The organism is Nocardia tenerifensis NBRC 101015 (assembly GCF_000308715.1).
Lineage (GTDB): Bacteria > Actinomycetota > Actinomycetes > Mycobacteriales > Mycobacteriaceae > Nocardia > Nocardia tenerifensis.
Map to the genome: position 1 here is coordinate 1 of NZ_BAGH01000400.1, position 50166 is coordinate 50166.

At 68.0% G+C, this 50166-nt stretch carries 42 protein-coding genes, 1 tRNA gene and 2 pseudogenes; 25 read left to right on the top strand and 20 right to left on the bottom strand.

What is annotated here, in order from left to right:
- On the bottom strand, positions 1–2158 hold a 2158-nt coding region (locus ON39_RS49125; RefSeq protein WP_157195537.1), incomplete at its 3' end, for an IniB N-terminal domain-containing protein.
- Between the two features lie 294 nt (positions 2159–2452).
- Here ON39_RS49125 and ON39_RS31690 point away from each other — a divergent pair.
- The 6 genes from ON39_RS31690 to ON39_RS31715 all read left to right on the top strand — a co-directional run bounded on the left by ON39_RS31690 (position 2453) and on the right by ON39_RS31715 (position 11965).
- On the top strand, positions 2453–4162 hold the full coding sequence (locus ON39_RS31690) for an Hsp70 family protein (RefSeq protein WP_051187383.1): 1710 nt from the start codon (positions 2453–2455) through the stop codon (positions 4160–4162).
- Positions 4155–6836: a LuxR C-terminal-related transcriptional regulator gene (locus ON39_RS31695; RefSeq protein ID WP_051187391.1), complete on the top strand. Its 2682-nt coding sequence runs from the start codon at positions 4155–4157 to the stop codon at positions 6834–6836. Before ON39_RS31690 ends, ON39_RS31695 begins: the two co-directional genes overlap by 8 nt.
- Positions 6837–6882: 46 nt before the next feature.
- Positions 6883–7992, top strand: a complete 1110-nt coding sequence (locus ON39_RS31700; RefSeq protein WP_040739738.1) for a hypothetical protein — start codon at positions 6883–6885, stop codon at positions 7990–7992.
- Positions 7993–8158: 166 nt separating this feature from the next.
- Positions 8159–9517: a S1 family peptidase gene (locus tag ON39_RS31705; protein ID WP_040739739.1), complete on the top strand. Its 1359-nt coding sequence runs from the start codon at positions 8159–8161 to the stop codon at positions 9515–9517.
- Between the two features lie 108 nt (positions 9518–9625).
- Positions 9626–10951: a S1 family peptidase gene (locus tag ON39_RS31710; RefSeq protein ID WP_051187384.1), complete on the top strand. Its 1326-nt coding sequence runs from the start codon at positions 9626–9628 to the stop codon at positions 10949–10951.
- 126 nt (positions 10952–11077) lie between these two features.
- Positions 11078–11965, top strand: a complete 888-nt coding sequence (locus ON39_RS31715; protein ID WP_040739740.1) for an NRDE family protein — start codon at positions 11078–11080, stop codon at positions 11963–11965.
- 69 nt (positions 11966–12034) lie between these two features.
- On the opposite strand, the gene ON39_RS31720 is transcribed toward ON39_RS31715, so the two are convergent.
- Positions 12035–12745, bottom strand: a complete 711-nt coding sequence (locus ON39_RS31720; RefSeq protein ID WP_040739741.1) for a DUF8020 domain-containing protein — start codon at positions 12743–12745, stop codon at positions 12035–12037.
- A gap of 454 nt (positions 12746–13199) precedes the next feature.
- Here ON39_RS31720 and ON39_RS31725 point away from each other — a divergent pair, with 454 nt between their 5' ends.
- Both ON39_RS31725 and ON39_RS31730 read left to right on the top strand, forming a co-directional pair.
- Positions 13200–16460: a (Fe-S)-binding protein gene (locus tag ON39_RS31725; protein ID WP_040739742.1), complete on the top strand. Its 3261-nt coding sequence runs from the start codon at positions 13200–13202 to the stop codon at positions 16458–16460.
- 334 nt (positions 16461–16794) lie between these two features.
- A complete protein-coding gene (locus tag ON39_RS31730; protein WP_040739743.1) occupies positions 16795–17556 on the top strand; it encodes a lytic polysaccharide monooxygenase in 762 nt (253 codons plus the stop codon).
- Positions 17557–17716: 160 nt separating this feature from the next.
- On the opposite strand, the gene ON39_RS31735 is transcribed toward ON39_RS31730, so the two are convergent.
- The 5 genes from ON39_RS31735 to ON39_RS31755 all read right to left on the bottom strand — a co-directional run bounded on the left by ON39_RS31735 (position 17717) and on the right by ON39_RS31755 (position 21932).
- The gene (locus ON39_RS31735; RefSeq protein WP_040739744.1) at positions 17717–18184 is read right to left on the bottom strand and encodes a hypothetical protein; all 468 of its coding nucleotides are present in this window, start codon (positions 18182–18184) and stop codon (positions 17717–17719) included.
- A 69-nt stretch (positions 18185–18253) separates the two neighbouring features.
- Positions 18254–19402 (bottom strand): acyl-CoA dehydrogenase family protein, encoded by a 1149-nt coding sequence (locus ON39_RS31740; protein ID WP_040739745.1) that lies wholly within the window; start codon positions 19400–19402, stop codon positions 18254–18256.
- Positions 19402–20631 (bottom strand): acyl-CoA dehydrogenase family protein, encoded by a 1230-nt coding sequence (locus ON39_RS31745; protein WP_040739746.1) that lies wholly within the window; start codon positions 20629–20631, stop codon positions 19402–19404. Before ON39_RS31745 ends, ON39_RS31740 begins: the two co-directional genes overlap by 1 nt.
- Positions 20632–20756: 125 nt before the next feature.
- Entirely contained in the window at positions 20757–21290 is a 534-nt protein-coding gene (locus tag ON39_RS49760; RefSeq protein WP_246002889.1) for a PASTA domain-containing protein, read from the bottom strand.
- Positions 21291–21395: 105 nt separating this feature from the next.
- Entirely contained in the window at positions 21396–21932 is a 537-nt protein-coding gene (locus ON39_RS31755; RefSeq protein WP_040739748.1) for a YdcF family protein, read from the bottom strand.
- Between the two features lie 134 nt (positions 21933–22066).
- Here ON39_RS31755 and ON39_RS31760 point away from each other — a divergent pair, with 134 nt between their 5' ends.
- The gene (locus tag ON39_RS31760; protein WP_040739749.1) at positions 22067–23389 is read left to right on the top strand and encodes a UDP-glucose dehydrogenase family protein; all 1323 of its coding nucleotides are present in this window, start codon (positions 22067–22069) and stop codon (positions 23387–23389) included.
- A 138-nt stretch (positions 23390–23527) separates the two neighbouring features.
- On the top strand, positions 23528–24832 hold the full coding sequence (locus tag ON39_RS31765; RefSeq protein ID WP_063713411.1) for a DUF7159 family protein: 1305 nt from the start codon (positions 23528–23530) through the stop codon (positions 24830–24832).
- Positions 24833–24923: 91 nt separating this feature from the next.
- Here ON39_RS31765 and ON39_RS31770 read toward each other — a convergent pair whose 3' ends face one another.
- The 3 genes from ON39_RS31770 to ON39_RS31780 all read right to left on the bottom strand — a co-directional run bounded on the left by ON39_RS31770 (position 24924) and on the right by ON39_RS31780 (position 29554).
- On the bottom strand, positions 24924–26195 hold the full coding sequence (locus ON39_RS31770; protein WP_040739751.1) for a YibE/F family protein: 1272 nt from the start codon (positions 26193–26195) through the stop codon (positions 24924–24926).
- A 439-nt stretch (positions 26196–26634) separates the two neighbouring features.
- Positions 26635–27891 (bottom strand): pyridoxal phosphate-dependent aminotransferase, encoded by a 1257-nt coding sequence (locus tag ON39_RS31775; RefSeq protein WP_040739752.1) that lies wholly within the window; start codon positions 27889–27891, stop codon positions 26635–26637.
- A 109-nt stretch (positions 27892–28000) separates the two neighbouring features.
- Entirely contained in the window at positions 28001–29554 is a 1554-nt protein-coding gene (locus ON39_RS31780; protein WP_484192717.1) for an NsdA family TPR-like regulatory protein, read from the bottom strand.
- A 46-nt stretch (positions 29555–29600) separates the two neighbouring features.
- On the opposite strand from ON39_RS31780, the gene ON39_RS31785 reads away from it, so the two are divergent.
- The 3 genes from ON39_RS31785 to ON39_RS31795 all read left to right on the top strand — a co-directional run bounded on the left by ON39_RS31785 (position 29601) and on the right by ON39_RS31795 (position 31468).
- Positions 29601–30050: a hypothetical protein gene (locus ON39_RS31785; RefSeq protein ID WP_040739754.1), complete on the top strand. Its 450-nt coding sequence runs from the start codon at positions 29601–29603 to the stop codon at positions 30048–30050.
- Positions 30051–30196: 146 nt separating this feature from the next.
- Complete coding sequence (locus ON39_RS31790; protein WP_051187385.1) at positions 30197–31039, top strand: helix-turn-helix domain-containing protein; 843 nt, start codon at positions 30197–30199, stop codon at positions 31037–31039.
- Positions 31040–31075: 36 nt separating this feature from the next.
- Positions 31076–31468 carry a hypothetical protein gene (locus ON39_RS31795; protein ID WP_146251109.1) on the top strand — a complete coding sequence of 131 codons (393 nt, stop codon included), beginning with the start codon at positions 31076–31078 and terminating at the stop codon, positions 31466–31468.
- A gap of 3 nt (positions 31469–31471) precedes the next feature.
- On the opposite strand, the gene dcd is transcribed toward ON39_RS31795, so the two are convergent.
- Complete coding sequence (gene dcd / locus ON39_RS31800; protein ID WP_040739773.1) at positions 31472–32077, bottom strand: dCTP deaminase; 606 nt, start codon at positions 32075–32077, stop codon at positions 31472–31474.
- Positions 32078–32192: 115 nt separating this feature from the next.
- Between dcd and ON39_RS31805 the strand changes: the two genes are divergently transcribed.
- The 4 genes from ON39_RS31805 to ON39_RS31820 all read left to right on the top strand — a co-directional run bounded on the left by ON39_RS31805 (position 32193) and on the right by ON39_RS31820 (position 36024).
- Positions 32193–32966, top strand: coding sequence for an SDR family NAD(P)-dependent oxidoreductase (locus ON39_RS31805; RefSeq protein WP_040739756.1), 774 nt, complete (start codon positions 32193–32195; stop codon positions 32964–32966).
- A gap of 49 nt (positions 32967–33015) precedes the next feature.
- Positions 33016–33714, top strand: coding sequence for a phosphatase PAP2 family protein (locus ON39_RS31810; RefSeq protein WP_157195538.1), 699 nt, complete (start codon positions 33016–33018; stop codon positions 33712–33714).
- 76 nt (positions 33715–33790) lie between these two features.
- Positions 33791–34705: a deoxyribonuclease IV gene (locus tag ON39_RS31815; RefSeq protein WP_211336320.1), complete on the top strand. Its 915-nt coding sequence runs from the start codon at positions 33791–33793 to the stop codon at positions 34703–34705.
- Between the two features lie 140 nt (positions 34706–34845).
- On the top strand, positions 34846–36024 hold the full coding sequence (locus ON39_RS31820; RefSeq protein ID WP_040739776.1) for a serine hydrolase domain-containing protein: 1179 nt from the start codon (positions 34846–34848) through the stop codon (positions 36022–36024).
- On the opposite strand, the gene ON39_RS31825 is transcribed toward ON39_RS31820, so the two are convergent.
- Positions 36021–36824 (bottom strand): alpha/beta fold hydrolase, encoded by an 804-nt coding sequence (locus ON39_RS31825; protein ID WP_040739757.1) that lies wholly within the window; start codon positions 36822–36824, stop codon positions 36021–36023. The two genes, ON39_RS31820 and ON39_RS31825, sit on opposite strands and share 4 nt — an antisense overlap.
- 103 nt (positions 36825–36927) lie before the next feature.
- Here ON39_RS31825 and ON39_RS31830 point away from each other — a divergent pair, with 103 nt between their 5' ends.
- Together ON39_RS31830 and ON39_RS31835 are read left to right on the top strand one after the other, a co-directional pair.
- Complete coding sequence (locus tag ON39_RS31830; protein ID WP_040739758.1) at positions 36928–37755, top strand: helix-turn-helix domain-containing protein; 828 nt, start codon at positions 36928–36930, stop codon at positions 37753–37755.
- A gap of 67 nt (positions 37756–37822) precedes the next feature.
- Positions 37823–38491, top strand: a complete 669-nt coding sequence (locus ON39_RS31835; RefSeq protein WP_040739759.1) for an HAD family hydrolase — start codon at positions 37823–37825, stop codon at positions 38489–38491.
- A gap of 52 nt (positions 38492–38543) precedes the next feature.
- Here the strand turns inward: ON39_RS31835 and ON39_RS31840 are convergent, their stop codons facing one another.
- Positions 38544–39221 carry a DJ-1/PfpI family protein gene (locus ON39_RS31840; protein WP_246002891.1) on the bottom strand — a complete coding sequence of 226 codons (678 nt, stop codon included), beginning with the start codon at positions 39219–39221 and terminating at the stop codon, positions 38544–38546.
- 219 nt (positions 39222–39440) lie between these two features.
- Positions 39441–39914, bottom strand: coding sequence for a hypothetical protein (locus ON39_RS46260; RefSeq protein ID WP_051187388.1), 474 nt, complete (start codon positions 39912–39914; stop codon positions 39441–39443).
- 380 nt (positions 39915–40294) lie between these two features.
- Here ON39_RS46260 and ON39_RS31850 point away from each other — a divergent pair, with 380 nt between their 5' ends.
- Genes ON39_RS31850 through ON39_RS49130 form a run of 3 tightly spaced genes read left to right on the top strand, consistent with a single transcriptional unit; the run spans position 40295 to position 42083 of the window.
- Positions 40295–40648: a hypothetical protein gene (locus ON39_RS31850; protein ID WP_146251110.1), complete on the top strand. Its 354-nt coding sequence runs from the start codon at positions 40295–40297 to the stop codon at positions 40646–40648.
- 2 nt (positions 40649–40650) lie between these two features.
- Complete coding sequence (locus ON39_RS31855) at positions 40651–41496, top strand: hypothetical protein (protein ID WP_040739761.1); 846 nt, start codon at positions 40651–40653, stop codon at positions 41494–41496.
- Positions 41493–42083 (top strand): hypothetical protein, encoded by a 591-nt coding sequence (locus tag ON39_RS49130; protein ID WP_157195539.1) that lies wholly within the window; start codon positions 41493–41495, stop codon positions 42081–42083. Before ON39_RS31855 ends, ON39_RS49130 begins: the two co-directional genes overlap by 4 nt.
- A gap of 452 nt (positions 42084–42535) precedes the next feature.
- On the opposite strand, the gene ON39_RS31865 is transcribed toward ON39_RS49130, so the two are convergent.
- Together ON39_RS31865 and ON39_RS31870 are read right to left on the bottom strand one after the other, a co-directional pair.
- The gene (locus tag ON39_RS31865; RefSeq protein WP_246002892.1) at positions 42536–43669 is read right to left on the bottom strand and encodes a serine hydrolase domain-containing protein; all 1134 of its coding nucleotides are present in this window, start codon (positions 43667–43669) and stop codon (positions 42536–42538) included.
- A gap of 225 nt (positions 43670–43894) precedes the next feature.
- On the bottom strand, positions 43895–44608 hold the full coding sequence (locus ON39_RS31870) for a GNAT family N-acetyltransferase (protein WP_146251112.1): 714 nt from the start codon (positions 44606–44608) through the stop codon (positions 43895–43897).
- Between the two features lie 954 nt (positions 44609–45562).
- On the opposite strand from ON39_RS31870, the pseudogene ON39_RS51550 reads away from it, so the two are divergent.
- The 3 genes and pseudogenes from ON39_RS51550 to ON39_RS31885 form a co-directional block, all read left to right on the top strand.
- Positions 45563–45853, top strand: a pseudogene (locus ON39_RS51550) (pentapeptide repeat-containing protein); the annotation flags it as partial.
- Between the two features lie 48 nt (positions 45854–45901).
- Positions 45902–45975 (top strand) — tRNA-Gly (locus ON39_RS31880).
- A 284-nt stretch (positions 45976–46259) separates the two neighbouring features.
- On the top strand, positions 46260–47543 hold the full coding sequence (locus tag ON39_RS31885) for an alpha/beta hydrolase (RefSeq protein WP_157195540.1): 1284 nt from the start codon (positions 46260–46262) through the stop codon (positions 47541–47543).
- A gap of 4 nt (positions 47544–47547) precedes the next feature.
- Here ON39_RS31885 and ON39_RS31890 read toward each other — a convergent pair whose 3' ends face one another.
- From ON39_RS31890 to ON39_RS31905, 4 genes and pseudogenes are all read right to left on the bottom strand, one after another.
- Entirely contained in the window at positions 47548–48657 is a 1110-nt protein-coding gene (locus ON39_RS31890) for a methyltransferase (RefSeq protein WP_040739780.1), read from the bottom strand.
- Positions 48658–48856: 199 nt separating this feature from the next.
- Positions 48857–49381, bottom strand: coding sequence for a flavin reductase family protein (locus ON39_RS31895; protein ID WP_051187390.1), 525 nt, complete (start codon positions 49379–49381; stop codon positions 48857–48859).
- Complete coding sequence (locus tag ON39_RS31900; protein WP_040739766.1) at positions 49374–49889, bottom strand: NAD(P)H-dependent oxidoreductase; 516 nt, start codon at positions 49887–49889, stop codon at positions 49374–49376. Before ON39_RS31900 ends, ON39_RS31895 begins: the two co-directional genes overlap by 8 nt.
- A 45-nt stretch (positions 49890–49934) precedes the next feature.
- Positions 49935–50166, bottom strand: a pseudogene (locus ON39_RS31905) (SfnB family sulfur acquisition oxidoreductase); the annotation flags it as partial.

A 50166-nucleotide genomic window follows, 5' to 3' on the forward strand; every position in this document is an offset into this window, starting at 1 on the left:
AACCGCCAAGACCCGCACCCGCATCCGCAACACCGTGGGTCACGCTGCCGAGCGAACCACCGAGTCCCGCACCGGTATCCACAGCACCCTGCGCCGTGCCGGAGAGCGAACCACCGAGACCCGCACCCGCATCCACCGCACTACCGATCGTTCCGCCGACGCCCGCACCAGCATCCACTACACCACCGAGTGAACTACCAAGTCCCGCACCAGCCTCCACCACACCGCCGAGATTCGCACCGGCATCCACAGCCCCATGCGCGGCACTGCCGAGCGAACCGCCAAGGCTCGCTGCACTATCCACTGCTCCATTGAGCCCTGTGGACAAACTCCCACCGAGCCCAGCGGCCGTGCCGAGTCCGGTCGACAGTCCGGTCTCCAGACCCGAGCCGACGTGCCCGCCCGCGTCCAGTGCACCGTCGAGACCCACGGAAAGTGCGCCACCGGCATTCGTCGCCGCTCCGAGCCCTGTGGACAACCCAGCTTCCAAACCGGTCACCGCGTGCGCTCCCGCATCGAGTGCGCCGCCAATTCCTGTGGACAACCCGGTCTCCAGGCCCGAACCGACGTGCCCACCCGCGTCGACGACACCACCGATACCGGTCTCCAGACCCCCTCCGACCTGCGCACCAACACCGGCCGCGCTGTCAAGACCAGCCGAAAGTCCGCCGCCCACACCAGCACCGGCATTCGCCGCCGCACCAAGTCCTGTGGACAACCCCGCTTCCAACCCCGTCGCCGCATGCGCGCCAGCATCGAGCGCACCACCAAGACCTGTGGACAATTCCGTCCCCAGCCCCGAACCGACGTGCCCGCCCGCGTCGATGACGCCACCGATACCGGTCTCCAGACCCCCTCCGACCTGCGCACCAACACCGGCTGCGCTGTCGAGACCAGCCGAAAGTCCGCCGCCCACACCAGCACCGGCATTCGCAACCGCACCAAGTCCTGTGGACAACCCCGCTTCCAACCCCGTCGCCGCGTGCGCGCCGGCATCGAGCGCACCACCGAGACCTGTGGACAACCCGGTCTCCAGGCCCGAACCGACCTGCGCACCCGCATTGATCGAACTATCCACAGTCGTCCCCAAGCCGGTGCCGAGGTCGGCGCCGAGCTGGGCGCCCGCGCCGAGGATCGCGTCCGCGCTACCGGAAAGCCCCGTCTCCAGGCCGGTGCCGAGCTGCGCGCCCGCACCGACCGCCGAGCTCAGGCCGGCACCGAGATCGGCACCCGCACCAAGCCCACCGGTCAAGCCGGTCTCCAATCCGGCCGTCACCTGCGTCGCCGAATTCGCCACGCCGCCAATGGTTGTGGACAACCCGCCACCGAGCCCGCCCGCCAACTGGGCTCCGGCATCCACCGCGCCTTGCAGACCTGTGGACAGACCGGCACCGAGGTCGGCACCGGCGCCGACGGCGGCATCGAGCCCGGCGGTCACGCCGGTCACCGCCTGCACGGCACCCTGCAATCCCGCACCGAGATCCCCGCCGACCTGGGTGCCCGCGCCGATCGCGGCATCGAGGCCGGTGGTGATCCCGGTCGTAACCTGCCCCACCGCGCCGAGCGCACCACCGAGGCCCGCGGACAGACTGGTCTCGAGGCCGGTCGCGGCGTGCAGCCCCGCATCCACGGCGCCCTGCACGTTCGCGCCGATTCCGGTCACGGCCTGCCCGGCCGCGCCGAGCGCACCGCCGACCGCGGCCGACAGATTCGCGCCGATATCGGCGACGGCACCGAGCCCGGTGGACAGACCGGCGCCGAGTTCCGCGCCGACCTGCAGGCCCGTGTCGACAGCGGTGTCGAGCCCCGCGTTGAGGTCGATACCCGTCCCGACCTGACCACCGAGGTCGATGCCGAGGTCGGCCCCGACGTTCAATCCCGCCTCGGCCGCGGCGGCGGCACCGACGGTGCCCGCGGCGCCGAGCACGGCGGCGGCACCGGTCTGCGCGCCCGCCGCGACGATCGCCGAGAGCTGGGAGCCGCCCGCGACCAGGGCCGACTCGGCGACCATCGGGGCGACGGCGGCGATGTCCTCCGGGGTGACGGCGGGCAAACCCGCCGCCACCAGCGCCTGCGTCGGATTCGCGCAGTAACCCACCGCCGCTTCGTGATCGCGCAGCAGGTTGAGGATGAACTCGAGAATCGCGTTGGGTGTCATCAGAAAATCTCCTGAGAGCCGGCGGACCTCCGCGATCCGCGTCGTTGGAATGCATTTCACGCTAGGGCCGCCACTCGTTACGCGTAACGGGGCCGACCCCCACAACTCACCCGGGCTCGCCCTTAGGGGCACCCGTCGTATTAGGGGAATTTCCCCGGAACTTCCCCGGGGGCGGTAACGGCGGACGGCCAGCAACCGAAACAACGAGTGCGTCGGCGCGCTCGTACCGCCTGCCGCACTCGGACTACACAGCAGCGACACCGGACCACAGAGTTTTTCGAACGGGGTTCACGAATGACACAGCGTCTGGCGCTCGGCATCACTGTCGGAGCGTCGAATTCGGTCGCCGTGGCGGCAACGGGCGACGGCGTTGTCACCCATCCCAGCGTGCTGCGGTTGGCGGCCGACGCGCCGCCCACCTTCGGCACGGCGGCGCGGGCGACCGGGCGGCACTCCAGCGACGTGCTGGTCGAGGGTTTCCTCGCCAGGGTCGGCGATCCGGTGGACATGCTCGCCGAGGACGGCTCGGCGCATTCGGCCGCCGACCTCGTCGCCTCGGCCGTCGCCTGCCTGATGGACGAGATCGACTCGCGGGCAAAGGAATACGGATCGACCGTGGCCTGCCACCCGGCCTGGTGGTCCGCGCACACCGTCGACATCCAGCGCGCCGCCCTCGATCGGGCCGGCCTGCGCGAGGTGACCCTGGTGCCGGAGCCGGTCGCGGCGCTGCGCTGGCTCGAGTCCACGCACGGCCCGCTCGGCGACGGCGCGGTGCTGGTGTACGACCTCGGCGCCACCGGCCTCACCGTCTCCGTCGTGCGCACCGGCGATCGCGCGAGTGTGCTCGGCACACCGCTGCGGACCACGGACATCGCCGGCGCGGAATTCGATCTGCTGACCATGCGCTACGTGCTGGCAAACGCCACGCTCGCAAATGATTTCGACCCGTACGATCCCGCGGTCGAACGGGAATTGTCGGCTTTGCGCGAGCGCTGCAGAACGGCCAAAGAAGAGCTCTCCATAAATACCGCGACCGTCGTTCGCGCGCCGTTGAATCCGGCGGACACACACAGCGGCAATGTCCGGCTGGTGCGCGGCGAACTCGAAGACCTGCTGCGCGGGCCCCTGCTGAACTCCATCGACCTGATCCGCGACGCTGTGCACCGGGCCGGGCTCGGCATCGGCGACCTCGGCCGCGTGCTGCTCACCGGCGGCGGCGGCGCGATCCCCCTGGTCGCCGAGCTGATCTCCTCCGAGTTCGGCCTGCCGGTGGTCGCGGCCCCCGACCCCGCCGCCACCAGCGCGCGCGGAGCCGCCGCGCTGGCCGCGGACTTGGCCTCCGCCGCCCCCGAGCCGTTGCAGGCGCCGCCCGCGCCGACAACGAAAGAGCTTCCCTCGGTGGCGGTTTCGCCGCTACCGAGCACCGATCCACCCCGTAAACCGCGATTCAGCGGCAGGCAGCGCGCGGCCATCGTCGCGGGCGCCGCGGTGGTGCTCGGGTTGCTGGCCACCGGCACCGTCGCGATCGGCACCGGCGCCCAGTCCGGCCCGGCACCGACCTCGACCGAGCATTCGTCCCCGGCGCACGCCGCCGAGATCGCCGCGACCACCGGTCCGCAGGCGGGCGACCCCAACGCACCGGTGGCCGCGACGGATTCGGCGACCGCCGCCGTGAACCGCCCGAAAACCGAGGCGGGACAACCGGGTTCCCCCGCCGCGACAACGGTCGCCGTGGTGAGCAGTCAGCCCGCCGACCAGCCCGCCGCGCCGCCCGCGGAACCCGGTGCGGCGCAACCGGCCCCACAGCCCCAGCAGCCCGCCCCGAATCCCGGGCCCGCGCCGGGTAATAACCCCGCGCCGGGTAACAACCCCGCCCCACCGGTCCCACCGCAGGCCCCGGGCCTGCCGACGGGTGTCCTGAAGGACCCGATCGACAGCGTCGGCAACACCGTCGGCACCGTGCTGCGTGCCCCCGGCCAGATTCTCGGAGGAAACGGTGGCTGACATCGCGTTCGACACCCTGCCGTCCGCACGCGAGATTCTCCGGGAACTGGAGTCGGCCGATCACGAGCCGGCCGTCTACCTCATCCGCGGCCGCTCGCAAACCGGTAAATCGACCCTGCTCAACGAGATTCGTACCCGGTTACGCGCCCGCGGCGTACCCCTCCAGGACGCCATGGGCGCAGACGCGGTGCCCACGGGCAACGCAGCCGCGCGCGCAGGCGATGGACGCGTACTCACAGCCGCGCACTCGAGCGATGGGATCACGCACTCGGGTGCCGAAGTCCGCGCCACCGGCAACGGATCCCGCACTCGCACTAGCGACCCACGCCCGGCGCTGATCATCGACAACGCCCACACCCTCAGCCACACCGACCTCGAATTCCTCTGCACCACCGTCGAATCCGGCCAGCGCACGGTGATAGTCGCCGCCCAGCCGCGCCCGCACGACCCCGGCCTGCGCGCGCTGGCCGACACGATCGCCCGGCGCGGTCGAGTGGTAGAACTGCGCGCGCTCGGCGTGGCCGACATCGCCCCCTTCGCCAGGGAACTCGGCATGATGGTGCCGCGCCAGGTGTCTCAGCACATCCACCGCCAGACCGACGGCATCCGCGGCGGCGTGGTCGCCGCGCTGAGCGCGGCCTGCTCGGCCCGGCTCGACGCGGGCATCGGCGCCGTGGACGCGGCCGTCGCCGCCTGGGCCCGCTCCCTGCTGGACGATCTGGCGCCGGACCTGCTGGAGACGCTCGTCGTCGCCACCACCGGCGCGGGCTTGGACGCCAGCGAGCTCACCGAGGTGCTCGGCGTGGAACCCGCTGTCGCGCAACAACTCATCGATCGGGCCAGGGCGAGCGCGCTGGTCACGGACGCGGACCTGCTGCTCACCCCGGCCGTCGGGCCGCTGCGCACGCTGCTCGGCGACCGCAGGTTCGTCGCGGTCCAGCGCAGGCTGCTCGGCGCGCGGCTGGACGCGGGGCTGCTGCGCGACCACACCGCGCTGCTGCTCGCCGAGTCCGGCGTCCGCGATCCCCGGCTGGCCGAATTCCTGTCTGCCACTGCGGAAAAGGCCGGACGTGAGGCGGTGCGCTACTACGCGGCGGCCGCGGCGGCCGGCGCCGACCTCGATCAGATCGCGCTGCGCTGGGCCGAGGCGGCCGGGCGCAACGGCGACGGCGAGACGGCCATGCGCCTGGCCGAGCCGGTGCTGGCCCGCTCCGAGGTGTCCAGCGCGGAACTGGCCGACGCGGTGCGGATCTGCGCCGCGGCGCTGACCCGGCGCGGTCTGGTCGCCCGTGCGGCCCAACTGTATTCGTGGCTCGGCGCGCAGCGCGTCGGCGCGGACTGGGCCATCGGGGCGACGGTGCTCTCGCTGGCCGGGGACGTGTCCGGGGCCGCGGAGATGTCCGCCTCGGCGACGCAGTGGCCGCCGACCGAGTCCAACGCGCACGCCCGCCTGATCGCCACGGCGCTGGCCGGATCGCTCGGCGGCCGCGACGGAAACGGCCCCACGCCAAGGATTTCCGGGAACGGCACGGCCGCCGCCGTCTCCGCGCTCGTGCAGGCCGCGCACGCCGACTCCGGCGTCGACCGTTTCCTGCCCTGCACGGCCGTGTCCATCGCGACGCTGCTGTGCCTTGGCACCGGCGAGCCGCGCCGCGCGGGCGACGCGCTGCGCCGGGCCACGGCCAGCGGCCTGCGCTGCCATCAGCTACAGGTGCTCGCGGCCTGGACGGCCATGCTCGGCGGGGACGAACGCGCCGCCGCCGCGATCGTCGCCACGCTCGACCACGACTCGCTCGACGTCCGCGACCGCCTGCTCGCGCACGGCGTCGCGGTCGGGTTGGCCAGGCGCACCGGCGATCACGCCGCGCTCTCGCGGGCCTGGCAGGCGGCCTACCTCATGTTCGACGACGTGGAGGCCGATCTGCTCGCGCTGCTCCCGATCGGCGAGCTGTGGCTGGCCGGCATCCGGCTGCGCGACGAGGGCCGCATCGCGCCGCTGGTCGACTCCGCGCTGGCCTTGCTTCGCGGCTCGAACGAGCCGTCGGCCTGGGCGAACGCCTTCCACTGGTACGGCGTGCAGGCCGCGATCCTGCACGAGAGCCCGCAGGAGCTCCTGCCGCACGCGAAACCGCTGAAGACCGCGGCCGAGGCGGGCGATCGGCACGCCGCCGTGCTCGCCGACGCGGGCCGCACCTGGGTGCTCGTCCTGCGCGGCGAGGTCTCGGCCGCGCCGGTCGAGGCGGCCGTCGCCGGACTGAGCGAGATCGGCATGACCTGGGACGCCGCCCGGCTCGCCAGCGAGGCCGCCCTCGCCGCGACCGACTCGGTGACCGCGACCGCGCTGCTCAAGCTGGCCCGCACGGTCCGCGCCGACGCCAAGCCGCAGGACCCGATCCTGCCGCCCACCGCGACGCAGCCGCCGTCGAACGGCGCCCGGCCCGCGCCCGACCCGGCGGTCGGCGAGCCCGCGGCGATCCTCAGCGAGCGCGAACGCGAGGTCGCCGAACTGGTGCTGCTCGGCCTGACCTACCGCGAAATAGGCGCCCGCCTGTACATTTCCGCCAAGACGGTGGAGCATCATGTCGCCCGCATCCGGCGCCGGATCGGTGCTCGGTCCCGATCGGAGCTATTGTCGATGCTCCGCGCCATGGGACACGGCTCCCTACTGGTGTGACAGGGTGCGGATTCGTCAGCCGGGACGCCGAAGCGAGGTACTGAGGATGGCCACAGGGGTGGGCCTACGCATCGCCGAGGACGAGTGCACGGCGGCGATCGTCACCGACGGCGACGAAGAACCGTTGTTCATCGTTCGCGAGTCGCTGCTGTACATGTCCGACGACGGCGACGCCACGCTCGGCGGCCCGCCGCCGGACGAGAACGCGCACGCGATCACCGGCTTCGCCGGCTCGGTCGGCGACCCCGCGGGCATCTCGGTCGACGACGGCGAGGCCTACCGGGCCGAGGACCTGGTCGCGACCGCGCTGTTCTGCCTGATCAACCTCACCGCCGATCACCTCAACGGCCCGGCCGAGTTCTACGCGACCCACCCCGGCGACTGGCCGCGCGAGTACGTGCAGGCGCTGCGGGACGCGCTGGACTATCTCGGCCTGCGCTCCGTGCTGCTGGTCAGCGAGGCCGACCTGCCGAGCGTGGAGGCGGACGCGCCGGGCAGCACCTACGCCTACGACGCCGCCCGCGCCGCGCTGGCCGCGGTGCTCTCCACGCCCGCGGGCAGCACCCCGCCCGATCCGAGCCACGCCGAGAACTCGACGGTCGACACCGTCATCATCCCCGCCGTGCCGGTGTCCGAGCCGCAGCCGCAGGCCTATTCGGCCGCCATCCCGATGGCCGAGCCGGTGGTGCCCGTCGAGGAGCCCGCGACGCCGGAGGAGCCGGCGCGCAAGGCGGAGCCTGCCAAGATTCGCAGGCAGCTCCCGCTGCTCATCGGCGCCGCGGCGCTGATCGGGCTGGTGCTCGGCGGCTTCGCGGTGGCCGTGCTGTTCCGCGAGGACGACCCGACGCCGGTGCCGCCGATGCGCGACGCCAAGTCCGATCAGGTGTCGGTGAGTCCGACCCCGCCGCCCGCGCCGCCGGTCAACTTCCCGACCGTTCCGGCGACGCCGACGACCACCGAGCCACCGGTGATCATCACGACGACGCAGCCGCCGGAGACGACCGCTCCCCCGCCGCCACCGCCGCCGACCACCGAGCCGCCGACCACGACGCCGAGCCCGACGACGCGCACCAGGCCGACGACCACCACGCCCCCGTTCGGTACGCTGCCGCAGATTCCGTCGATCCCGGGCCTGGAGATACCGGGCAGTCGGTGATTAGTAAGGCCCTTCCCCGGTTTGTGCCCTAAAGTGATCCGCTGACCGGTGTTGTCGGATGAATTACCGGCCCCCGGTCTGTTGCTGGAGGACGACTGTGAGCCAACGGATTCCAGGGCCGTTGCCGCGGATTGAGCTGGCACGTGCGTGCCAACGAAGGGATTTCATGCGCAAGTTGGTGGCGCGCCGCGCCACGGTCAAAGCTGTCGCCCTCGCTTCGACCGTTTTCCTCGCACCCTTGCTCTGCACGACCACCGCCTCGGCGGCGCCGGCGACACCGACCCAGCTGAATGCCGATGCCCTTCCGCAGGAACTGGTGCAGGCGATCGCGCGCGATCTGAAGATGACCCCGACCGAGTACCTGGACCGCGCGGCCCGCGCTCAGCAGCTGCGCGAGTACGCCCACGATTTCCGCTCGGAGCGCCCGGAGTCCTTCGCCGGCGCCTGGATCGGCAACGACGGCAAGCCCGTCGTCGCGGTCACCTCGCTGGACGCGGCCAAGATCGCCGCGGCCGACGGCTACCAGACCCGGCTCGCCCCCGTGTCCGCGGACGGGCTGGAAGGCTCACTGGTGCAACTGAATCAGTGGATCACCAGCCTGCCGCGCGAGATCTCCAGCGCCATCAACTCGGTCGCGGTCGACTTCCTCAACAGCCAGCTCGTGCTCAGCGTCGCCAACACCCCCGCCGGTCACCTGCTCAACCTGCCGACCCTGATCGCCAACATCAAGGTCATCCTCTCGCCCGGCAGCGGCGGCGCGATCGAGCGGCGGCCGATGGGCGGCGACACCTACATCAGCGCCCCGATCTCGCTGCACGACGCCTCGCTCAAGGGCGTCGACGTGTGCTCCTTCGGCTTCAACAGCGTGGACGCGGCGGGCAACGCGCTGAATATCAGCGCGGGACACTGCGATCCGAACGTCGACAAGGGCAACCAAGAGGCCAGCGTCTACTTCCCGAACGTCAAGGACATCCCGAACAGCCCCGAGCTCGGCTCGTTCGTCCAGGCCAAGCTCGGCGGGCAGAGCGCGCTGGACTACTCGGTCATCAAGCTGAACGACCGCGCGGTGCGCGCGGGCATGGACCAGCCGACCGTGCGCGGCGCCAACGGGACCACGATCGCCATCACCGGCACCGCCGACCCCATCACCGGCGCGCCGGTGTGCAAGTCGGGGCAGTCGTCCACCTTCACGTGCGGCTTCGTGGTGGCCGATCGGGTGGAGACCCAGCTGTACACCGCGGAGGGCGAGAGCAAGATCGTGCGCGGCTTCGCGAGCTCGGCCTGCACGCTCGGCGGCGACAGCGGCGGCGCGATCGTGTCCGGCACCCTCGCGCTGGGCATCACCAGCGGCTCGAACGCGGCCGAGGCGCCGGACTGCAACGAGGCGAATATCGCATTGGCGCAGTACGGCGGCACCGCGAGCCTCGGCATTCCGATCCGTCCGATCCTGGCCGATATCGACGCCTCCTCGGGCGGCGGCGTCGGCAGCGGCATCACGGTGCGGACCCGTCCCAACGCCGGGTGAGCGCCGTCGAGCAGTGTGTCGATCGACATACCGGAGAAAAGTGCCTATCGACGGGGCAGCGCGCCGTTATAAGTAGGCATACCGGCCGGAAGCCCATATAGTCTGGGCATGCTCCTGCCACGTATAGGTCATCTCCGATCAGCTGCGCGACAGACCCCGATCCGAAAAACAGTGATCGCCGCTTCGGCGGCGATACTGCTGTTCGGGCCTACGGCGGCAGTAGCGACGGCGGAACCGGATCCGGCCCCGAGTCTGCCCGCCGAACTGGTCACCGCGCTCGCCCGCGATCTGAAGATCTCCCCGGAGGAGTACCTGCACCGCGCGGACGTGGCCCAGCAGGTGGCCGCGTTCGCCACCACCGCGCAGCGGCAGTTCCCGGCGGTCTTCGCCGGTTCGTGGCTCGACGACGGCGGCAAGGCGGTCGTGGCGCTGGCCAAGGGTCCCGGCGCCGACGAGGCCCGAAAGGCCGCGGAGTCAGCGGGTTTCGAGGTCCGCAACGTCGCGAAGAGCGAGTCGGAGCTGCGTGGTGAGAAGAGCGCCTTCCAGCGCTGGCTCGACGGGCAGCCCGAGGCGGTGTCGGCGCTGGTGCGTGGCGTCGTGATCGACACGGTCAACAACAGCATCGCGGTGCGCGTCGACAAGCCGGGCCTGCCGATGCCGAACTTCATCGACCCGGCCCGGGTCATCGTGATGGCTCCGCCCGTGGCCGGTGAGCAGACCACCCTGCAGGCCACCGAGATCGCGGGCGCCTCGAACGGCGTGCTGGCCGGCGGCGACGGGTACGCCTCGGTCGCCGGGCGCATGTCGCTGCGCTGCTCGCTCGGCTTCAACGGCACCGACCGCAACGGCAACATCGTGAATGTCACGGCGGGCCACTGCAACCCGGACATCCCGTCGGCCGGCAACGACAACGCCGCACGCGTGCACGAGCTCAAGGGCGACCGGCTCGGCAACGAGCTCGGCCGGTTCGAGAAGTCGGTGCTCGGCGCACAGGACTACTCCATCGTGCGCATCGCCGACCAGGCGCGGGATCGCTTCGGCAACAACGAGGTTCGGGTGCCCGGCGGCGCGTCGGTGCGCGTCGAGGGCGTCGCGACCCCGGTCGTCGGCGCGCCGGTCTGCAAGTCCGGTTCGCGGACGGGCTTCAGCTGCGGCGTCGTCAACGCGGTCGATCAGACCGTGCAGGTCGGCGAGCGTGAGCTCACCCAGGCGTTCTCGGCCAACATCTGCGCGCTGCCCGGCGACAGCGGCGGCCCGATCGTGACCGGCAGGCTCGCCCTCGGCATCTCCAGCGCCTCGTCGGTGGCCGACTACCCGATCTGCGAGATCCCCAACCTGATCGGCGCGCTGACCGGCAATGCGCCGCAGTTGTTCGCGCAGCCGGTGAGCGTGGTGCTCTCGGACAACCCGGGGCTGCGGATCCGCACCAGCTAGTTCCGTGTTCGAGAAGGCCGGCGGCGTTGCGCTGCCGGCCTTTTCGCTGTCCGCACCGGGATTCCCACCGCGTTCCAGTCATCGATGCGGTGCTGCGCGCGCCGTTGTTCCGGCATTCTGGACCGCATGTGTTTGGTGTTGATCGGCTGGCGGGCGCATCCGGAGTATCGATTGATCGTCGCGGCCAACCGCGACGAGTTCTACACCCGGGCGACCGAGTCCATGCGGTGGTGGCCGGAGGTGCCCGGCCTGCTCGCCGGCCGGGATCAGGGGGCGAAGAACAAGGCGGCGGGTGACCCGCCCGGCACCTGGCTCGGACTGCGCCGAACAGACAAGGGCCACAACAGGTTCGCGACGATCACCAACGTGCGGGCCCCCGGGGACGAACGCGCCGACGCTCGTTCCCGCGGCGCGCTGCTGATGGACTTCCTGCGCGGCGCCTCGGACCGGCACCCCGGCCTCGACTTCCCCGACCCGGAGAAGTACGTGCTCGACATCGCCGCCGCGCCGGACCGCTACAACGGCTACAACCTGGTGGTCTCGGACCTGGAATCGCTGTGGTGGCACTCCAACCGCAGCGCCGCGCCGCCGAGGGAACTCACGCCGGGCTTCCACGGCCTCTCCAACGGCACGTTCGTGAGTTCGGCAGGGTTGACCCTCGCAGAGACGGATTCGACCGCCCCACAGCGCGTCTGGCCCAAGGTGCGGTGCGGTGTGACCGAGCTGCGGGCGGTGATCGAGTCCGATCCCGCCGCCGTCGACGACTACTTCGCAGTGCTGGCCGATCGCACGCGGGCCGCGGACGAGGAGCTGCCGGACACGGGCGTGCCGCGCCTGATGGAGCGCAAGCTGTCGTCCCGCTTCATCGCGGACGTCACGCACGGGACGCGGGCGAGCACGGTACTGCTGGTGCGCGAGGATGGCACATTCGAGATGGCGGAGCGGACCTTCGGGCGGTTCGGCTGGCCCAAAGGCGCGGTGTCGTTCAGCGGCACCATGGAACTTCCCGCCTGAAACGACGACGGGCCCGCCTCTCCGGAGAGAGGCGGGCCCGGCTGTCGAAGTTGTGCTGGCCGGTCGTGCTTACTTGGCCGGCAGCGGCTTGTCGGCCCACTTGGTGGTGCCGTCGGGAGCCTGGAAGGTGTTGAGCAGCTCGAGACCCGCGGCGATCAGGGTCGGGCCGCCGACCGCGATGGTGCCGAGGATGCCGCCGATGCCGGCGCCGGCCACCAGGCCGGGGAAGCAGAACGCGGGCAGGGTCAGGATGCAGCCGATGGTGGCGCCGATGGCCGTGCCGACGAAGCCGCCGATCGCGGTCGCGATGCCGAAGTTGCTCGCGAACTCGTTCTGCGCGCGCTGGTTCTCGATCGGCGAGGCGATGTCCTGGGCGACGGACGGCTTGGCGACGACCGGCTTGTCGGTGACGACCAGGTCGGCGGGCTTCTGCGGGGTGACCTCGAGAACCGTTCCGTCCTTCTTCACCTCGGTCTTGACCGGGACGAGCTTGCCGTCGACGTCCACGTCGAGCGGGAAGGAAACGAGGGTGTTGCCCTGGCCGTCGCGCACGTTGGCGATCGAGACCTTCGGGTCATCGGCGGTGGCGCCGTCCTTCTCGGTGACCGAGAAGGTTCCCCCCTTGAGCGACGCGACGACCGTCTTGTCGACCAGCTTGACGGAGTAGTTGATGCCGGGGTCGGCCGGAGCGGCGACCGGTTCGGCATGCGCGGTCCCGAGACCGATGGTCATCGCGCCGATGACCAACGCGGCACCCGCGGTGGTTCTGCGGAGGTTCATTCAGTTTCCAATCCATCATCAGGTCGTCTGCCCGCCGATCCCCGCACGCGAGAGCGCTCTTCATCAAATCCGGGCGGTCGCCCCGGATCCTCCCCGAGCAGTGTGAAGACAGGCACAGCAGACAGAACGTCGTGAGCGTAATCCACCGGCGTCCCAGAAGCGAGAAGCATTACGCGCCTTGGGGACTAAGCCTGTCCTTACCGATTAGGCCGGATGCCTCGACGTTTACGGTGGTGATCACCCGAACGAGCGGCTGGATCAACAAACTGGACGTGACGTTCATCACACCCAAAAATTGCGTCAAGCCCCAGCAAGAGGGGGCATAGACCAGGTGCAAATGGTACGACAGATAGCATCTGTTACCGGTGGGTAACTTACTGCCGGTTAGGATACGAGCCAACCGGACGGTGCCGAACCGTCCTCGCTCGTGTTGCCTCTAGAGAAAGGTCGCGACATGAATGCCCTGACAGTGACGCTGGGCACGATTGGGGCGACGCTCAGCCTCCTGTGTTGGGCGTCGTTCATCGGCGGCGTCCGCAACATCGTCCGCGCCATCATGGTCGGACAACCCGCACCGGACCGCTGGCGACCGTTCTTCCCGCGCTTCAAGCAGATGGTCATCGAGTTCCTCGCGCACACGCGAATGGCCAAGTTCCGCACCGTCGGCTGGGCGCACTGGCTGGTGATGATCGGCTTCCTCGGCGGGGCCATCCTGTGGTTCGAGGCCTACGGACAGACCTTCGATCCCTCCTTCCACTGGCCGATCTTCGGCGACTGGGCGATCTACCACCTGTGGGACGAGATCCTCGGCATCGGCACGGTGCTCGGCATCGGCACGCTGATCGTCATCCGCCAGCTGAACCACCCGCGGCTGCCCGAGCGGCTGTCGCGCTTCAGCGGCTCGAAGTTCGGTCCCGCGTACGTGATCGAGCTGATCGTGCTGATCGAGGGCCTCGGCATGATCTTCGTGAAGGCAGGCAAGATCGCCGCCTACGGTCACTCCGACCCGTACACCGACTTCTTCACCATGCAGGTGGCCAAGCTGCTGCCCGCGAACACCACCATGGTCGCGCTGTTCGCGTTCGTGAAGCTGATGTCCGGCATGGCGTTCCTGTACCTGGTCGGCCGCAACATCACCTGGGGTGTGGCGTGGCACCGGTTCTCGGCGTTCCCGAACATCTACTTCAAACGCGAGGACGACGGCGGCGTCGCGCTCGGCGCGGTCAAGCCGATGATGTCCAAGGGCAAGCCGGTCGACATGGAGACCGCCGATCCGGACAACGACACCTTCGGCGCGGGCCGGATCGAGGACTTCTCCTGGAAGGGCTGGCTGGACTTCACCACCTGCACCGAGTGCGGCCGGTGCCAGTCGCAGTGCCCGGCCTGGAACACCGGAAAGCCGTTGTCGCCCAAGCTGTTGATCATGTCGCTGCGCGACCACGGCAACGCCAAGGCGCCCTACCTGCTGGCCGGTGGCCGCAAGGACATGGGCGGCGACGAGATCGGCCTGGTCGACGCCGAAGGCAAGCCCGATGAGGCCGCGCTGGCGAAGATCTCCGACGCCGCCAAGGCCGAGGCGGAGCGTCCGCTGGTCGGCGGTGCCGACGTCAACGGCATCATCGACCCCGAGGTGCTGTGGTCGTGCACGACCTGCGGCGCGTGCGTCGAGCAGTGCCCGGTCGACATCGAGCACGTGGACCACATCATCGACATGCGCCGCTACCAGGTGCTCATCGAGTCGGAGTTCCCGTCCGAGCTCGCGGGTCTGTTCAAGAACCTGGAGAACAAGGGCAACCCGTGGGGCCAGAACGCCAAGGACCGGCTCAACTGGATCAACGAGGTCGACTTCGAGATCCCGGTCTTCGGCAAGGACGCCGACAGTTTCGACGGCTACGACTACCTGTTCTGGGTCGGTTGCGCCGGCGCCTACGAGGACCGCGCGAAGAAAACCACCAAGGCGGTCGCCGAGCTGCTCGCCACCGCGGGCGTGAAGTTCATGGTGCTCGGCGCCGAGGAGACCTGCACCGGCGACTCCGCGCGGCGCGCGGGCAACGAGTTCCTTTTCCAGCAGCTCGCCGCGCAGAACATCGAGACGCTGAACTCGGTGTTCGAGGGCGTCGAGGACAAGAAAAAGAAGATCGTCGTCACCTGTGCGCACTGCTTCAACGCGCTCAACAACGAGTACCCGCAGGTGGGCGGTAGCTACGAGGTCGTGCACCACACCCAGCTGCTCAATCGGCTCGTGCGCCAGAAGCAGCTGATCCCGGTCGCCTCGGTGTCGCAGAACGTCACCTATCACGATCCGTGCTACCTCGGCCGGCACAACAAGGTCTACAACGCGCCGCGTGAACTGATGGCGGCCTCCGGCTCCACGCTGGTCGAGATGCCGCGCCACGGTGAGCGTTCCATGTGCTGTGGCGCCGGTGGTGCGCGCATGTGGATGGAGGAGCAGCTCGGCAAGCGAATCAACGTCGACCGGGTGGACGAGGGCCTGAACACCCTCGCCGCGAACCCCGGCGGCACGCCGGGCAAGATCGCGACCGGCTGCCCGTTCTGCCGCGTCATGCTCAACGACGGGGTGACCGCGCGCCAGGAGAAGGGCGAGGGCGAAGGGGTCGAGGTCGTCGACGTCGCGCAGTTGATGCTCGATGCCATCGATCGGGTCGACCCGGCGAAGTTGACCGAGAACCTTGTCGTTGTGCAGCAGCCGAAAGCGGCTGTGGTCGAAGAGGTTTCGGAGCCCGAGCCGGAGCCGGAGCCCGAGAAGCCTGCGGCGGCGAAGGCTGCGCCCTCCGGTGGTGGGCTTGCCATGAAGGGCCCGGCGAAGAAGCCCGGTGGACTCGGGATGAAGGGGGCCGCCAAGGCTCCCGGAGCCAAGGCGGACGAGGCTGAATCGGCATCCGAGACGCCCGCCGCGCCGGTCAAGGGTCTCGCCATGAAGGGTCCGGCCAAGAAGCCGGGCGGGCTCGGGATGAAGGGCGCCGCAAAGGCTCCCGGAGCGAAGGCTGCGGAAGCGCCTGCGGGCGAAGCGGAGTCGGCGTCCGAGGCGCCCGCGGCGCCGGTCAAGGGCCTGGCTATGAAAGGTCCGGGGAAGAAGCCCGGTGGACTCGGGATGAAGGGGGCCGCCAAGGCTCCCGGGGCCAAGGCCGCGGAAACGCCTACGGCCGCACCGGCCGAGCCCGGAGCCGAGGCTCCTGCGCCCAAGCCCGTCAAGGGGTTGGGGATGAAGGGGGCCGCGAAAGCTCCGGGCGCCAAGGCTTCTGGCGCCAAGGCACCGGCTGCGGCTCCGGAGGCTGCGGCTACCGAGAGTTCCACCGCGGCTACCGGAAGTGCCGCCGCATCGGAAACGGCTGCCGGCGCGGAGGTTTCGGAGCCCACCGAGACCAAGCCGTCGATCCCCGCCAAGGGGCTGGCCATGAAGTCCGGCTTCAAGCGCCCCGGACCGAAGGCTCCGGGCACTGCGGCCGCCGCCGCTCCAGCCGAGACCGAGGTTTCACCGGACGCCGCTCCGGCGGAGGTCGAGGCTCCGGCGAACACCGCTCCGGCCGAACCCGCCGCGGCCTCGCCGACGCCGGAATCGGAATCTCCTGCGGCGGAGACGGCTCCGGCTGACCAGTCCAACGGCAACGGCACCTCCGAGGTCACTCCCCCGACCGCCAAGCCGGGCGGCCTCGGCTTCAAGTCCGGCGCGAAGGCGCCCGGCCGAAAGAACTGATCCGCTCCACCGCAAACCCCAGATCGACCCGGGTCCACACCACGGACCCGGGTCGATTTGTGTCGGGCAAACCCACGGAAATGTGTGGGGAGGTACTGGGGAGAGCCTTGCACAATATGCAATCCTCGCCAGTTCCCTTATCGCACTGTCGATCCCGTTTGCGAATAGTCGAAATGTGTACGGTGTGCGGCGAGGTGATTGCCCGGCGTCTTGCCCGGATTCCATTCGACGACTTATCGTTTCGGGTACATGAGAGCTCGAATGTATTCCCTGACACGATGTTTGATTGCTGATCAGTACGCCGGCCACTGCTGCTCAGGTTATGAGGAGCGCAATGATCAACAAACGAAAGCTGACCGTCTTCGGGGCCGCGGTAGGAATCGCACCCTTCCTCGCGGTTCTGGTTCCGGCGGGCACGGCGAACGCCCACGGATACGTCTCGTCGCCGCCGAGCAGGCAGGCACAATGCGCGTCGGGCGCGGTGTCCTGCGGACCGATCAAATACGAGCCGCAGAGCGTCGAGGGCCCGAAGGGTCTGCGCAGCTGCAACGGTAACCTTTCCCAATTCGCCGATCTCAACGACGACAGCAAGCCGTGGAAAGTGAGTAACGTCGGTCAGTCCGCGACATTCACGTGGACCAACACCGCGCGGCACAGCACTTCCAACTGGGAGTACTACATCGGCAACACGCGGGTCGGTGTCGTTCCCGGCAATAACCAGCAGCCCCCGGCAACCCTCACCCACACCGTGAATTTGGGTAACTTCAGCGGCCGCCAGAAACTCCTGGCCATCTGGAACATCGCCGACACGTCGAACGCCTTCTACGCCTGCATCGATCTCAACATCGGCGGTGGCCCCGGCCCGACCACGACACCACCGACAACGACGGTACCTCCGACAACAACGGTGCCGCCCACGACAACGGTGCCGCCCACCACCACCCAGCCCGGCTCCCGCCCCTGGACCGCAGGCACCAGCTACGACGCCGGCAACGAGGTCACCTACGAGGGCAAGCGCTACCTGTGCCGCCAAGCCCACACCGCCTCCCCCGGCTGGGAACCCCCCAATACCCCCGCCCTCTGGCAACCCCTGTAACCCCCACCCGTCCCGGACCCCGACCCCCGTCGCGGTCCGGGACGGTCGCGCGTAACCACAGCGCTCCAGACCGCGCCGAACAGCGGCTACTCGGTTTCCTTCGGATGGCCGGGAAGCCAGCGCTCCAGCAACACCCGCCCAGCGGATTTACTGCCCTTGCTCACTCACCGCCCCTTGGGTCGCGCACCACCACCGGTTTGTCGAGGTAGGTGAGGTCGGTGCCGTCGACCCGGATCCTCGGGTCGGCGTGTGCCGCAGCGGTTTCCCGCCACGCCGCCAAGGTGGCGGTCAGCCCGGCAAGGCGTCCGACGGCGAGGCCGCCTCGCGCATGGTTGAGGAAGTCGGCGACGAACTCGGGCCGTTGCGACTCGGGCAGCAACTCGATCCAGGGGAAGGTGATCGTCAGTCGCCCGACCAATCGTTCGAGGAGTTCGTCGTCGAGCGCGATCGCCAACAGCTGGGTCAGCGCGCCGAGGGTTTCCTCCGTCGCCGCCGACTCGGCCGCATCGGAGAGCCGCACGGGCGGCGCGGCGCGGCGAACGAGGATCACGTCCCCGTTCTCCTCCATCGTCTCGATGACCCGGTTGGGATCGCGTAGGAATTCCGACCAGGTAGCGGTGGCACTCATGCCACCAGTATGTCAGAACTAGTTCTGATGTCGAGTGCGCAGTTTCTCCTCCGAGGGCTGTCCTAGAAACTACGGCCTGGTCAGGGCGGCGTAGCGGGAGAGGTGGTGGGCGGGGGTGCCGAATTCGTGTTCTATAGCGGTGAGGCGTTTGAAGTAGTGGCCGATAGCCAGTTCTTCGGTCATGCCCATGGCGCCGTGGAGTTGGACGGCGTTCTGGCCGATGAAGCGGGCGGCTCGGGCGATGGTGACCTTGGCGGCGGAGACGGCGCGGGCGCGGGTCGGGGTGTCGGAGTCGAGCGAGTGGATCGCGAGATAGACGGCGGCGATGGCCTGTTCGAGTTCCATGTACATGTCGACCAGGCGGTGCTGCAGGACCTGGAAGCCGCCGATCGGCTGGCCGAATTGCTTGCGCTGCTTCACATATTCCAGGGTGTCCGCGAGCACCTTGCGCATACAGCCGACGGCCTCGGCGGCGATGGCGGCGATCGCCTCGTCCACGGTGGGTTCGATGGCGACCCAGGCCGTGCCCTCGACACCGAGGAGCGCGTCGGCGGGCAGGCGGAAGCCGGTGAAAACCAGGTCAGCGGCCACCCGGTCATCGATGGTGCGATACGAGTGCACCTCGACGCCGGCGGGCGGGTTGTCGGCGTCGAAGTCGCTGCGGAACAACGAGATTCCGTGCTGCTCGCGCCGACTGCCCGAGGTACGTGCGGTGATCAGCAGGTGCGTCGCCAGCGGCGCGCTCGTGACGACGGTCTTCGCGCCGTCGAGCACCCACGAATCCCCTTCGCGCCGTGCGGTGGTCGACACGTCGTGCAGTGTGTGACCCGAAGTCGGTTCCAGCGCGGCGAAAGCCGTGCGCACGTCGCCGGCGACGATCTGCCGCAACAACGCGTCGGCCTGTTCGCCACCGGATCTGTTCAACAGACCCGCGCCGACGACGACGGTGTCCACGAACGGCTCCACGACGAGCGCCCGCCCGAGCTCCTCGGCGATCACCATCAGTTCGACCGGGCCGCCGCCCATCCCGTCGACGCGCTCGGGCAGCGTCGCGCCGAGAATTCCTAGCTCCTCGGCGAATCCGCGCCACACCGCGGGCTGCCACCCCGCGCCGACCTTGACCGCGGTGCGGCTCTTCGCCAATTCGTATCTGGCGCCGAGGAATCCGGCGATGGCGGTGCGGAGCAGTTCCTGCTCGCGGGTAAGAGTGAAGTCCATCAGAGCCCCAATGCTGCTTTGGCGAGGATGTTTCGCTGAATCTCGTTGCTGCCCGCATAGATCGAGCCTGCCCGGTCGTTGAAGTAGCGCAGCGGCGCGACGGCCTGCCACGGCTCGCCGCTGCGGTATCCGTCGGCGGGCGGGGTGAACTCCGCGATGGGCCCGCCCGGTTTGGTGGCGTGCGGCTGATACACCCGCCCGCGCGGGCCCGCGGCCGACAGGGCCAGCTCGGTCAGCTCCTGGCTGAGCTCGGTCGCCAGTATCTTCAGCATCGAGGAGGCCGGGCCCGGGTTGTGCCCCTGCGACATCGCCGAAATCGTTCGGTACTCCAGGATTTCGAGCACCTCGGTGCGGATGCGCGCCTCGGCGAGCCGCGCCGCGAACGCCGGGTCGTCGATGAGCGAATTGCCGTCCGGGCCAGGCTGTCTCGCCGCCTCGACCGCGATCTCCTGCGCCATCGCCTGCAGGAACGGCGCCATCGCCCCGCCGCGCTCGTGCACCAGCAGGTACTTGGCGACCGTCCACCCGTCGTCGATCTGCCCGAGCACATTGCTCTTCGGCACCCGGACGTTGTCGAAGAAGACCTGGTTCTGCACCTGCTCGCCCGAGGTCATCACCAGCGGACGGATCTCGATGCCCGGCGTGTTCATGTCGATCAGCAGGAACGTGATGCCCTGCTGCTTCTTCGCCGACCGCGACGTGCGCACCAGGCAGAAGATCCAATTCGCCTCGGTCGCATGGGTTGTCCAGATCTTGCTGCCGGTGCACACTAGGTCGTCGCCGTCCTCGACGGCCGCCATCGTCAGCGAGGCCAGATCGGATCCCGCCTCCGGCTCCGAATACCCCTGGCAGAAAAAGACTTCCCCGGTCAGGATGCGCGGCAGATAGTAATCCTTCTGCTCCGCCGTCCCGTACGCGATGATCGCGTGCGCCACCATCTTGATCCCCATCGGCGACAACGCGGGCGCGCCCGCCAGCGTCGACTCCCGATTGAAGATGTAGTGCTGCGTCAGGCTCCAATCGCACCCGCCGTACTCCACCGGCCAGGCCGGCGCGGCCCACCCCCGCTCGTGCAGGATCCGCTGCCACTCCATGCTGGCCTCGTGGTCCGGATACACACTCGTCGCCAGCCGCCCCGCCCGCCGCAACTCCGGCGTCAGCTTCGCCTCGAGAAACTCCCGCACCTCATCCCGAAACGCCAAATCCAACGCTGACCAGTCGTAATCCATCTGCCCTCCCGGAGGGTGCGCACCATTGCCTCACCCCGGCGGGCCGCCGGAGGTGAGACAGCACAATGTCGTGTCCCCGCACTGTATCAAAACTGATGTCAGGTGCCAGCACTTGTCGAGCCCGGTTAGCGACAGGAGTTCGGCTCACCGTTCTTCACGACCGAAAGCACGGCATCTCCCTCGCCGATCAGCACACCCGGATTCGGCGTCTGCGCGACGACGATCCAATTGGCATCGAGCACCTGCCTGCGCCCCTTCCCAGTCGCATCAGTCGATCTCGAGTACCAGACGCCTGCCTCCTGGATCTTGTTCTGCGCTGCCTGCAGGTTCATACACACGACATTCGGCATCGGCACCGAAGCAGCCGGAACTTGTCGCGCTGGCGATGGTGGAGGCGGAGCCGCCTGTGAAGCGGAGCTTTTAGGGACAGTGCTGGAAGGCGGCAAGGCAACGGTCGAGATCGTCGGGGCCGTACTTGCCGTGGTCACAGAGGCAGTCATCGTTTTACCGCTGCTGCTGTCGACCCCGCAACCGGTGACGGCGAGCACGATCAACCCACAAATGCCCGCGATCCTTGCCGAAATGTGCCATTCTCTCGTCTGCTTGCGTTTGTGTTGCGGGCCAATGCGATCCGAGCGTTCTAGCTGATGTGACGTCATGTCATTCCTCCCAGTGACAGTGAGAAGAAGACCGTACTTCCGAACTCCACACGCGCGATGTCGATCGATTACCCGACAAGCGCCAGGCTCGCCGAGGAGTCTGGGCTAGCAGTCTTCGAAGGCGGCTTTGAGGTAGCCGACGGATTGGTAGAGGTAGTCGTAGGCCCAGCGGGCGGGGCTGAGGTGGGGGCGGGGGTCGACGAAGAGAAGCTCGCCGGGCCAGCATTTTTGGAGAATGTAGCGGGCGCGGGAGATGTGGGGGGTGAAGGTGACGACTATGACGCGGCGCCAGCCGGCGGCGTCGGCCAGGCGGGCCAGTTCGCGGCCTTCACCTCGGGTGGTGCGGGGAGCGGGGTCGAAGCAGCTGACCTCGAAGCTGTAGCCGCCGTGGCAGATTCGGTTGATCATGACGCTGTGCTCGTAGGGGTCGGAGATGAGGACGCGGGGGGCGTAGCCCTCGTGGGCCAGGCGCAGGGCGAGCTGTTCCCGGCCGTCGTGGGCGCCGCCGAGCACGAGGATGGCGTCGGCGGGGGCCGGTTCGTCGGTGCGCGGACGGACGTAGACGGGCCACAGGGCGGTGACGGCGACGGCGAGAACGGCGGCGAGCACCATGAAGGCCCATGCCCATCGGCGACGTCGCATCCGATCGATGCTAGCGAGGTCCGTGCAGGTCAGGGCGTGCGGGCGGCGATCTGTCGCCACATGTACACCTAGCGTTGCCGTGACCCTTGCCTCGGTGACGTGGCGCGGCCACCGGCGGGGCCTATCAATCGATCATGCGATGCACAGTCTTCGGAACCGGGTACCTCGGGGCCACGCACGCGGCGTGCATGGCCGAGCTCGGGCACGACGTCATCGGCGTGGACGTCGACCCGGGCAAGGTCGCGAAGCTGTCCGACGGTGTGGTCCCGTTCTACGAACCCGGCCTCGAGGACGTGCTGCGGCGCAACCTCGACGCGGGCAGGCTGCGGTTCACCACCTCCTACGCCGAGGCGGCGGAGCACGCCGACGTGCATTTCCTCGGCGTCGGCACGCCGCAGAAGAAGGGTGAGTACGCCGCGGACCTGAAATATGTGCACGCCGTGGTCGATACGCTGGCGCCGATGCTGCGGCGGCCGTCGGTGATCGTCGGCAAGTCCACGGTGCCGGTCGGCACGGCCGCGGCGCTCGGCGCCCGAGCGCGACGGCTGACCTCGGCCGAGGTGGAGGTGGCCTGGAACCCGGAGTTCCTGCGCGAGGGCTTCGCGGTGAAGGACACGCTGCGCCCGGATCGCCTTGTGCTCGGGGTGGATTCGAGTCGCGACGCGGCGGGCTGGGTCGAGGAGATGGTGCGCGAGATCTACGCGGACGTGATCGCCGCGCAGGTGCCGTTCCTGCTGACCGATTTGGCCACCGCCGAATTGGTGAAGGTCTCGGCGAACGCCTTTCTGGCGACGAAGATCTCGTTCATCAACGCGGTATCGGAGGTCTGCGAGGCGACCGGCGCGGACGTGACGATGCTCGCCGACGCGCTCGGCTACGACGCGCGCATCGGCCGCCGATTCCTCAATGCCGGACTGGGTTTCGGCGGCGGCTGCCTGCCGAAGGATATCCGCGCCTTCATGGCGCGCTCCGGCGAGCTCGGCGCCGATCACGCGGTGGCATTTCTGCGCGAGGTCGACAACATCAACATGCGCCGCCGCACGAAGGTGGTCGACATGGCGGCGCGCGCCTGCGGCGGTTCACTGCTCGGCGCCAATGTCGCGGTGCTCGGCGCGGCGTTCAAACCCGAATCCGACGATGTTCGCGATTCGCCTGCGTTGAATGTGGCGGGAATGATCCAGCTGCACGGGGCGGTGGTGACGGTGTATGACCCTAAGGCGCTGGAGAATTCGCGGCGGGTGTTCCCGACGCTGAACTACGCGACCTCCGTCGCGGAGGCCTGTGAGCGCGCCGACGTGGTGCTGGTGCTCACCGAATGGGACGAGTTCACCGCGCTGCGACCGGAGGATTTGAATCGGGTGGTTCGGGCGAAGTCGATCATCGACGGCAGAAATTGTCTCAATCGTGCCAGCTGGCGCGCGGCGGGATGGGTGTACGCGGGACTCGGTACGCCGTAGAGTTGCTTCGCGAAGGCAGGAGATACTGCCGGACGAATAGTCCTGCCGTATGCACGGACGCTTGGCGACGGTATGGTCCGGGGAGCGGGCCTTCGCGCTGGCTCGCATGTCGTGAAGTGTGAACGAGATGGGCAGCTGATGAGTTCGGTACTGGGAGTTTCGGTGGGGGCCGGCGCTGTCCGTATGGCGCGACCACACACCGCGAACCCCCACGGGCACGTCGAGCCGCACTCCTTCGATCTACAGACCATTCCGGTGCTCGACCAGAGCGTCGAGGAACTGGCCGCCGAGGCGATCGGCGTCACGCTCGAGGCCACCCCCGGCATCACCGCGACGGCCATCGCGTACCGCAGTGAGCAGCACGCGCGGGCGGTCCGCGCGGCCATGGCGCGCCAGCAGCTGACCAACTACGAACTCGTCCCCGAGGTCGTCGCCGCGCTCGAATTCGCGCAGTCCACCGGCGATATCCGCGGGATCTCCTCGCTGGTCGTGTACGACCTCGGCAGCTCCGGGCTCACCGTGAGCGTCGTGGACACCCAGACGCGCGAGGTCCGCTACAGCGAGCGCACCAGCGATATCAGCGGCGACTACCTGGACTCACTGATCCGCGAGCAGCAGATCGCCTCCGGCCGGATCGCGCACCCGCCGGACGCGGCCGGTCTCGCCGTCCTGGACGGGCTGTGCCGCGAGGCCAAGGAGCAGCTGTCCACGAACACCGCGGTCGCGCTGCCGAGCGAGCAGGGCCTGGTGCTGCTGGCGCAGGAGAACTTCGAGTCGCTGATCATGCTGGCGATCGAGTCGTCGGCGCGGATGGCGCGCGACGTGATCACCCGCTCCGACCGCCCGGTGCACGGGGTGCTCGCCATCGGCGGCTGCGCCCGAATCCCGCTGGTGCCCAAGGTGCTCGAACGCTGGATGGGCGTTCCGGTGATCGTGCCGGAGAGCCCGGAGACGGTGGTCGCCCGCGGTGCGGCGCTGCTGGCCCGGCCGGTGCTGCCCGAGCCGGTGGCCGCCCCCGCCGATCTCGACGCCGAGCTGTCCCCCGCCTGGCTGTCGGCCCCGCCCAAGCGCGGCAAGCGCGAGATCAGCGGGGCGGTGCTCACCGTCAGCGCCCTCGCGGTGGTCGCCGCGATCGGGCTCGGCCTCGGCTACGGCCCGCAAGTGCTGCAACGCGATTCACACAGCGAGGGCTCGCCGTCGGCGCCGACGACCACCTCGCCGCGCACCTCCACCGTCGATCCGCAGATCGCCGTCGCCCCGGCGACGCCCACCGAGTCCGCCGCGGAGTCGATCGCCGCACCACCGCCGCGCCGCCCGACCACCGAGCCGCCGCCACCCCCCGCCCCGGGCCCGAACACCATTGTCGTGCCGGGCCTTCCGCCGATCGTGGTGCCGACCATCCCGCCGGAGGTCTTCCCCTTCCCGCCGCCCCCGCCGCGCTGACCACCGGCCGAAGGCGTACGGACCTGAACAAGGCCGACGCGAACCAGTCGCCCGAGCGGCACTGCCGGACAGTGGTCGTGGACTCGCGAAATCAGTTGCGCGCGTGCCGGGCTCGGCGCGGCGGCGCGACCTGCTCGCGCCTGCCGAAGGGCCGGGCGAGCACGACCGCGATGGCCGTGGTCAGCGGAACGGACAGGGCGAGCGCGATACCGCCGACGGACGAGCGGGCGATCTCGATGGCGACCGCGTCGCCGGTCAGCACGTCGCGGATGGATCGTCCGGCGACGCTGAACAGCAGCAGCAGCGGCAACGCGCCACCGGCGTAGGCGAGCACCAGGGTGTAGACGGTGCTGGCGATGTGGTCGCGGCCCACCCGCATGGCCGCCGTGAAAACCTCACGCCGCGTGGCTGTTTCGTCGATCGCGGCCAGCTCGAACGCGGCGGAGGCCTGTGTGATGGTGACGTCGTTGAGCACGCCGAGCGAGCCGATGATGAACCCGGCCAGCAGCAGCCCGGTGATGCTGACGTGCTCGAGGTAGGTGGCGACGTTGGTGTTCTGCTCCTCGGAGAGCCCGGTGAGGTGGGTCATCTCGATGGCGACCCAGGACAGCGCCGCCGCGACGAGCATGGAGGTCAGCGTGCCGAGCAGCGCCGAGCTCGTGCGCAAATTCACCCCGTGCGCGAGATACAGCACCGCGTAGAGGATCAGCGCGCCCGCGACCAGCGCGACCGGGATCGCCGGTTTGCCGTCCAGCAGCGCGGGCAGCAGGAACATCACCAGCACGGCGAAGGCGAACACCAGCCCGAGCAGCGCCCGCAATCCGCGCCAGCGCGCCACCACGACGATCACCACCACGAACGCCACCACGATCAGCGTCAACGGCAGCCCGCGCGAGTAGTCCTCGAACGAGTACATCGGCGTGCCGCTCGGGTCGGTCTGGCGCACCAGCCGGATCTTGTCCCCGGCGTGCAGATCGGGTTGCCCTGGGCCGGGCGGGATTTCGAACAGCGTCTTGTTGCCCTTGTGCGGCCCGGACTCGATGTCGATCAGGCTGCGCTGGCAGGTGTAGGCGTTGTTGCGCGGCGCCTCGGGCTTCTCGACGAACACCTTGCCGATCGAGGCGCTGCCGCAGGGCCCGACGTCCTGCATGACGACCGTGCCCGCCTCGGTCTGCACCGCGCCGCCGCCCGCGTTCTGCATCGGCAGCGGGATGTCGATGTGCTGCTCGCTCGGCCACAGCAGCACCGTGCCGAGCAAGACGAGAACGCCGATGACGGTGAGCAATCCGACGACGACGCGCGCGGCGGTGTGTCCGATCGCGATCGGACCGGAGTGGTCGTGGTGGTGGTGATGCTCGCTCATGGCTGCGCGGGGCTCCTACCCAGTCGGTCGGTATTCGCTGGGAGGTTCCCAGCGGGCAGGAACGGCTGTTCAGCCGGAGTCGGCTGCCCGCAGCAGAGCTTAAAGGATTTCATTTTCAAAAGCCGGGCGGCGAACCGGAGAGGCGGGGCCGGAGTCGGCGCTGCGGCCGGAGAGGGGTTCGGAGGGGGCGGCGGAGAGCAGGGGGATGTCTCCGCCGCCCACAGGCCGGCGGCCCAGGGGGGTAGGCGGCCGAACCCGAGATCGAGTTAACCCAGGGGGGTAGGCAACTCGATCGGGCACTCGAAAGTGCCGAGTCCTACTGTACACAAAAGTACTCGTTATGCGCTAGCTAGTCTCCAAACTTCCCATATATCTCAACATTCGGTCGGTTTAGGAGCTATAAGCGGGGCGACGCGGGTGCCGGAGGCGGCTCGCCAGACTATTGCCGATAGCTCGACAGGAAGTTGCCGAAGCGTTCGATGGCGACCGCGAGGTCCCTGGCCCAGGGCAGCGTGACGATCCGCAGATGATCGTGCTCGGGCCAGTTGAAGCCGGTGCCCTGCACCATCAAGATCTTCTCCTGGAGCAGCAGGTCCAGGATCAGCTTCGAATCATCATGAATCTCATGGACATTCGGGTCCAGCCGGGGGAACGCGTACAGCGCGCCCTTCGGCTTCACGCACGACACACCGGGAATCATGTTGAGCCGCTCCCACGCGACGTCGCGCTGCTCGAGCAGCCGCCCACCCGGCAGGATCAGATCCTCGATGCTCTGATGACCGCCGAGCGCGACCTGAATCGCGTGCTGCGCAGGCACATTCGGGCACAGCCTGGACGAGGCGAGCAGATCGATGCCCTCTAGCAAACCCGACGCGTGATCCTTCGGGCCGGTGATAGCCAGCCACCCAGCGCGGTACCCCGCCACCCGGTACGCCTTGGACAGTCCGTTGAAGGTCAGGCACAGCAGGTCCGGTGCGACCGAGGCCATCGAAATATGCTTGGCGTCGTCGTAGAGGATCTTGTCGTAGATCTCGTCGGCGAGCAGCAGCAGCTGATGCTTGCGCGCGATATCGGCGAGTTGCTGGAGAATTTCCGCAGAATATACGGCGCCGGTCGGATTATTCGGATTGATCACCAGCAGAGCCTTGGTCTTGTCGGTGATCTTCGATTCCAGATCGGCGATGTCGGGCTGCCAGCCGCTCGACTCGTCGCACAGGTAGTGCACCGGCGTGCCGCCGGCGAGGCTGGTCATCGCGGTCCACAGCGGGTAGTCGGGCGCGGGGATCAGCACCTCGTCGCCGTTGTCGAGCAGCGCCTGCATGGTGATGGTGATGAGCTCGGAGACGCCGTTGCCCAGGTAGACGCTGTCCACGTCCAGCTCGGGGAAGCCGGGCACCAGCTCGTAGCGGGTGACGATCGCGCGACGGGCCGACAGGATGCCCTTGGATTCCGAGTAGCCCTGCGCGTACGGCAGCGCGGCGATGATGTCGCGCATGATCACGTCGGGGGCCTCGAACCCGAACGGGGCCGGATTGCCGATATTGAGCTTGAGGATCCGGTGACCCTCGGCCTCCAGCCGTGCCGCGTGCGCGTGTACCGGTCCACGAATCTCGTAGACGACGTTCTGAAGCTTCGTGGACTGCTCCAGAACGCGCGGCGGGCGATGCGGTAGATGACTTGGGCTCACCCGTCCCATGGTGCCATCCGTCGCAAGGGGATAAACCCCCGCTGGTCAGCAATTGCCCGCATTTCGCTCCGACCGCGGGAGCATATCCGCCGCCGGGTCCGGTTATGTGACGAGAACCTCAGGAACCGGGGTTGCCGGGAGGTATCACCTTCGCCGCCGTGGCGCCGCAGAATTCCTCGATGCGCTCGTCGAGGAAGCGGGCCTCGACCGCGTCCCGGAAGTCCGGACCCGCGATCCGCCTGCGCACCCCGGTCAGCCGCTCCTCCAGCTGCGCGAGGCGCTTGTCCTCGGCGAGACCGAGCACCGGCCGCAGCGCCTCGGCCGCGCCGTCGAGGCTGCCGTTGAGCAGGTGCGCGGCGGCGCAGTCGACGCGGGCCAGCGACTCGGCGCCGTAGGAACGCTGATCCGACGGTCCGCTCGCGTACAGCTCGATGGCGCGCCGGGTCGCGGCGAGCGCGGCCTCGGCCTGCCCGAGATGGATGTAGGTGGCGCCCGCGTAGTACTGGGCCTTCGCGTCGTTGAAACCGAACACCCCGCCCACCTCGTCGTGCAGCGTATCGGTCTCGGCCACGCCGCGGGCTTCGTCCGCGGCGCGGATGCACCGGTCCGCCTCGGCCGAACTCCCCAGTCGCGACCAGATCCGCGCCTCGATATTGAGCAGGCGCACCTTCGCCGTCGCCGACTCGGCGAACTCCTGACCGCTCTGCGCGAGCACCACGCCGCGCCGCGGCCGCTCCGACCAGTATTCGATCAGCGCGTGCATGCCGCGGGTCCAGGCCCGTAACCCGTTGTGGCCACATAGTTCCGAGTAGGCCCAGGCGGCTCTGATCTGCTCGCCCGCGGAGTCGTAGTAGCCGAGGTCGGTACTGGCGTTGGCGAGCAGGCCCGAGAGCGTGCCCGCCAGCAGATACAAATGGCTGGTGTCGATGGGTCGCTGATGCCCCTCCAGGAGGCGATACACGCGGCGTCGCACCCGCAGCATCTCGACCATCATCGGCACCGGCGGGACATGCACATAATCGTTCGCGATGCGGGTGACATCGGCGTCGAGCTGTTCCAAAGTGGTGACACCCACATTCGTACTCTCGGCGTGGCCAGCGTGCTCGCTGGCCTCATGGGCAGCCGCCATGATCAGATCCCTCTCCGAAATCGCTGCTAACGCATCGCCTCTCATCGCACCTGCGTCTATGAGAGCCAGAAGGTCCGCGTCGCTCGAATAGTGCACGCGCGCCGAATCATCGGCGGGCGCATCGATTCCAGGCGGGGTCGCTCGGTCGGCCATCGATTGATCGATCATCGACGCGAAACGTGCCCGCACAACGTCGTCCGACCTGGCCAGGGAGGTATCGAGAGCGGCTTGATTGATCGGACGTGGATGGACTCGGACGCCGCCGGCCTCCCACTTCGACACCAGGCGTTCGTGGACTCCGAGGTGGGCCGCGAACTGCCGGATGCTCATGCGCTTGGCATCGCGAAGGGCACGGGCCTCTTTTCCTGACCATTGCCGGACCACGATGTCATCCCTTCCGAACGAACTCTTTCCCAGGGTACGAGGGGTTTGTGAGGACGGCCACATACGAAACACAGCTGGTATCAGAGAAATCCGAAACGGAATCGAGTGACAGGGGCAGCGGAAGGGCAGCGGAAGGCGGGCGTGCGGGCAATACCGCATCGGGGTTGGGACCGGGAACCTTGACAAGGGAGGCAAGGAGTTCGCCGTGAATGTGGAGAAACTCAGGACTGTCGATGATTGGGTGGCGTTCTATCGGCACGAGTTCGCGCTACCGGTGGCCGAGCGTGGCGGCTTCGTCATGCTGCCGATCACCGGCCGCGTTTGCGTCGTCCACTTGCCTACCGCTCGCGCCGAGAAGGTGCGGGCCGCGCTGGAGCAGCAGGGGACCAGGGGGCCAATGCTGGCCAGGCAGATCCGGTGGAGCTTCCTCGCCGAACCGGACAGTCGGCCGGGAGCGCAGGTATTGGAGGTACTCAATCGCCTCGATATCGGCATTCCCGCCATCGGCAGTGCCGTGATGTTGCCGACCGGACTCGGACGGTGGACCCGGGAAGGGTGCTTCTGGGTATCCCCACCGAGACGCGGCGACACGCTCCCACCGCTATCCGTCATCATCACGACGGCGCTGGCGGTGGGTGCGGGCGGCGGGGACTGATCACGCGCCGCGATCGGTTCCCGTTGCCGCCGGTGCCGGACCGGGCCGAGTCCGCCCCTTTTTCAGGCAGTCGACGGGGCGGACTCGGGTCGGGACTCCTTTGCCGCGCGTAGATAGGTGCCGCACAGCCGCTTTACTGTGGGGATATGGAGCGTGACCGGCTCGCCGACCTGCGCGGGACGTATCAGGTGCGCGCGCACCAGGTCGTCGCCGCGCCGTCGGCCGCCTTCGCCGGTCTGGATGTGCTGCGCTGCTTCGGTTTCGATGTCGCCGAGCCGAATCCGGTGCGGCGCAGGAAGATTCCGGGCGGCACGGTCAAGCTTGTTTTCGCGCTGGAGGGGACGTTCGAAGGGCGCGCCCTCGACCCCACCGCGCTGGTCATCGGCCTGCACGATCGGGCGGGGACGGCCGGGCACGCCGGGCGGATGCGCAGCGTCCAGGTGCAACTCGATCCGCTGACCGCGCGACGGGTGCTCGGGGTGCCGCTGGACGAATTGCGTAACGGCGCTGTCGAACTCGGCGAACTGCACGGTCCGACGGTGCGGCGGTTGGCCGAGCGACTCGCCGAGACACCCACGTGGACAGAGTGTTTCGCGCTAGTGGCCGACTATCTTCGGGCGAGGACCGCCGAGGTGGAGGAGGACCGGGCGATCGCGCATGCGGTCCGGGAATTGCGGCGATCGAACGGGATGCGGCCGGTGGGCGAGCTCGCTGCCGAAAGTGGTTGGAGCCCCAGGCATTTCCGGCGAGTATTCGCCGAGCAGGTCGGGCTGCCGCCGAAGGATTACAGTTCGCTGCTGCGGTTCTCGGCCGCGCTCACCGCGCTGACGCGCGACCCGCTTCGCGACATGAGCGCTCTCGCCGGAGATTTCGGCTACTACGACCAGTCGCATCTGATCCGGGAGTTCCGCCGCTTCGCGGGTGCGCCGCCGGGACGCCTGCTGAACATGTCCTATTCGTCCAATACCGCGCCGGGCGGTGCGACGTAGCGTTCCCCGCACCTCGACCGCGAAGGAACAGCCACGATGTCCCCGATACCCGTGCGTGTGGCCGCCGCCGGCATCGCCGTGCACGCGATCAATCACGTTGTCGTGCTGATGTTCTCGCCGTTCAGCTGGAACGTCGGCACGGTTTTCCATCTCGTCTGCGCACCGCTGTACGCGGCGCTCGTACTGCCGGTGTGGCGCGGAAGGAACTGGGCGCGGATCACCATCACGGTGCTGCTCGGCGGCCAGTTCCTCGGGCGGTTCGTCGTGTGGGCGCTGTTCCCGAGCACGGGCGCGCATCTGGCGCTGATCGGCGGGTGGGCGCTGTCGGTGGTCGTGCTCACGCTGCTGTGGGCGCCGGCGTCGACGCGCCGGTACTTTCGCGCCGCCGCGCACTCCGGGACCCGCGCGGTCACGAAAACTACCGGCTGACAGTCACTCTCGCCCGGCGACCGCGGCGTCCACCACGTCGGTGGGCAGCGGGAAGTTCAGGTAGGACTTCGACGGCGTCGGCCCCCGCTGCCCCTGATACTTCGAGCCCGCGACGGCGCTGCCGTACGGGTGCTCGGCGGGGCTGGTCAGCCTGAGCAGGCACAGCTGACCGATCTTCATGCCGGGCCACAGGGTGATCGGCAGGTTGGCCACGTTCGACAGCTCGAGGGTGATGTGGCCGCTGAACCCGGGATCGATGAACCCGGCGGTCGAGTGCGTCAGCAGGCCGAGCCTGCCGAGGCTCGACTTGCCCTCCAGCCGGCCCGCCAGATCGTCGGGCAGCGTGCACACCTCGAGGGTGGAGCCGAGCACGAACTCGCCCGGGTGCAGGACGAACGGCTCGCCCGGGGCGGGCTCGACCAGGCTGGTCAGCTCGTCCTGGCGTTGCGCCGGGTCGATGTGGGTGTAGCGGGAGTTGTCGAAGACCCGGAACATCCCGTCCAATCGCACATCGATACTCGACGGCTGGATCAGGTTTTCCAGGAGCGGCTCGACGCCGAGACGCCCAGCGGCGATCTCCGCACGGATGTCACGATCGGAAAGCAGCACGCCGAGCAGCGTAGCGCCTGTTCGTAGCGCCTCGTCGACCGCACAGTGCGAGAGCGGCCGATATCCTCGCACTCGTTCGGGCGCTGGAGCCCCGCGCAATCGAAGGGATGCCCGCATGACCGAGCCCGCACTGTTCGATCTGACCGGCCACGTGTCCGTCGTCACCGGAGGCAACTCCGGCATCGGCCTCGGCTTCGCCCGCGGCCTCGCGCGGGCGGGCGCCGACGTGTGCATCGTCGGCCGCAACGCCGAACGCAATGCCGAGGCCGCCGAGATCCTGCGCGGTTACGGCGGCCGGGTGCTCGCGCTGGCCTGCGATGTCGGCGACGAGCAACAGGTGATCGACACCATCGCCCGGACGGTGGACGAGCTCGGCCGCATCGACTCGTGCTTCACCAATGCCGGTGTGATGCAGGACGGCACGTCGTTCCTGGAGACCGACCTCGCCGAGTTCCGCCGGGTCACCTCCATCAACCTCGACGCCGCGTTCGTCACGCTGCGCGAGGCCGCCAAGGTGATGGTGGCCCAGGGTGACGGGGGCAGCCTCGTCGCGACGGCGAGTCTGGCTGCCCGCCAAGGCGTTCCGCGCGGTCAGTCCTACGCGGCGAGCAAGGCCGGGTTGATCGCCGTCATGAACTCCATCGCCGTCGAGCTCGGCAAGCACGGCATCCGCGCCAACTCGGTGCTGCCCGGGTGGATCGAGACACCGATGACCGACGGCGTTTTCGGCTGGGACCGGTTCCGTGAGCGGGTGCGACCACGCATCCCCGCGAAGCGCTGGGGACGCCCGGACGATTTCGAGTCCGTCGCGGTGTACCTGGCGAGTCCGGCCAGCTCGTATCACACGGGAGACACGCTGATGATCGATGGCGGTTACAGCATGTTCTGAGCGCGCGGTCCTCAGCCAATACTCAGCGTCCAGATGGGATGGTGGACTGGTGACCTCGAATTCCGCACCGGGCCGATGGTGGAACCGAGTCCCGTTGCTCGCCCTCCCGGCCGCGGTACTGGCCGTTTTCGTCGTCGTATTGACCGTCGGCGTGCTCGGCGGCACTGGGCTCACCGCCATCGACTCGCCCGTCTCGAACTGGGCCATCGCGCATCGAAACGGCACGCTCACACCGCTGGCGATACTCGTCAGCAATCTCGGCGGCACCGTCGCGATGACCATCGTCGCGACGCTGTCGGTCATCGTCTTCGCGTGGCGCGGTTACCGGCGCGAGGCCGTGCTGGTCACCGTGGTCGGCCTCGGCTCATGGGTGCTGGTGGACGGCGGCAAGAACCTCATCGGCCGGGCGCGCCCGCCCATCGCCGAGCACATCGTCGTCAAGACCAATTACGCGTACCCGTCCGGCCACAGCCTCGGCTCCATGGCCGTGATCGGCATACTCGCCGTGCTGCTCATCCCCCGGCTGCGCCGACCGGCCATGCGCTGGATCGCGGCGATCGCCGCGGCGATTTTCGTTGCCGCCGTGGGGCTTTCGCGCATATACCTGGGCGTGCACTGGCCCACCGACGTGCTGGGCGGTTGGTCCCTCGGGGCGCTCCTGGTGCTGGTGTGCGTCGCCGGTTACCGGCTGCTCGAACGGAGACGAAGTCTCGCCGGCGGGTCGCTCTCCGGAAGCCGCGCGGGCTGACGTCGGTGCCGCCGCCCGCGGGTTCGCTGGCTATCGTGGTCGGATAGCGCCGACCACAGAGGAGTTGACCGAGAGCTTGTCTTCACCCATTGGCGCGCATGTCCTGGTGGGCGGCGGGCTGGTCAAAAAAGGTCTGCAAGAGGCTCGGGCTATCGGGGCCGAGGCGATCCAATTCTTCGCGGGCAATCCGCGCGGTTGGCGGCAGCCGACCGGCGACCCGCACGACGCGGCGGAGTTCCGCGCGGCCTGCGCCGAGTCCGGCCTCCCGGTATACGTGCACGCGCCGTACCTGCTGAATTTCGGCTCACCGGACGAGGCCGTCCTGGAGAAGTCCGCGCAGGCGCTGACCGTCATCATGCGCCGCGCCCGCCTGGTCGGGGCGGTGGCGGTCATCGTCCACGCCGGTTCCTCGGTGCGCCCGGAACTGCGCGAACCCGCACTCGCCCGCTTGCCCCGGCTCTTCGCCCCGCTGCTCGACACCGCACCGCCCGGCGTGCGGCTGCTGATCGAGCCCACCTGCGGCGGCGGCGCGGCGCTCGCCGCCACCGTCGACAGCACCGTGGAGTACTTCGCCGCCCTGGACGACGAGCGAATCGGTCTGTGCATCGACACCTGCCACCTGCACGCGGCGGGCGAGGACCTCACCGGCGGGCTGCACGCCGTGGTCAACAGGTTGACGGAGGCGATCGGCCCCGGCCGGCTGGATCTGGTGCACGCCAACGACAGTCGCGACCCGGCGGGCTCCCACCGCGACCGCCACGAAACCCTGGGCAAAGGCCTGCTCGGCGAAGACGTCTTCCGCAGCTTGTTCACCATCCCGCAGCTGCACGACATCCCCGTCCTGGTCGAGACGGCGACCAACGAAGTCGACGTACCGACGTTGAAACGGCTGCGAGACGAAGTGCGCCAAGGCTTTTCGGCCGCCGGTTCGCCGGGCGCGCGACCCGCCCGGACGCGAGCGCCGGGTGCGCGGCCACGGCCGGTCGAATAAAGTCTTGTCGGCGAGGGGGTTTCGCCGATTGCGCCGTGCCCCCGCCGGAACGGTCGAGAAGGCGTGATGGCCCCACTGACGCGGCCCCGCCCATCGGAGCCGACCGGGTGCGGGTGTCCCGCAAAGACACAGGAGGCGTCGTGGTGGATGGATTGGTCGAGCGCGGATTCGAGGCGGTTCGCGACGCGTTCGCGCAGGCGCAGGCCGAAGACGAGGGCGCGGCGCAGCTCTGCGTCTATCGGCACGGCCGCGTCGTCGTCGATCTCTGGACCGGGCAGGACCCGATCTCCGGCATGGCGTGGGACGGGGATTCCCTGTCGGTGCTCATGTCGGTGTCGAAGGGGGTGACCGCGACCTGCGTGCACATGCTGGTCGAGCGGGGACAGCTCGAGCTGTCGGCCCCCGTCCGCGAGTACTGGCCGGAGTTCGCGGCCGGCGGCAAGGCCGACATCACCGTCGCCGAGCTGCTGGCCCACCGCGCCGGACTCGCCGGGTTCGACCCGGAGGCCGGAATCGGAGCCCAGGAGTTGACGGACTGGTCCCTGTGCACCTCCGCCCTGGCCGCCATGACTCCGCTCTGGCAGCCGGGGACCGCGTTCTACTACCACTCCATCACCTGGGGATACCTGGCCGGTGAGCTGATCCGGCGGGTCACCGGCAAGAGCGTCGGCGATTTCCTCGCCGCCGAGGTCGCCGAGCCGCTCGGACTGAGCCTGTGGATCGGGCTGCCCGAGAGCGAGGAGCACCGTGTCGTCCCCCAGTTCTCCCGCAAGGTGCAGCCGAATGCCGCGCAGGTCGCCGCGGTTTTGAGCAATATGGGGATCGACGTCGAGGCCCGATTGATCCGGACGCTCCTCGCCACCGTCGCGACCAGGGAGGACGGGGTCGCGCTGCTCAACACCCGCGAGGGACACGCGGCCGAGGTACCCGCGGGCAACGCGATCAGCAATGCCCGCTCGCTGGCGCGGATGTACGCGGCGACCATCGGCGAGGTCGACGGCGTTCGGCTGTTGCGCCCCGAGACCATCGACCGAGCACGTCAACCGCAGACCGACGGACTCCGCGGACCCGCGCCCCTCGATGTGCTCCCGGTGACCCACCGCTTCGCCAACGGCTACGAGATTCCCGGCCCCGCCCACGCCATGCTCGGCGAAGGATCCTTCGGGCACGTCGGCACCGGCGGCCGCATCACCTTCGCGCACCCCGAGTCCGGCACCGCCGTCGCCTACACCTGCACCAACATGATCTGGGACGACGTAGCCGGACCGGACCCGCGCTGGTTGCCGTGGCTCGCGGCGCTGCGAGGCGCTCTCGGCTAGGACGCACCTCCGTTCGACGTGGCACCGGTGACAGCCGGTACGCGCAGGAGTAATGAGGCGAGCGCGGCGGGCGCTTCCAACGGTATGAGGTGACCGCTACCCGCGATGACACGCAGGTCCGCTTCGCTCAGGTAGGGCAGCAGGTTGTCGCGGAGCACCTCCACCGGCTCGACGCGGTCCTGTTCGCCCGCCACTACGAGGACCGGGACGGCGATGTTTTGAGCCGCCGCGGTGATGTCTTGAGCAATGCCGTGCAGCGGCCATTCGCGGCGGGCCGCCGGCGCGCCGGCGCGGGAGTCGGCGAGAACGTGGGCTCGTAGATGAGCGTTCAAAGGGGTGGCGGTGAGGACGGTATCGAGGGCCGCGGCGGTGGTCTCGGCGGAGTCGTAGGCATGTGACAGGCCTTCTCGATATTCGGGCGTCACGAAGGCGGCAGGCTTCGCCGGTCCGGGAGCGACCAGGACCAGTTCGACGAGTCCTGCGGGGCGCGCGGCGGCCACGAGTTGCGCCACCTTACCGCCCATGGAGTGCCCGACGAGGACGTAGTCGGTCACCCCCGCGGCGGCGATCACGTCGCGGGTGTCGCGTGCGAGCTGCTCCAAGGAGTAGGGGCCCGGCAGCTCGCGGGAGCGTCCCCATCCGCGCGCGTCGAGGGTGAGCGTGGCGCGTCCGGGTAGCCGATCGAGCACCGGCTGCCAAGTGCGTGCCGTCCCACCCCAATAGTGAAGAAAGACCAAGGTCGGACCAGCACCGACGCGGTGGTCGTAGATCGGCAGTTGCGGCATTTTGCCTGCGTTCATGAATACTCCCTGATGGTGACTGCATGGCGATACGTCCAGTCAACCGATTTGCGCGGCCCCGAGCATCGTCGCCAACGGACTCGGCATGGTGAAAAATGGACACGTGACAGCCGTCCGCCAACTCACCTATCAATCTCCGGGGCAGGCACCCGTGGAGACGATGTCCTTCGCGACATTGCGGCGGCTCGACAGGGGTGCGATCCAACGCGGTGACTTCCACGTCCTGGCCGTAGTCCGTCGCGGCCGGGGAAAAGTCTCGATCGACTTCTCCGATCACCAGCTGGCGGCAAGAAGCGTCGTGTGGATACAGCCCGGTGTGGTGCACCGCTGGGACGACCTCGGCGATCTCGCCGGTGCGCTGGTCCTGTTCACGCCGACCGTGCCGGTCACCCCGGGTAGCCGCGAAATAGCCACCGACCCAGGCATTTCCGCGTGTTGGACAGCCGCCGACTCGGCATGGCCGATGATCACTGCCGCCCTCGAGCACCTCCGGTTAGAGGCCGACGCCGCGCCGACCGCTCGAACCGGAGAACTGCCCGGCCTGCTCCTATCCGCGCTGCTGCTGCGCCTCGACCCGCCCGTGTACTCCGGCCGAACCGGAAATGATGTGTTCCGCCGTTTCCGCGACGCCGTAGAAAAGGACTTCGCCGAGCACCATGACATCGCCCACTACGGCCGCGTACTCGGATACTCCCCGCGCACACTTTCGCGGAATGTCCGGGCCGCGACGGGCCGAACCGCCAAGAACTATCTGTGTGAGCGAATCGTTCTCGAGGCCAAGCGGCTGATGGCACACGATGGCCTGAGCCCCGCGCGGTGCGGACAGCGCCTCGGCTTCTCCGACGCCGCCAACTTTTCGGCCTTCTTCCTCCGTGAGACCGGAGTGCGCCCCGGGGCATGGCAGTCGGCGAACCTGGCCGGTCGTCTTTGAAGACGGTTCGACTCATGGGCGCGGGGTAGATCCGGGTGAAGGCCGGTCCGGACATGAGGAGGTTCCTGTGGGTGAGCCCGCGGCGGTGCTGTTCGATGTCGACGGGACGCTCGTCGACTCCAACTATCTGCACGCCCGCGCGTGGCATCGGGCGTTCCGCGAGGCGGGGACCGTCGTGCCCACCTGGCGCATTCACCGCGCGATCGGGATGGACGGCGGCACGTTGATCGAGACCTTGGCGGGCGACCTGGATAAGGATGCCGCCGATCACGCCGATGATCTGCACTCCCGCTTCTATCTGGACAGCGCCGACGAGCTGACGCTGCTGCCTGGTGCGCGCGAAATCCTTTCGGACCTGCATGGCAGGGGTCTGCGCGTCCTGCTCGCCACCTCCGCACCGCCCGACGAACTGGCCAAGTTACGCGAACTCCTCGACAGCGAAGATGTGCTGTACGCGGTCACCGGCGGCGAGGACGTCGACACCGCGAAACCCGACCCGACCATCGTCCAGATCGCGCTCGACCGAGCCGGCGTCCCGCCGGAGCGCGCCGTCTTCGTCGGCGACACAGTGTGGGACGTACGCGCCTGCACCGCCCTCGACGTGCCCATCATCGGCGTACTCAGCGGTGGAATTTCCCGCGGTGAACTCGAGGACGAAGGGGCGGCCTTCGTCTGCGACGACGTCGCGCAGCTGCTGCGTGAAGTGGATAAGAGCCCCATCGCCCGACTGTTCTGAGTCTTGTCTCAGAGCAGGCGCGTGCTCATCAACTATCCGCCGGTTCGTGATCTCACATCGCCCGAGCTACGTACTCCCCTGCGCGGACAGTGCGTAAGGCACGCTCGACGGTCTCGCGGTTCTCACCCACCGGGGCAACGTAATCGATGACATCACGGGCGGCGTCCTCGCCAAGGGTTCGAGTGATTACCCAGGTGGCCAAGTATTGAGACGCCAAGCAGCCACCCGCCGTAGCGATGTTGCCCTCGGCGTGAAACGCCGTGTTCAGCACGGTGACATCGCACGCTTCGACGAAGGGCCGACTCGTCCGGTCTGTGCACACCGGCATGCCGCCCAGCAGACCGAGGCGCGCCAGCACCAGCGCGCCGGAGCATTGCGAGCCGATCAACTGTCGCGCGGGATCGAGGGACAGCATGGAGATCAGCCGATCGTCAGCGACAACATCGCGGGTCTTGATGCCGCTTCCGATGAGAACCGCGTCGGCCTCCTCGACGAACTCCATCGGTCGTTGCCCGGTCACCTCGACGCCGCTCATCGACGTGACCACCGGCGTCGGTGTCGTGATGAAGGCCGTCAAGCCGTCTCGACGACACCGGTTGATCAGCGCCGCGGCGATGAAGCTGTCGAGTTCGTTGAAGCCGTCGAAGGTCACCACCGCTACCTGCATCACAGACTCCTTCTCGACAGGCACTGCCTCGCCAGTCTTGCCCACCTGCCGCTGCTCAGCCACGGCCAATCGACAGAAACTGGCTTGGCCCTGACTCTTCGCTATCGGCATGAGGGCCGTCTACGAGATCACTTGCGTACCTTTGGCATTGCGCGTCAGCTGCGACGTTGTATCAATGCCTAACGGCGGGGCGCAGAGGGCGTCGACCCACCCGAACAGGCGGGCGCGGGCGATGATTGTCGGGCGGAGCCTGTTCGAGAGGTGGCGCGAACGCAGGGTTGGTCAGGGGATGTCGATGACGGCCGAGCAGGTCACCGGCGGTACGGGGAACAGGCCGGTGTTGACCGCGGTGAGATCGAAGCGGACGGGGCCGCCGCCGATATCCCTGGCGTTGAAGTTGGCTTGGCCGCCGGTGCCGAAGAAACTGGACACGGGGTATTGGCCGGTGGCGGTGCCGGTCACGCCGGTGGCGAGATTGGTCCACGTGAGGGTGGGCCGAGAAGTGTAGCCGCCCCAGATGCTGGCGCCGGTGTGGACGGTGATCCCCGTCCAGCCCGGATCTCCGCCGTACTGACCCACATAGACCTGAGCCGAATACGGCACGTCAACGACGTTGGGGCTGACTCCACTGCAGTTCATCACGACCGCGGAGAAATCAGCGGCCGCCACCCCCTGGCTCGCCAGCACTCCGACGGTGACCGCGGCCGCCGTGACGGCGGCCCTGCCGATAACTGAACGCTTCGAACGCTGCGGCATAAGACGAACACTCCCTCGTCAAGATCGAACACGCTGAGATTTCGACGCTAACAGCGCAGTTCCCGTGCCCCGATTTCCCGGGGCAGCGCCCCCACCGTCTGCGTCGATGATGAATGGCCGCAACCCTTTCCGTCCTACGGACGCCCACCGGGCTCACCACACCACCTCGACCTTGCCGATGAGACAAACTGAACGGTAGTGTCACTTCCGCGAAAGCCCGAGGGGACGAACCACTGGTTGGTTTGGTGCGCTATGACCAACCGCGAGGGGGGCTGGTGAACTGCGGGGGCCGAGAAGAGTTGCAGCCCGTCGACACTTGTCCCGATAGCGGCCTCTCGGCGGAGAGACCCCACGGCAGCGGGAACTGATCAAGGGGAAAAGTGGCAACTGGCTTGATCGGCGTCGGCCTGTTCACAATGAAGCTCGACGAAGGTCGCCTGCCGATAGACGTCGAAGTGAAGGCTGCCAGAGCATGGGATCACGCGTCAGACGCTCTCACCGTCGCTGCACAGCAGGCGCAGAGTATCCATTTCAGCCACCAGGACGTCGCGTGGGGGTTGTTCCGAGAGACCTGGGACGCCCAGATGGCTGCCGCCCGGTATATGTACGACAGGCTCGTCGAGGGCAGAGATGAAACCGATTCGATAGCCAAGGTTTTGGACCATGTCGCCAAGGTTTACCAGGAGCAGGACCAGAACTTCGCGAACGTGTTGATCGAGTTGGAGGAAAGCTAGCCGTGGGTGCCACCAAGTCTCTAGACGACATCAACTCCGTACTCGATGAGTTCTCGGTCCAGATCGCGGAGGTCAGAAACCAACCCGCTAAGGTGGATGAGGCGTTCCGGAAGGCGGCGATCGCCGCTGGGGAGATCGAGGGGGCGACCTTCTTCGGATTCGCAGGCGCGGTAGCCGGCGCCCTCTATGGCGCGATGACCGAGGACGACTTCACCGGCTATCTGCAGGACCACAAGGAAGCGATCAAAAAGAAGATCCAGGAGCTGTTGGACACCCTGCGGGGTGCGGTCGACAGCTTGAAAGCGCCCATCGCCTTCCTGCAGACGAGCGAGGCGTGGACGACGCTGAAAGGCAAGATCGGCGCCGCGCAGAACAACGAGGTGAACAACGGCAACATCACCGGCTACTGGGCAGGCGCGGCAGCACTCAAGTACACGGCGGCGCGGACACTCCAGGACACCGCGATGGATTCCGCGAAAGCGACCTGCGACAAGATGGCCGACGCGCTCGCCAAAGTATCGGACATTGCTTGGGACTTCTACTCCAAGATCGTCACGGATATCGCGGACCTGATCATAAAACTGGGGCAAGCGCTTTCCAAAATAGCCACCTTTGTCGCCGCTCCGGTCGGCGTATCCGACGCGATCGACATCCTGGGAACGGTCATAAAGAACGCCATAGACTATACCGGAAAGCTCGTAGACGCCCTCCTTCTGCAAAGGCAGAGTATCAGCAAAATAAAAGAATCAACCGAAAGCCAGAAGGGTTTTCATAACAACAGATGGCCGCGCAGCGCTTCCGACGACTTCAACGCCAACTCTCCCAGCCCTGAATGGCAGGCGACATGAACTGGTCCAGGGTGCTGGGGATTTGGTTGCTGGCGGCGTCACTTTCTGGCTGCGGCCCGTTTTCGCGTACTGGCCCCGACGAACATGAGATACCGACGAGCAGCCACACCATTCAGGAGTTATGCGACTCTGCAAAACAGTTTTTCGTCGCCCGCGCCGGCACTGAAAACTTGAAGCTCAGCGCCGGCGCCGGCGGGAAAGCACTGACCGCGAGAATCGGGAGCGGCAACGGGTGCTTCTATGAGAAGGAAGACGGCTCCGCATGGCTGTCTTCCCTTGGTTACGTTTCGTTGTTTCGTGAGGTCGACAGTGCTCGCACCCTGACGCAACCCCCTTCTACGACAGAAAACTACCCGGCCAAGGCCATGACCGTGGACGGCGTGGCCGTCAAGGCGGCCACCGAACCGCTGCCCAAAGGTGGTGATCCCGCCACCACGCTGCTCGACGTAAACCTCACCGCCACGATCGACGGCTGGAAAGGCGAACTGCACTTCAGGGCAGCCGAAAACCAAACGGCGCGAGATGACCAGCTGATACGTTCGGGAGCGCAAGTGCTGGTCAACATGGTTCGCACGTTGAAGAGCTGAACATTCCCGCCGCACGGCCCACTCCACCGCCGGACGAATGTGCCGACACCCGCGCACGTCCGGCCGGCAATTACGGCCTGCCCGACCCTGCTCGACTGGGCCGCCGCTCAGCTGGGCGAGGCCACTCGGCGAGATGTGGTTCGTAAGTGCTCCAGCAGACCCGGTCGGGAAGGGAGTTGACCGATATAGTGCCTGACCTGGTACGCGTCTCGACGCAGACCGATGTAGTTCAATGGTAGAAATCCTGCTTCTGCCGCAACAGGATTCGGCTCTCGGCATTCAGCTTCTCTTACCTATTCCTATCGGCTCAAATAGCTTTCAGCTCTGCGCCCGAGGATGCCGTTATCTCACAGTGGATTCGGGCGCATCCGGATGGAAATCCGGAGGAACGATTCGCGGTCATATTCCATGGATGGCTTGGATTCATCGGCACCGGGACAGTCCTCAGCGGCTCACGACTCCGCGATCGCTCGGAGTGCGTCGATGACTTCCTGTTCATCCGAGGACAGTTGATTGTCGCTGAGTTTGACGATGACCGTGTCTGTGTCCTGGTCGACGAAGATGTACTGGCCGAAGATGCCCCGAGCGGCCAAGTCGTGACCGCTGCCGCCGGTGGGGTGCCACCACAGGGCGGAGTAGCCCCACGGGCCGATCCGCAGGGGGGCGGGCTGTTCGATCCGGCCGATCCACCTGGCCGGGACCACCTGGGTGTCGCCCGAGCGGCCGTTGTCGAGGATCAGTTGACCGATCTTGGCGAAGTCGCGGGCCGTGGCGTTGAGGCAGCAGAACCCCTTTTCCTGTCCGCCTTGCCGATCCAGGTTCCACACCGCGTCGTCCTGGGCGCCGATGGGCTCCCAGATGCCGTGCTGCAACAGTTCACCGAGCGACTTCCCCTCGGCCCGGGCGACCGCCATGCCGAGGAGTTGCGCGTCGATGCTGCGGTAGTCGGCGCGGCTGCCCGGCGGGAACTTCAGGTCACGATGGTCACGAACGAAGGCGGCGATATCGTCGGTGAGATACATGGCGGTGGTGTCGTCGCTCGAGGTGGCCGCGTAGGAGTAGTTCTCGGCGACGTCGACGCCCGAGGTCATGTCCAACAGGTCCTGAATGGTGATGGTGTCGTAGGCGGTCCCGGTGGTGAGTTCGGGCAGCAGGTCGACCAGGCGGTCCTGTTCGCGGAGCTTGCCCGCCCCGATGGCCCGCCCCGCCAGCAGCGACACGACCGACTTCGCGACCGACCACGACGACTGTTTGGTCTCGGCGCCATACCCGGGGCCATACCACTCGAAGGTCATCGCACCGTCGCGCACCACCACCAGCGAGTTGGTGTGGGTGGCTTCGAGGAACTCGCGAACCGAAATACGAGATCCGCGCCACGGCACCGTCGCCGGCGACGACTCGGCACCGACCGCGAACGGACGAGGCGCCGAGGACGCCGACACCGTCCGCCCCGCGAACAATGCTCCTTGCCGCGATGGCGGCGTGGCGCGCAACGTCTCCAGGGTCAGCTGATCTACCACGAGCCGGACCACCGGAGACGCGGCGGGCAGCGGCGGATCCACCAGGGCCGCGGCAGTACCGGCCACCATAAGGATCGTGGCGCCGCGCACGCAGGCTCCGCGCAGACGGCGTGGTAGCCACCCGAGCGCTGCCACCTGCGTCGACCCCCAGTGTTTCGTCGGCATCGAGAACCTTTCTCGGCAAAGGGAAATGTGTCACGCGCGCGAATCGGCGCAGACGGTAGCACGCCACCGCCCGCGCCTCAGCGACCATCACTCCTTCGACCGGCCAGGTCCTACTGCTTGCCCTCGTCAGTGCGCCGTGCGCAGCATCCCCCACAGCAAAGGTCCATCGGGAACCCGGATCTCCTTGGCGATCACGGCGCCCCATTTTTCGTAGAAGCCGACCGTCGTCTCTTTGGTGCACACGCCGTAGATATCGATACCGTGCTGATCGCAGTAGGCAATCCGATTTTCCACCACCGCGCGACCGGCGCCGAGCCCACGGCTGGCCGACAGCGTCGCGAAATCGTCCAGGTACCAATGCGGTTGCAGTGGCCGGGATTCGTCGATGGTCTGCATGATCGTCGCTGCCGCTGCCAGGCGTTCACCGAAGACAGCCGACATCTGCGTGATCATTTGTGCCCACTCGTCCTGCGAGTACCGCCCCGACGTGTCCCAGACCGATACCGCGGCCAGCGCACCGTCCTCTTCGCGCGCCACCCAAATCTGTTGCGCGGGAGATTCGATCATGGGTAGCCGTTCATCGAACAGGTGCACCAACTGCTTGGCGCGAATATCGTCGTCGGGCCAGATGTAGGAGTACACCGGATCGTCGCCGAACGCCTCGGCGAAGGCGTCGCCGCAGGAGCGCAATTCTTCTGATCGTGCCTGCTCAACGGTGAAAGTCATGCGCAAACCGTACCGCTCGATTTGCCGAGAATCTGCTAACGCGACGGCTGTGGTGATCGCGTCTAGAGAGAGCATCCCGACCTGCGCGCCATCGCCGCGATCTGGCGCGATCACCTCGACTATCAACCGGATTGGATTTTCCCGGATTCTCGATTTTGACCTCCGGTAGGCGGATCGCGTCGCAGGCGTGCTCGCGCCCCCTCAGTCGTTGCCGCTGACGAATCGCCGTCGTATGCATTGCTGGAGGGAATCGTGGTGGATCCGTTTAGAGTCCCGGTGTCCTGATCCACTCCCTCAATTGTCGAGGAGTTCGAGAAGCAGTGGCACAGACAATAATTCGTACAGTGGCGATCACGGCGCTGACCGCCACAGTGGTGGCCGGTCCAACGGTCGCGATCGCGGGAGCGGCCCCACACACCGCGCCCGATCGGTCTCGGCTCCACAGTGGCCCCGCCCTGTCCATCGGCAGCGATGAGATCTGCGAGGAAGAAGGCGACCTCGTTGAACGTCGCGACAAGAGCAAGAGCCGAGGCGCCGGCAAGGCCAAATCCGGCAGCGTCAAGGACGCACCCAGTAAGCGCGGGGCCGGGGGCGGGGGCCGGGGCGGCAGCGGCGGTGGGAAGGGATCCCTCACGAACTAATCCAGAATCTCCTGTACCTGGTACTGAAAGTCCGGAGAACGGTTACGGGCCGATTGGGAAGCGCTGTGTTCGATACAGTGCGCGGGTATCACGGGGAGCACCACGCCGACGCGGCGCGGTGGTGCGAGGCTCCGCTGCGTCGGCTGCTCATCTCGCACCACCTGGCATGACGTGTTCGTATTACGACCGGCTGCCGAACCGGATCGCGGGCTCCCGCTGGACCGGCGCTTCCGCCTGAGCCCAGTGTTCGGGAATTCGTTCGTTCGGGGGTGCCGCCGACGGCTTGGTCGGTGGCGGGCGAATCCCGGGTGTGCTGGCCGGGTTCGGCGAAAATCAGGGCGGTGACGGGGAGGATGCGCCGGATCGGCACGCGAGCTAGCAGGGTTCCCAGGTCGGTTGTCGCGGTGGTCGGGCCGGGTTCGACCATGCGCGCTTCTCCGGCGACGCCAGGTTCGAGGGTGCGGCGTTCTGTCAGGCGGCAAGCTTCTCGCAAGCTCATTTCGGAACCCAGTCCGTATCATTTGCCGACCCGCAGCAGTGGGGTCCACCAGCACCGGTATTCGACTGGGATGCGAACATCAGCCAGAAGCCTGCCAACGTCGCACCGCAGGCTTGGCCGCCCAACACGACGAGAAACGTTGCGCTATCCGAGCCCTCTTCGCGCTGCGCGGGCGATGCAGCCAAGGGACCGACACGGGTCGGTCGGGAAGGGAGTTGACCGATATAGTGGCTGGTCTGATAGGCTCGCGGACGCGTCTCGACGCAGGCCGATGTAGTTCAATGGTAGAACTTCTGCTTCCCAAGCAGACAGCGCGGGTTCGATTCCCGTCATCGGCTCCACAGTGAAAGCCCCGCACGACAGGTGCGGGGCTTTCACTGTTTTCGGGGTCGGATGTGCAGTACCGGAGGGGGAGTCGGGGTGGCTCGGCGGGGGGATGTGGGGGTGGGAGGGGTGGGGTGACGATCTGGGCATGTTGTTTCGTCGCGCTGTGTTGATTGTGGGTTTGGTTGCCGGGGTCTGTTCGGGGGCGCTGGTCGCGTGTAAGGGGGAGGCGGCGCCGAGTGCTTCGGTGCGGTGGGGGCCGTGTCCGGAGAATGCCGAGTTCGACTGTGGGACAGTCGGTGTGCCGATCGATTGGGCCGATCCGGGTGGGGCGAGGATCGATGTGGCGGTGGTGCGGGATCGGGCGGACGAGCCGGCGAAGAAGGTGGGGACGCTGATCTCGCTGCCGGGTGGGCCGGGCACCTCGGGGGTGGACGAAATCCTCAAAGGGGGAAAGTTTTCGGCGGAACTGCGGGCGCGGTTCGATATCATCAGCCTCGATCCGCGCGGGGTGAAGCGGAGCCATCCGGTGCTCTGCGATGCGGGGCTGGTCGGGTACCGGCCGAACGTGCTACCGGATCTCGGCGGCCGGCTGGATGAAGTGCGTTCGTATGCAAGGGATCTCGCGGACAGTTGTCGGCGGTACACCGGTCCGTTGATCGAGCACGTCGATGCGGTGAGCGTGGCGCGGGACGTGGAGGCGCTGCGGGTGGCGCTCGGTGAGGAGCGGATCAGCGTGTACAGCCGGTCTTACGGGACGATGCCCGCGCAGGCGTACGCCGAGCTGTTCCCGAATCGCCTGCGCGCCATGCTGATGGACAGCGTGGACGATCACAGCCTGGACGGCCGGGCGTTTCTGGCCAGCGAGGCTCGGGCAGGCAAGGACACCTTCGGCGAGTTCGCCGCGTGGTGCGCTCGGGACGAGCAATGCGCTCTACACGGGACACCGGTCGATCGGGTCTTCGACGAGGTGTACGCCAAAGCGGCGCGCGGCGAACTGCGCGCCGTCGCCGACGCGACCAAACAGGTGACGCCGTTCGACCTGAACACCCAGGTAGTCCAGCGGCTTTACCGACCCGAATGGTCCCGGCTGGCAACGGATTTGCGCACCTGGGCCGATCAGCTGCCGGGCGTACCCATCGCGCCCGCCGCCGCACAACCACAGGGAAGACCCGCCCCGATGCCGGAGATCATCCTCTGCTCGGACTGGCGATTCGACATCACAGATCAGGACCAGTGGGCCGCCCTGTGGCGTGAACAGAACGACAACGCCGCACCGCTGCGCAACCACTTCGCCTGGGGCGCAGGGTCAATGTGCTCCGGCTGGCCGATCGGGGTGACGAACCCGCCCCACCGCCCGCAAATCGCCGACGCCCCACCGATTCTCATCCTCAATTCACTGCACGACCCCGCGACCCCGCACGAGTGGGCCACGGCCGTCGCGAGGAACACCCCTGGGGCGACGCTGATCACCTACGAAGGCTGGGGCCACGGCGTCTACGACCGCTCCCCCTGCACGACAAGCGCGGCCGATCGCTACCTCATCGATCTGACGATTCCCCAAAACAACTGCCCAGCAGCATGAAAGCTCAGACCACCAATCTCCACAGAGAGGTGACCTCCGCGGCACGAGCGGCATGCAGCGGATCGGTGCGGTCCTGCGCGCGAGGATGCCGTGGGGCGGTATCGATCTTGTCGACCACGCGCAGACCGGCCGCATCGATCAGGGCGAGCAGGTCCGCCCTGGTACGCAGCCCCAGCCGCTCGGCAAGATCGGACAGGACGAGCCACCCCTCACCACCGACCTCGAGGTGCTCGGACAGCCCCGAGAGGAAAGCGCGCAGCATCCCGCTGTCCTCGTCGTAGACGCCGTGCTCGAGCGCGGAGGTCGGGCGCGCCGGTAACCACGGCGGATTGCAGACGATGAGGTCCGCGCGCCCGTCCGGAAAAAGGGCGGGGCCGACGATATCGATGGTCCCGCTCAATCCGAGCCGCTCGACGTTCTCCCGGGCGCAGGTCAGCGCGCGTGGACTGTCGTCGGTGCCGACGACACGGCCGACGCCGCGCCGCGCCAGCACGGCGGCCAGCACTCCGGTGCCGGTACCTAGGTCAAAAGCGTTGTCTGCCTTGACTATCGGCGCACGCGCGACCAAATCGACGTACTCGCCCCGTACCGGGGAGAACACGCCGTAATGCGGATGAATGACGGCGTCCAGCGCCGGAACCGGCACTCCTTTGGCCCGCCACTGGGCCGCGCCGAGCACCCCCAGCAGCTCGGTCATGGCGATGAGCATCGGCTCGCGCGGCGTCCCGTACGCCTGGTCGCAGGCCGCACGGACGTCGGGCGCGCGGCGCAGGGCGAGTGTGTGATCGTCCTCGAGCTGGACGAGCAGCTTGCCCAGTACTCGCGCACGATGGTTGCGCGCTCTGCGCTGCAACCGGAACGACTCGGCCGGACTACCGCCTGGACCAGGGCCTTTCCGGTCGACTCGGCGGCTCATGGCCTGCAGCAGCTGACGCCCGTTGTGATAATCCCCGCGCCACAGCAGTCCCGTGCCCTCGCAGGCCAGGCGGTACGCGGTCGCGGCGGTCATCCGATCGTCGGCGACGGTGATGCGGGTGGGCATCGGCGTCGCGCTCTCGGAGTGCCAGGGGGCGGTTCGGACGGTATCGGCCTCGGTCCAGCTGATCGTGGACATCGGTGACTCCTCGTTGTCGAGCATGCGGGGGCACGGCGTGCACCGCGACGAGGAGGTGGAGAAAGTGTTCCTACCGCGTCACAGTGCGCGAGGAAACGTCACCGAGAACCATGCCCATTGTCATGAACGACCCTTCCGAATAGCTGCGTCCCAGTGTCCCACACCGGCGACCACCTGGGCCGACGAGGTCGGCCCGCGCTCATCCCGCGATATCGCTGCGCTCCCTCGCCTCCGCGTCCAGCCGCCGGAATCGACTGCCGTGGAAGACGAGCGGCTCGACGTCGGTGCGGCTGGCGATGCGGTGGACGCGCAGGATGACGACCGTGTGGTCACCGGCGGGCACGTGCGCCTCCGGCACGCCCTCGATCCACGCTGACGCGCCGTCGATGAAGATCGCCTCGCCGGTGCCGCGGTGCAGTTCGGTGCCGCGGAACCGGTCGCCGTCGCGGGTGCCGAGCGTGCGCGCGGCGTCCTGCTGATCGGTGCCGAGCAGGCTGAGACCGAGGTGACCCGCGGCGGCCAGCTTGGGCCAGGTGGCAGAGGAGTTCTGCACGCAGAACGACACCAGCGGCGGGTCGAGGGAGACGGGGACGAAGGTGCTCACCGCGAGACCGCTTGGCGTGCCGTCGATCTCGGCACACACCGCGACGACGCCGCTCGGGAAGTTGGCGAAGGCCCGGCGCAGTCCGCCGCCGTCCGCGGGAAACTCGAACAGCTCATGCATGATCGGCCACCTTCGCGGCGTCGGTCAGCGCCCGCACGACCGGACGCCAGCGGTCGCTGTAGCCCTCGATCACGCCGTCGTCTGCGAAGGTGCGGTCCGACAGGTACAGGCCCGGCAGCGCGGTGGTGGCGCCGAGCTCGACGAGCACCGGCTTGAGGAGCAGATCCGGCGCGAGCGCGTGCGCGGGGCCCGCGCCGAGCATCACCGGAACGGCGAGCACGCCGGCCAGCCCGGTACCGCCGTCGAACTGCTCGAGGAAGAGCTTCAACAGGCCGGTGTAGGTGGCCTTGAACGTGGGACTCGCGAAGACGACGAGCTCGGACTCGGCCACGGTGCGCGCCGCCGCGGCGACGGCCGGATCACCCCAGCCGAGCAGGCCCGCGCCGAAATCGACCAGGTCGATCACGGTGGGTTCCGCCTCGGGACGCAGCCCCTTCGCGACCAGCGTGGCCGCCGTCGAGGTCCGGGACGCGGGCTTCGGATTGCCTACTACGACCGTCACTGTCACTCTTCGTATCCTTTTCGATCACAGACTGTTTCGACCGGCAGCCGGTCAGATCGCGCCGTGCGGCGGCGGCGCGGTGCCGTGCAACAGCGCACGGCCGAGGTGCTGGTACTTCCATCGGATCGGATCGTGCAGGGTATGTGTGCGCGCGTTGCGCCAGAAGTGGTGCAGATTGAGATCCCCCGCGGCGCTGCGCGCTCCACCCACTTCGAACAGCGCACTCGACACCTCGTTGGCCGCTTTGTCGGCGAGCACCTTTGCCGCGGCAACCGCCAGCGAT

Bases quoted from the DNA above. Each gene is read 5' to 3' on its own strand.
- ON39_RS31730 (WP_040739743.1), top strand. From the start codon at position 16,795: ATGATCAACAAACGAAAGCTGACCGTCTTCGGGGCCGCGGTAGGAATC.
- ON39_RS31745 (WP_040739746.1), bottom strand. From the start codon at position 20,631: ATGGATTACGACTGGTCAGCGTTGGATTTGGCGTTTCGGGATGAGGTG.
- ON39_RS31760 (WP_040739749.1), top strand. From the start codon at position 22,067: ATGCGATGCACAGTCTTCGGAACCGGGTACCTCGGGGCCACGCACGCG.
- ON39_RS31775 (WP_040739752.1), bottom strand. From the start codon at position 27,891: ATGGGACGGGTGAGCCCAAGTCATCTACCGCATCGCCCGCCGCGCGTT.
- ON39_RS49760 (WP_246002889.1), bottom strand. From the start codon at position 21,290: ATGACGTCACATCAGCTAGAACGCTCGGATCGCATTGGCCCGCAACAC.
- ON39_RS31805 (WP_040739756.1), top strand. From the start codon at position 32,193: ATGACCGAGCCCGCACTGTTCGATCTGACCGGCCACGTGTCCGTCGTC.
- ON39_RS31890 (WP_040739780.1), bottom strand. From the start codon at position 48,657: ATGTCCACGATCAGCTGGACCGAGGCCGATACCGTCCGAACCGCCCCC.
- ON39_RS46260 (WP_051187388.1), bottom strand. From the start codon at position 39,914: ATGCCGCAGCGTTCGAAGCGTTCAGTTATCGGCAGGGCCGCCGTCACG.
- ON39_RS31740 (WP_040739745.1), bottom strand. From the start codon at position 19,402: ATGGACTTCACTCTTACCCGCGAGCAGGAACTGCTCCGCACCGCCATC.
- ON39_RS31715 (WP_040739740.1), top strand. From the start codon at position 11,078: ATGTGTTTGGTGTTGATCGGCTGGCGGGCGCATCCGGAGTATCGATTG.
- ON39_RS31755 (WP_040739748.1), bottom strand. From the start codon at position 21,932: ATGCGACGTCGCCGATGGGCATGGGCCTTCATGGTGCTCGCCGCCGTT.
- ON39_RS31770 (WP_040739751.1), bottom strand. From the start codon at position 26,195: ATGAGCGAGCATCACCACCACCACGACCACTCCGGTCCGATCGCGATC.
- ON39_RS31690 (WP_051187383.1), top strand. From the start codon at position 2,453: ATGACACAGCGTCTGGCGCTCGGCATCACTGTCGGAGCGTCGAATTCG.
- ON39_RS31790 (WP_051187385.1), top strand. From the start codon at position 30,197: ATGGAGCGTGACCGGCTCGCCGACCTGCGCGGGACGTATCAGGTGCGC.
- ON39_RS31720 (WP_040739741.1), bottom strand. From the start codon at position 12,745: ATGAACCTCCGCAGAACCACCGCGGGTGCCGCGTTGGTCATCGGCGCG.
- ON39_RS31710 (WP_051187384.1), top strand. From the start codon at position 9,626: ATGCTCCTGCCACGTATAGGTCATCTCCGATCAGCTGCGCGACAGACC.
- ON39_RS31825 (WP_040739757.1), bottom strand. From the start codon at position 36,824: ATGAACGCAGGCAAAATGCCGCAACTGCCGATCTACGACCACCGCGTC.
- ON39_RS31725 (WP_040739742.1), top strand. From the start codon at position 13,200: ATGAATGCCCTGACAGTGACGCTGGGCACGATTGGGGCGACGCTCAGC.
- ON39_RS31700 (WP_040739738.1), top strand. From the start codon at position 6,883: ATGGCCACAGGGGTGGGCCTACGCATCGCCGAGGACGAGTGCACGGCG.
- ON39_RS31705 (WP_040739739.1), top strand. From the start codon at position 8,159: ATGCGCAAGTTGGTGGCGCGCCGCGCCACGGTCAAAGCTGTCGCCCTC.
- ON39_RS31895 (WP_051187390.1), bottom strand. From the start codon at position 49,381: ATGCATGAGCTGTTCGAGTTTCCCGCGGACGGCGGCGGACTGCGCCGG.
- ON39_RS31735 (WP_040739744.1), bottom strand. From the start codon at position 18,184: ATGAGTGCCACCGCTACCTGGTCGGAATTCCTACGCGATCCCAACCGG.
- ON39_RS49130 (WP_157195539.1), top strand. From the start codon at position 41,493: ATGAACTGGTCCAGGGTGCTGGGGATTTGGTTGCTGGCGGCGTCACTT.
- ON39_RS31795 (WP_146251109.1), top strand. From the start codon at position 31,076: ATGTCCCCGATACCCGTGCGTGTGGCCGCCGCCGGCATCGCCGTGCAC.
- ON39_RS31765 (WP_063713411.1), top strand. From the start codon at position 23,528: ATGAGTTCGGTACTGGGAGTTTCGGTGGGGGCCGGCGCTGTCCGTATG.
- ON39_RS31780 (WP_484192717.1), bottom strand. From the start codon at position 29,554: ATGCGGTATTGCCCGCACGCCCGCCTTCCGCTGCCCTTCCGCTGCCCC.